The organism is Mesorhizobium sp. LSHC420B00 (genome assembly GCF_000503055.1).
In the GTDB taxonomy this organism is placed as follows: domain Bacteria; phylum Pseudomonadota; class Alphaproteobacteria; order Rhizobiales; family Rhizobiaceae; genus Mesorhizobium.
Genome location: NZ_AYVY01000006.1, coordinates 57,672 through 115,342 on the forward strand (window position 1 = coordinate 57,672; position 57,671 = coordinate 115,342).

At 61.4% G+C, this 57,671-nt stretch carries 51 protein-coding genes and 4 pseudogenes (2 of these 55 cut by a window edge); 13 read left to right on the forward strand and 42 right to left on the reverse strand.

Annotated features, from left to right (window positions below):
* Both X760_RS51560 and X760_RS74555 read right to left on the reverse strand, forming a co-directional pair.
* A protein-coding gene (locus tag X760_RS51560; protein WP_031193861.1) for an aldo/keto reductase crosses the window boundary here: on the reverse strand, positions 1-722 show its 5' portion. It extends 262 nt beyond the left edge of the window; the window shows 722 of its 984 coding nt (coding positions 1-722); its start codon is at positions 720-722; the stop codon falls past the left edge of the window.
* A 10-nt stretch (positions 723-732) separates the two neighbouring features.
* A complete protein-coding gene (locus X760_RS74555; protein WP_084642594.1) occupies positions 733-888 on the reverse strand; it encodes a DUF1127 domain-containing protein in 156 nt (51 codons plus the stop codon).
* A gap of 235 nt (positions 889-1,123) precedes the next feature.
* Here X760_RS74555 and X760_RS0137645 point away from each other — a divergent pair, with 235 nt between their 5' ends.
* Positions 1,124-1,993 (forward strand): LysR family transcriptional regulator, encoded by an 870-nt coding sequence (locus tag X760_RS0137645; protein WP_031193862.1) that lies wholly within the window; start codon positions 1,124-1,126, stop codon positions 1,991-1,993.
* Between the two features lie 282 nt (positions 1,994-2,275).
* Here the strand turns inward: X760_RS0137645 and X760_RS51565 are convergent, their stop codons facing one another.
* From X760_RS51565 to X760_RS51620, 12 genes are all read right to left on the reverse strand, one after another.
* On the reverse strand, positions 2,276-3,091 hold the full coding sequence (locus X760_RS51565) for an MBL fold metallo-hydrolase (RefSeq protein WP_031193864.1): 816 nt from the start codon (positions 3,089-3,091) through the stop codon (positions 2,276-2,278).
* Between the two features lie 185 nt (positions 3,092-3,276).
* Positions 3,277-3,492: a YdeI/OmpD-associated family protein gene (locus tag X760_RS51570; RefSeq protein ID WP_036244599.1), complete on the reverse strand. Its 216-nt coding sequence runs from the start codon at positions 3,490-3,492 to the stop codon at positions 3,277-3,279.
* 46 nt (positions 3,493-3,538) lie between these two features.
* Positions 3,539-4,333, reverse strand: coding sequence for an AraC family transcriptional regulator (locus X760_RS51575; RefSeq protein ID WP_023718578.1), 795 nt, complete (start codon positions 4,331-4,333; stop codon positions 3,539-3,541).
* A 75-nt stretch (positions 4,334-4,408) separates the two neighbouring features.
* On the reverse strand, positions 4,409-4,753 hold the full coding sequence (locus X760_RS73640) for a hypothetical protein (protein WP_023718579.1): 345 nt from the start codon (positions 4,751-4,753) through the stop codon (positions 4,409-4,411).
* A 144-nt stretch (positions 4,754-4,897) separates the two neighbouring features.
* Positions 4,898-5,686: a type 1 glutamine amidotransferase domain-containing protein gene (locus tag X760_RS51580; RefSeq protein ID WP_245278564.1), complete on the reverse strand. Its 789-nt coding sequence runs from the start codon at positions 5,684-5,686 to the stop codon at positions 4,898-4,900.
* A gap of 50 nt (positions 5,687-5,736) precedes the next feature.
* Positions 5,737-7,236: an aldehyde dehydrogenase family protein gene (locus X760_RS51585; protein WP_023718581.1), complete on the reverse strand. Its 1,500-nt coding sequence runs from the start codon at positions 7,234-7,236 to the stop codon at positions 5,737-5,739.
* Entirely contained in the window at positions 7,229-7,873 is a 645-nt protein-coding gene (locus tag X760_RS51590) for an NAD(P)-binding domain-containing protein (protein WP_023718582.1), read from the reverse strand. The genes X760_RS51585 and X760_RS51590 overlap by 8 nt, the downstream gene beginning before the upstream one ends.
* A gap of 500 nt (positions 7,874-8,373) precedes the next feature.
* Positions 8,374-9,696, reverse strand: coding sequence for an FAD-binding oxidoreductase (locus X760_RS51600; RefSeq protein ID WP_031193874.1), 1,323 nt, complete (start codon positions 9,694-9,696; stop codon positions 8,374-8,376).
* A 492-nt stretch (positions 9,697-10,188) separates the two neighbouring features.
* On the reverse strand, positions 10,189-11,643 hold the full coding sequence (locus X760_RS51605) for an aldehyde dehydrogenase family protein (protein WP_031193876.1): 1,455 nt from the start codon (positions 11,641-11,643) through the stop codon (positions 10,189-10,191).
* Positions 11,640-12,914 carry an FAD-binding oxidoreductase gene (locus X760_RS51610; protein ID WP_023718586.1) on the reverse strand — a complete coding sequence of 425 codons (1,275 nt, stop codon included), beginning with the start codon at positions 12,912-12,914 and terminating at the stop codon, positions 11,640-11,642. Before X760_RS51610 ends, X760_RS51605 begins: the two co-directional genes overlap by 4 nt.
* Positions 12,915-12,970: 56 nt before the next feature.
* Positions 12,971-14,149 (reverse strand): alanine racemase, encoded by a 1,179-nt coding sequence (locus X760_RS51615; protein ID WP_023718587.1) that lies wholly within the window; start codon positions 14,147-14,149, stop codon positions 12,971-12,973.
* Between the two features lie 11 nt (positions 14,150-14,160).
* Complete coding sequence (locus X760_RS51620; RefSeq protein ID WP_245278565.1) at positions 14,161-15,198, reverse strand: GNAT family N-acetyltransferase; 1,038 nt, start codon at positions 15,196-15,198, stop codon at positions 14,161-14,163.
* A 121-nt stretch (positions 15,199-15,319) separates the two neighbouring features.
* On the opposite strand from X760_RS51620, the pseudogene X760_RS51625 reads away from it, so the two are divergent.
* A pseudogene (locus X760_RS51625) lies at positions 15,320-16,257 on the forward strand (ornithine cyclodeaminase family protein).
* A gap of 284 nt (positions 16,258-16,541) precedes the next feature.
* On the opposite strand, the gene X760_RS51630 reads toward X760_RS51625, so the two are convergent.
* The 5 genes from X760_RS51630 to X760_RS51650 form a co-directional block, all read right to left on the reverse strand.
* Positions 16,542-17,849, reverse strand: a complete 1,308-nt coding sequence (locus X760_RS51630) for an FAD-binding oxidoreductase (RefSeq protein WP_023718591.1) — start codon at positions 17,847-17,849, stop codon at positions 16,542-16,544.
* Positions 17,850-17,904: 55 nt separating this feature from the next.
* Entirely contained in the window at positions 17,905-18,783 is an 879-nt protein-coding gene (locus X760_RS51635; protein WP_031193877.1) for an ABC transporter permease, read from the reverse strand.
* Between the two features lie 32 nt (positions 18,784-18,815).
* Positions 18,816-19,766 carry an ABC transporter permease gene (locus tag X760_RS51640; RefSeq protein WP_023718593.1) on the reverse strand — a complete coding sequence of 317 codons (951 nt, stop codon included), beginning with the start codon at positions 19,764-19,766 and terminating at the stop codon, positions 18,816-18,818.
* Positions 19,767-19,844: 78 nt separating this feature from the next.
* A complete protein-coding gene (locus X760_RS51645; RefSeq protein WP_031193878.1) occupies positions 19,845-21,515 on the reverse strand; it encodes a peptide ABC transporter substrate-binding protein in 1,671 nt (556 codons plus the stop codon).
* Between the two features lie 23 nt (positions 21,516-21,538).
* Positions 21,539-23,203 carry an ABC transporter ATP-binding protein gene (locus tag X760_RS51650; protein ID WP_023718595.1) on the reverse strand — a complete coding sequence of 555 codons (1,665 nt, stop codon included), beginning with the start codon at positions 23,201-23,203 and terminating at the stop codon, positions 21,539-21,541.
* An 846-nt stretch (positions 23,204-24,049) separates the two neighbouring features.
* On the opposite strand from X760_RS51650, the gene X760_RS51655 reads away from it, so the two are divergent.
* Both X760_RS51655 and X760_RS51660 read left to right on the forward strand, forming a co-directional pair.
* Positions 24,050-25,123 (forward strand): tartrate dehydrogenase, encoded by a 1,074-nt coding sequence (locus X760_RS51655; RefSeq protein WP_023718596.1) that lies wholly within the window; start codon positions 24,050-24,052, stop codon positions 25,121-25,123.
* Positions 25,124-25,133: 10 nt separating this feature from the next.
* Positions 25,134-25,610: an Lrp/AsnC family transcriptional regulator gene (locus X760_RS51660; RefSeq protein WP_023718597.1), complete on the forward strand. Its 477-nt coding sequence runs from the start codon at positions 25,134-25,136 to the stop codon at positions 25,608-25,610.
* 326 nt (positions 25,611-25,936) lie between these two features.
* On the opposite strand, the gene X760_RS51665 is transcribed toward X760_RS51660, so the two are convergent.
* Positions 25,937-27,313, reverse strand: a complete 1,377-nt coding sequence (locus X760_RS51665; protein ID WP_031193879.1) for an aspartate aminotransferase family protein — start codon at positions 27,311-27,313, stop codon at positions 25,937-25,939.
* 96 nt (positions 27,314-27,409) lie between these two features.
* A complete protein-coding gene (locus X760_RS51670) occupies positions 27,410-27,646 on the reverse strand; it encodes a hypothetical protein (RefSeq protein WP_023718599.1) in 237 nt (78 codons plus the stop codon).
* Between the two features lie 322 nt (positions 27,647-27,968).
* Here X760_RS51670 and X760_RS51675 point away from each other — a divergent pair, with 322 nt between their 5' ends.
* Entirely contained in the window at positions 27,969-28,658 is a 690-nt protein-coding gene (locus X760_RS51675) for a haloacid dehalogenase type II (protein WP_023718600.1), read from the forward strand.
* 156 nt (positions 28,659-28,814) lie between these two features.
* Here the strand turns inward: X760_RS51675 and X760_RS51680 are convergent, their stop codons facing one another.
* From X760_RS51680 to argE, 5 genes are all read right to left on the reverse strand, one after another.
* A complete protein-coding gene (locus tag X760_RS51680; protein WP_023718601.1) occupies positions 28,815-30,293 on the reverse strand; it encodes an NAD-dependent succinate-semialdehyde dehydrogenase in 1,479 nt (492 codons plus the stop codon).
* An 18-nt stretch (positions 30,294-30,311) separates the two neighbouring features.
* The gene (locus tag X760_RS51685) at positions 30,312-31,355 is read right to left on the reverse strand and encodes a tartrate dehydrogenase (protein ID WP_023718602.1); all 1,044 of its coding nucleotides are present in this window, start codon (positions 31,353-31,355) and stop codon (positions 30,312-30,314) included.
* 173 nt (positions 31,356-31,528) lie between these two features.
* Positions 31,529-31,885: a cupin domain-containing protein gene (locus X760_RS51690; RefSeq protein ID WP_023718603.1), complete on the reverse strand. Its 357-nt coding sequence runs from the start codon at positions 31,883-31,885 to the stop codon at positions 31,529-31,531.
* 14 nt (positions 31,886-31,899) lie between these two features.
* Positions 31,900-32,823 carry a glyoxylate/hydroxypyruvate reductase A gene (locus X760_RS51695; protein ID WP_023718604.1) on the reverse strand — a complete coding sequence of 308 codons (924 nt, stop codon included), beginning with the start codon at positions 32,821-32,823 and terminating at the stop codon, positions 31,900-31,902.
* 17 nt (positions 32,824-32,840) lie between these two features.
* On the reverse strand, positions 32,841-33,965 hold the full coding sequence (gene argE, locus X760_RS51700) for an acetylornithine deacetylase (RefSeq protein ID WP_031193881.1): 1,125 nt from the start codon (positions 33,963-33,965) through the stop codon (positions 32,841-32,843).
* A 238-nt stretch (positions 33,966-34,203) separates the two neighbouring features.
* Here argE and X760_RS51705 point away from each other — a divergent pair, with 238 nt between their 5' ends.
* Entirely contained in the window at positions 34,204-35,082 is an 879-nt protein-coding gene (locus tag X760_RS51705; RefSeq protein ID WP_023718606.1) for a GNAT family N-acetyltransferase, read from the forward strand.
* An 88-nt stretch (positions 35,083-35,170) separates the two neighbouring features.
* On the opposite strand, the gene X760_RS51710 is transcribed toward X760_RS51705, so the two are convergent.
* From X760_RS51710 to X760_RS51720, 3 genes and pseudogenes are all read right to left on the reverse strand, one after another.
* Positions 35,171-36,010: an ABC transporter ATP-binding protein gene (locus tag X760_RS51710; protein WP_023718607.1), complete on the reverse strand. Its 840-nt coding sequence runs from the start codon at positions 36,008-36,010 to the stop codon at positions 35,171-35,173.
* Positions 36,004-37,083 carry an iron ABC transporter permease gene (locus X760_RS51715; RefSeq protein ID WP_023718608.1) on the reverse strand — a complete coding sequence of 360 codons (1,080 nt, stop codon included), beginning with the start codon at positions 37,081-37,083 and terminating at the stop codon, positions 36,004-36,006. The genes X760_RS51710 and X760_RS51715 overlap by 7 nt, the downstream gene beginning before the upstream one ends.
* Positions 37,073-38,181: pseudogene (locus X760_RS51720) on the reverse strand (ABC transporter substrate-binding protein). The gene X760_RS51715 and the pseudogene X760_RS51720 overlap by 11 nt, the downstream one beginning before the upstream one ends.
* 143 nt (positions 38,182-38,324) lie before the next feature.
* On the opposite strand from X760_RS51720, the gene X760_RS51725 reads away from it, so the two are divergent.
* Positions 38,325-39,137: a class I SAM-dependent methyltransferase gene (locus tag X760_RS51725; protein ID WP_023718611.1), complete on the forward strand. Its 813-nt coding sequence runs from the start codon at positions 38,325-38,327 to the stop codon at positions 39,135-39,137.
* A 61-nt stretch (positions 39,138-39,198) separates the two neighbouring features.
* Positions 39,199-39,401 (forward strand): annotated as a pseudogene (locus tag X760_RS77885) (FAD-dependent oxidoreductase); the annotation flags it as partial.
* A 118-nt stretch (positions 39,402-39,519) separates the two neighbouring features.
* On the opposite strand, the gene X760_RS51730 reads toward X760_RS77885, so the two are convergent.
* The 6 genes from X760_RS51730 to iolG form a co-directional block, all read right to left on the reverse strand.
* Entirely contained in the window at positions 39,520-40,611 is a 1,092-nt protein-coding gene (locus tag X760_RS51730; RefSeq protein WP_023718613.1) for an ABC transporter permease, read from the reverse strand.
* Positions 40,601-41,341, reverse strand: a complete 741-nt coding sequence (locus tag X760_RS51735) for an ATP-binding cassette domain-containing protein (protein WP_245278566.1) — start codon at positions 41,339-41,341, stop codon at positions 40,601-40,603. Before X760_RS51735 ends, X760_RS51730 begins: the two co-directional genes overlap by 11 nt.
* Before the next feature lie 306 nt (positions 41,342-41,647).
* Positions 41,648-42,613: a hydroxyacid dehydrogenase gene (locus X760_RS51740; protein ID WP_031193884.1), complete on the reverse strand. Its 966-nt coding sequence runs from the start codon at positions 42,611-42,613 to the stop codon at positions 41,648-41,650.
* Positions 42,613-43,425 carry an aldolase/citrate lyase family protein gene (locus tag X760_RS51745; RefSeq protein ID WP_023718616.1) on the reverse strand — a complete coding sequence of 271 codons (813 nt, stop codon included), beginning with the start codon at positions 43,423-43,425 and terminating at the stop codon, positions 42,613-42,615. Before X760_RS51745 ends, X760_RS51740 begins: the two co-directional genes overlap by 1 nt.
* A gap of 12 nt (positions 43,426-43,437) precedes the next feature.
* Positions 43,438-44,874, reverse strand: a complete 1,437-nt coding sequence (locus tag X760_RS51750; protein ID WP_023718617.1) for an NAD-dependent succinate-semialdehyde dehydrogenase — start codon at positions 44,872-44,874, stop codon at positions 43,438-43,440.
* Positions 44,867-45,886, reverse strand: coding sequence for an inositol 2-dehydrogenase (gene iolG / locus X760_RS51755; RefSeq protein ID WP_023718618.1), 1,020 nt, complete (start codon positions 45,884-45,886; stop codon positions 44,867-44,869). Before iolG ends, X760_RS51750 begins: the two co-directional genes overlap by 8 nt.
* A gap of 108 nt (positions 45,887-45,994) precedes the next feature.
* On the opposite strand from iolG, the gene iolD reads away from it, so the two are divergent.
* The 5 genes from iolD (at position 45,995) to X760_RS51780 (ending at position 52,045) form a co-directional block, all read left to right on the forward strand.
* Positions 45,995-47,839: a 3D-(3,5/4)-trihydroxycyclohexane-1,2-dione acylhydrolase (decyclizing) gene (gene iolD / locus X760_RS51760; protein WP_023718619.1), complete on the forward strand. Its 1,845-nt coding sequence runs from the start codon at positions 45,995-45,997 to the stop codon at positions 47,837-47,839.
* Between the two features lie 126 nt (positions 47,840-47,965).
* A complete protein-coding gene (gene iolE, locus X760_RS51765; RefSeq protein WP_031193886.1) occupies positions 47,966-48,871 on the forward strand; it encodes a myo-inosose-2 dehydratase in 906 nt (301 codons plus the stop codon).
* Positions 48,868-49,683: an SDR family oxidoreductase gene (locus X760_RS51770; protein WP_023718621.1), complete on the forward strand. Its 816-nt coding sequence runs from the start codon at positions 48,868-48,870 to the stop codon at positions 49,681-49,683. The genes iolE and X760_RS51770 overlap by 4 nt, the downstream gene beginning before the upstream one ends.
* Before the next feature lie 125 nt (positions 49,684-49,808).
* Complete coding sequence (locus X760_RS51775; RefSeq protein ID WP_031193888.1) at positions 49,809-50,879, forward strand: sugar phosphate isomerase/epimerase; 1,071 nt, start codon at positions 49,809-49,811, stop codon at positions 50,877-50,879.
* Positions 50,880-50,911: 32 nt separating this feature from the next.
* Positions 50,912-52,045 (forward strand): Gfo/Idh/MocA family oxidoreductase, encoded by a 1,134-nt coding sequence (locus tag X760_RS51780; RefSeq protein WP_023718623.1) that lies wholly within the window; start codon positions 50,912-50,914, stop codon positions 52,043-52,045.
* 414 nt (positions 52,046-52,459) lie between these two features.
* Here X760_RS51780 and X760_RS74570 read toward each other — a convergent pair whose 3' ends face one another.
* From X760_RS74570 to X760_RS51810, 7 genes and pseudogenes are all read right to left on the reverse strand, one after another.
* Positions 52,460-52,768 (reverse strand): MurR/RpiR family transcriptional regulator, encoded by a 309-nt coding sequence (locus tag X760_RS74570; protein WP_084642600.1) that lies wholly within the window; start codon positions 52,766-52,768, stop codon positions 52,460-52,462.
* A gap of 84 nt (positions 52,769-52,852) precedes the next feature.
* Complete coding sequence (gene purU / locus X760_RS51785) at positions 52,853-53,737, reverse strand: formyltetrahydrofolate deformylase (RefSeq protein ID WP_023718624.1); 885 nt, start codon at positions 53,735-53,737, stop codon at positions 52,853-52,855.
* Positions 53,738-53,758: 21 nt separating this feature from the next.
* Positions 53,759-54,626: pseudogene (gene folD / locus X760_RS51790) on the reverse strand (bifunctional methylenetetrahydrofolate dehydrogenase/methenyltetrahydrofolate cyclohydrolase FolD).
* A 350-nt stretch (positions 54,627-54,976) separates the two neighbouring features.
* The gene (locus tag X760_RS51795) at positions 54,977-55,750 is read right to left on the reverse strand and encodes a Gfo/Idh/MocA family oxidoreductase (RefSeq protein WP_023718627.1); all 774 of its coding nucleotides are present in this window, start codon (positions 55,748-55,750) and stop codon (positions 54,977-54,979) included.
* Between the two features lie 127 nt (positions 55,751-55,877).
* A complete protein-coding gene (locus X760_RS51800) occupies positions 55,878-56,702 on the reverse strand; it encodes a 3-methyl-2-oxobutanoate hydroxymethyltransferase (protein WP_023718628.1) in 825 nt (274 codons plus the stop codon).
* Between the two features lie 9 nt (positions 56,703-56,711).
* Positions 56,712-57,494: a hydroxypyruvate isomerase family protein gene (locus X760_RS51805; protein ID WP_023718629.1), complete on the reverse strand. Its 783-nt coding sequence runs from the start codon at positions 57,492-57,494 to the stop codon at positions 56,712-56,714.
* Between the two features lies 1 nt (position 57,495).
* A protein-coding gene (locus X760_RS51810) for a MocE family 2Fe-2S type ferredoxin (protein WP_023718630.1) crosses the window boundary here: on the reverse strand, positions 57,496-57,671 show its 3' portion. 133 nt of this gene lie beyond the right edge of the window; the window shows 176 of its 309 coding nt (coding positions 134-309); the start codon falls outside the window, past its right edge; it ends in the stop codon at positions 57,496-57,498.

Genomic DNA, 57,671 nt, shown 5'->3' on the forward strand with positions numbered 1-57,671 from the left:
ACCATCCAATCGGCATTCCCGCCGCGCACGTCATCGGTGGGCAGCCTTATGGCCGGCGTGTATTTGCCGGTGAGCAGTCCCATTGCCAGCGGCAGCCTGCTGAACGAGACGAGGTGCTCGCGCGCCGCAACGGCCATCAGCTCGTTCGCCGGGGTAAACACATTGAAGTCGTTCTCTACGGCGACGAAACCCTCGCGCGGCGCGTAGGCCGCAAGCCGTTCGCAGTGATCGGTGCTCCAGCCGAAGCCGCCTATCTTGCCCTCCTGGCGCAACAGGCCGAGCGTATCGAACACCTCGCCGGCGCGTTCGATCGGATATTCGTTGATGTGTAGCAGCACGACGTCGATAAAATCGCGCTGCAGGCGCTGCCGCGAATTGTCGATCGATGTCCGGATCGCCGCGGCAGAGGCATCCTCGGGAGCGATCTTGCGCGTTTCGGGATCGCCGAAATAGCCGACCTTGGTGACGATGACGGCTTCGTCCTTACCCTTCAACGCCCGCCCGAGGATTAGTTCGGCATTGCCGGCGCCATAGGCGGCAGCCGTGTCGAACACCCGCGCGCCGATGTCATAGGCCATCGCCAGCGCGGCTTGCGACCTGATATCGTCGACCTCGCCATAGATTGTCGCCGTGTCGCGCCAGCGCGCGGCACCCCCCGCTGCCCAGGTGCCGATCCCGATGCGCGGCACCGATCGGCCATCCCAAAGCTCCATCATCTCCATGCCCGTTTCCTCAATGACGCAGGCTGGCATGGCGGGCACACTCGCGGATCTCATCGCGGGAAATGCCAGCATCCACCAGTGTGCTGTCCGGGGCCTGCCTCAAGCTCGCAAGCGTCTGGCGATAGGCAATCCAGCGGGTGAAACGGTATCGAAGTTCATACAACATGGTCGTCTCCTTTGGCGCGCAGAATGCCCGCGCGCCTGGGTTGATCGAAAGCGCAAAGCATCTGCGCGAATCGCATGCTCGATCGAAAAGATGGCGCTCGCTTCTTGGCCAGCCGAGGCGCTTATCCCTGTCCCGTCAGGCAAGATTATCCAACGCCTCCAATTCCTGCATACTTGCGCGCGATGCCCGCTTCGCGCTACAGCCACGGTCGCAAGGAGTTTTTCATTTCTGCAAAATGGATATTGTCTGGGACGATCTGAGATTGTTTCTCGACGTTGCGCGGCTGGGTGGCTTGAGCGCAGCGACGGGAACCACGCGCCTCAGCGCAGCCACCCTTGGACGACGCGTCACCGCGCTCGAAAAGCAGATTGGCGAACCGCTGTTCGTGCGCCAGCAGACCGGCTACCGGCTGACCCCGGTCGGGGAAGAACTGCTGCGGCGCGCCGAAGACGTCGAGGCAGCAATGCAGTCGCTGACCCGCTGGCGCGAGGGAAACCTGCCCGACCGCATTGTCCGCGTCTCGGCTGGGCCATGGACCTCGGCCTTCGTTTCCGCCCATATCGGCGAGATCTGGACGGTCGATGATGGCATAAGGGTGGAACTCGTCACCACCACCGACCGGGTCGACATCGGCCGCCGCGCCGCCGACATCGGCATCCGCAGCGAGCGCCCGACCGAGCAGTGGCTGGCCGGCCGTCTGAGCGGCAAGGTCGCCCACGCCATTTATTCCGGACGCCACCTGATCAACGGCATCGCCGCCGGATTGTTCGTCGGCGTCACCGGCGAAGGGGCAAACATTGCCTCGGCGCGCTGGCTGCAAGCCCACCACGGCGACCGCATCGCCGTTCGCGGCAACAACACCCATTCGGTGCGCGAACTGGTAGCCGCCGGCGCCGGCCTTTCGATCTTTCCGTGCTTCGTCGGTGACGGTGATCCGCGGCTGGTTCGCGTCGCTCAGCCTATCCCCGAACTCGAAACCGACCAATGGATCGTCACCCATCACGAGGAACGTCACTCGCCGCCGGTACGAAAAGTCGCCGACCGGATTGTCGCCTTGATGCGGGCGCACCAGCCGCTGTTTCGTGGCGAGACGCCGTTCCGGTAAGCCTCAGGTGTCGATCGGCCGCAGTGGATCAAGAATACTTTGGTGGGCCGGACGAGATGCCGCTGCCGTTGATTTAATTGATCTTTTCGTGTGCCAAAATGAAGGTGACGCAAGAGCTTTCGGCGGCGGTGCATCGGGCGTTGGTTACTTATGCTGAAGTCCTGCGCTGGAGCCAGGCAAACACGTCTCCCGTCCCATAAAGCGCATTCCTCCGTGATAGAGCATTTCATGGCCAGGGATCGAGGTTTAGCCAAGGCACAGCGCGACGGGAAAGATGCGGTATCACTTTGAACGCGGCGGCATCGCTCGAGCCGGCTCATAGCCGTATGCTTCACCCTTACGCACCACGCGACCGATGCCCGGCCAGCCAAGGTGCGCGCCGGCGATCCACGTCCCCGCCTCGGCCGCGTCACTGAAAACCTTTAGACGGGTTGCGCGCGCGGTCAGCTGATCGTCGTCATAGCTCCAACTGAACGCGGGATTGCCGAACTGCAAGGCCGGCACATGAACGATGTCCCCGAAGAATAGGAAACGGTCCTCGTCCGCGTCGAACGCGTAGCCGGTATGGCCGGCAGCATGACCGGGCAGGGCGACCGCCCTCAATCGCTCACCCACCTGGTCGCCATTCTGGACGGGCTTCAGCAGGGGCCGGAACTGCGCAAGGTGCGCGTAAGCGAAAAAGCTCTCCACAGCCGCCTCGGGAATTACGATCGCCTTCAAGTTTGGAAAGAGCGCTCGGCCGTCGGGGGTCAAAAGTCCGTGCACATGATCCTGATGGGCGTGGGTGAGCGCCAAGACCGTGATCGAAGCCGGGTCAATCCTGGCTTCCGCCATGGCCTGCTCAAGACGCCCCACTGTCGGGGCCCAGCCCCCTCCTCCGCTGTCGATAAGAACGCCGTCAACGCCTGGACCTGCAAGGGCGAAGCAATTGACAGACAGGCGAAGCGCCCCTGCCTGCGCAGCTTGCGGCACCGGATTATCCTGCGGATCCCGCAGAAGGTCCGCCGGCATCTCGATGTAACCGTCCGAGAGCGACCAGACGCGCCACCTTCCCGACGTGCTGCCAAGCACGTTGCTGCTTTGCGATGTCACGATCATTAAGGCCACCTGCCGCAAACGAAAATGGAGGATAGGTTCGATTGTCACTATTGGCTCTCTGCACCCTCTACGCAAAGTCGTCGGGAAACCGGTGAAGATCAATCCGGAAAGCATCAGATCTCGATAAGCGACGGATTGGAAAATGATCGTTGACCGACCTGCTAGCTTCGTGGCGATGCCAGCTCTTATTGCATGCCCATGTAGATTCCTCCCTTCGTAAGCTCTTCAATCATCTGATTTATGCGCTTTCGGCGTGTTTCCGGGTGACGGGCGCGCGCGATCCAGTGCAAGTAATCATTGCGCTGATAGGGAGGCCGTTGCTTGAAAGCAGGCATCAGATTTGCGGCCTCGAGCTCTGCACGCAAACTGTCGGGCATTTTAGCCAACGGACGTTTCAGCAAATCACGTCTCCGCTATTCGAATTCTGATGATGGAATAGATCACAAGTCAGCCCTCGCGCCTGCGAGACCGCAGCCGGCCTGGCGACAGCCCTTTCAATCGGGTCACGACGCGATTCATATGGGCCTGGTGAGTGAAACCCGCATGTTGAGCAATCTCGGCCAGCGGCAGATCGCTATTTTCCAAAAGCTCGACCGCGCGATCAACGCGGCGGCGTAAAATGAATTGATGTACCGGCAATTGCGTCGCCTCGCGAAAGGCGGCGGTGAAGACGCGTCGTGGCATTCCCGAGATTCCGGCAAGATGGTCGATCGAGATCCCCTTTTCCAGATCGCCGTCAATCGCAGCGAGGACCCGGTCGAACCGCTGCGAGGTCAGGAGCGGAGATTTCTGCCGCCGCTGGCGTGCATGCCCGAGACGGAGCAGGTTCACGAAAATCAGGCCCAGCGTCCATTCACGGACGATGGCATTGGCTGGCGGGTCGCCTTCGAGGCGTCGGCACAACTCGGCCACCAGCGAATCGCGTATCGGTCGATCGGTCAGGATCACCAGGTCCTCAAGGGTCCCGGCTGCGGATACCAGGAGCCTTGACGCCAGCGCGGAGTCAACGGTGATCATCGTCAGCTCTCGCGGCTCCTCGATCTTGAACCGCGTGGCCCGCTCGGGAAGACTGAGCAGCAGATCACCGGGGCGCGTGAAGACGCGCCGCAGCCCGCGGCCAAGATCGATCTCTGCATAGGATGAACCGCTGCGAATCACACGCAGCTGAACGACTCCGGCCGGTGCATGGCGATAGTCGCCGGCAGGAAAGAACAACCTCTTTGCACTTGCCGCGGTCACCATCGTTGTACCGGGCGTCCGGACGCAAGTTCCTCCAGGACTTCGATGATCGATCGCCGCATCCTCGATCCTTGACGCCTACACTTTTGCCCGTTTGACTGGTCCACCAGGGGCATCATTTGCCAGGGCAGTCAGGTCACCGATCCGGGGCACAAAGATGTTGTGCAGTGTCTGGGTCATAATGGTCATTTCACGCTGAATTTGCAGTTCCTGTGCGGCGGGAAACAATGTGTCCTGCAAGAAGAGTTCCAGGCCTGCCTTGTCGTCCCATATCTCGATGATGCGATAGCCATCGTCGGTGGCATGCGCGATGTGCTGGTAGATGCCGCCAGCGGGCCGTTTCTCCACGCCGATCCGATCGAGGATGCGGCTATAATCTTCGGCCGTCAGGCCGGCAATATCAAGTGTCGTCACTACGGCCATGGTTCATCCTCGCTGCTGATAGTGGTTGTTTGAAGTGGAGTTCTTGGACGGGCCCCGAATCTATTGGGCCGATGTCGTTTGGCATCGCTGTCCTGACCGCGAGTTTGACTCCCGAAGTTCACCCACAGGAGCGGCCTTTGGTCCTCAGCCACCGAGCGCCTCGATGACAAGACGGGCGGTCGCAGCTCCGGAGAAGTTCTGCTGGCCGGTGATCAAATTGCCGTCGCGCACGGCAAAATCGCGCCACAGCCCGGCCTGAATATAGTTCGCGCCGAGCGCACGCATCTCATCCTCGATCCGCCATGGCATCAGATGCGTACCGTGCGGCAGCGCGCCCATCTCCCAGACGGCATTATCGGCGAAGTCTTCCTCGACATTGGCGAAACCTGTGACAGTGCGCCCTTTGGCCAGCAGCTCGCCGGTTGAGAGGCGCGCGTAGCGCAGCAGCGCGACGCCATGACACAAGGCGGCCGCGACCTTGCCGGCCGCAAGAAAGGCGACGAACAGCCGCTGCAACTCAGTCGCGCCTTGGAAGGTGAACATCGGCGCCTGGCCGCCAGCGACGACGATCGCGTCGAACGCGTCGAACGACAGCTCTGCGATGGGCCGGGTCGTCTCCACCAGCGCCGCCAGTTTCGGCGTCGACAGGAAACCCAGCGAGATCAGATCCGTATCCGAATAGCCGGACGGATCACGCGGGTCGCTCAACACATCCGCCTCGCATTTGCCGCCCTCAGGCGAGAAGATCGCGACTTCGTATCCGCGCTCCGTGAAGGCGAGCCAGGGATGAGTTAACTCGCTCCACCAAAACCCGACCGGCCAGCCTGTGGTGGTTGATACAGCCGGGTTTGAAAGGACCATCGCGACCCGCTTTGGATGCAGCGGGTCGAGTGGGTTGGGATCACGCACGCTCATCGCGCCATCNAGGACCATCGCGACCCGCTTTGGATGCAGCGGGTCGAGTGGGTTGGGATCACGCACGCTCATCGCGCCATCTCGACTGGTTCGCCAAGATTCGCCCAAATCGTCTTGTATTGGGTGTAGCTTTCCCACGCCTCGCGGCCCTGCTCGCGGCCATAGCCGCTCATCTTGAAGCCTCCGAACGGCGCATTAGTATGGTACTTGTGCCAGCAGTTCAGCCAGACCGTGCCTGCCTTGATCCGGTCGGCGAGCCGCAAGGCGCGGCCGAGATCGCTGGTCTGGATGCCCGAGGCGAGCCCGTAGCTCGTGTCGTTTGCGATCCGGATCGCGTCCTCCTCGCTGTCGAATGGAATCACCGGCAGGACGGGGCCGAAAATCTCTTCGCGCGATATCCTTAGGTCGTTGGTCGCATCGGCGAAGATAGTCGGCTCGACGAAAAGGCCCTTGCCGTTGACCTGGCGGGTGCCGCCGCCCGCGGTCAGTCGCGCGGTGCGCTTGCCCTCTTCGATATAGCTCAAGACCTTGTCATACTCGCCGCGCGACGCGATCGGCCCGATCATCGTCGCAGGGTCCAGCGGATCGCCGAGCGTCGCCGACTTCGCCATGGCGCTCAGCTTCTCGACGACCTCGTCATAGCAGGCGCGTTCGACCAGCAGGCGCGATCCGGCCACGCAGACTTCGCCCTTGTTCCAGAAGATGCCCCAGAAGGCTGCCTGTATCCCGGCATCGATATCGGCATCGGCGAAAACGATATTGGGACTCTTGCCGCCGAGCTCCATGGTCAGGTGTTTCATCGTCCCGGCACCGTTGCGCATGATGCCCTGGCCAACGGCGGTCGACCCGGTGAAGGCGATCTTGTCGACGCGGGCATCGTTGACCAGCGCGTCGCCGATGGTGCCGCCTGGGCCGGTGACGAGATTGTAGACGCCTGGCGGCACGCCTGCGTCGAGGATGACTTGCGCCAAGGCGAGGGCCGTCAGGGGCGTGTCGGTCGCAGGCTTGTGAACGACCGTGTTACCCGCCGCGAATGCCGGCGCGATCTTCGAACAGGACAGCGCGAGGGGAAAATTGAACGGGGTGATCGCAGCGACCACGCCGAGCGGCTCACGCCGCGTCAGGATCCTGATATTTGGTTCGTAGCTGGTACGATAGGCGCCGTCCATTGCGCTCATGGCGAGCCCGCCATGAAAGCGGAACAGTCCCGAGCAGTGCGGCATGATGATATCGCGGAAATCGCGATAGGGCATACCCATGTCCATCGCCTCGCGCACCGCGAAATCCTCGGCGCGCTCGTCCAACAGATCGGCGATGCGGAACAGGACCTTCGCGCGCTCCTCATGATGCATCCGCGCCCAGGGTCCTTGCTCGAAAGCCCGCCGCGCGGCCGCGACGGCATCGCTTGTGTCGGTGACGCCAGCCTTCGCAATATTGGTGATCGCCGCCTCCGTGGTCGGATCAAAAGTCGTCGACGTCTCGCCACTGACAGCATCGCGCCATTGGCCATCGATCAGCAGACGTCCTACTGGAATCGCCTTGCGCCGCGCGGGTAGATAATCAGTCATGAACCGGTCCGTCCTGTCGAATGAGATTGAAGGAAATTCTCGGCCCCATCCCGCGCCGATAGGCGAGTTGGACCAATAGCAGCATCATCGGCTCGATCAGGCGCGAGGCCGTGAGATCGCCGACATCGACCGGCATTGTCGGTAGATCGGCGAGAAGCCGGCAAATCGCCGCCTTGGCATCTGCGTCATTGCCGGCGACATAGCTCGTTACCGGATCGCCGTTGAGACGCGGATCATCCCTGTCAAGCAATTCGGCAAAGGTCGGAATGCACTTGACGACAAGCGCGCCCGGCGCGCGCCTCTGAACCTCCTCGCCTACCGACGTCGTAGTGCCGACCAGCATCGTGGAAAGATCCGGCGCGACCGCATTGGTATTGTCCCAGACGATCTTGCCCGACAAATCGCCAAGCGCATCCATTGCCAACTCGAGAGCCGGCCATGGCGTCGCCAGGGCAATTACGTCGGCCCATCTCGCTACTTCGTCAGGGGCACCGAAGCCGACACGGAGGGTTGCCGCGATTGCGCGCAACTTGCCTTCGTCACGACTGAAGCTGAGGCGAATTTCGTGCCCGGCGAGGCCAAGACATTTCGCCAAGGCCTTCCCGAGCGAGCCTGGTCCGATGATCGCAACTTTCACAACTGCCTCCCGACACGCGATCGGGCTTGCCTAGCACCATTGCAGTCGTGCTTATTTCACGAATTGCCCTTGCACGATCGGGCGCACTCGTCACATGGATCGGCCGCGGAACTGGATGTTTGGACCAGTTCATCAACCTGGTCCCGCGTGAGAATCCTCTTCCGGCGCCTTGCAGCAGACGTTAGCGGTTTCCTCCAGTTCCTCGGCTCCGTCGACGGCGCGCTCCAGGTCTTGGGCTGCAATACCGAGCCGTGATTTGCCAGAAGACCGCGGCATAGTTGCCAGGAAGATCACGGATCATCTCGCCCATCTTCTGATCGCCTGGCCGCACGTATCCGCGACCGTCAGCTCCTGCAGTGCGAGCTCCCTGCGATGCACCTGTGCGACCGCATCGGCCAGAGCGGTCACGAAACGGTCCAGATCGCGCTTGAGCCTGTAGATATGCGGCCAGACCCGCAATCGCTCAGCGCTCTTTGCTGCCGCTACGCGGCAAAATTGCATCAGAAGTCGCCAACTTCAATTTTCGATCTGTCCGTGAAGCGCGACAGGCGGAATGGAGTCGGGTCGACGCTTGCCGCGTCACCTGCGACCAGATCCGCCGCCAGATGGCCAATTCCAGGGCCGACGCCGAAGCCGTGTCCGGAACAGCCTGCGGCGACGAACACTCCACCGATGCTGTCCACCGGTGAAATCACGGGTACAGCGTCCGGTGTGGAGTCGATATATCCACCCCAGGAGGACACGACGCCGGCATCGGCAACGGTGGGGAACAGGGCTTTTACCCGCGTCATGATGGTTGCCACCATTCGCTTGTCCGGCGCAGGATCGAGGACGCGGATTCGCTCAAAGGGGGTCGGCCTGTCGAGATGCCAGCGACGGAGTGTTTCCGGGCCCTGGAAGAACGAGCGGCCTATGCCGATCTCGACGGCCTTCAGCCGTTTCATGAACATCGGCAGAAACGGGCGGACATAGCGGATCCCCTGCGGCGTGATCTCGAGGGTCGCCCTGCCGCTGACCGCGATCGTGTAGCTGCCATCGAGCCGGCGCGTCATGGCAAAGTCGGAAGTATAGACAGCCTCGCCAAAATCCGGTGCAGGAGCGGTCCGTAAGGCGGTCTGACGGACGCTGGCCTGCGGCAGCGAAACCGCATGCATGCGCAGGAAAGCAGAAGCCCAGGCGCCGGCGGCACATAGCACCGCGCTGGTGCGGATAAGGCCTTTCTCGGTGACGACGCCGCTCACTTGCCCATTGGTGATATCCAGGCCGCGTGCCGCGCAGTTCTGATGAATAGTCGCGCCATGCTTGCGCGCGCCCTCGGCGATCCGAGGGGCGGCAAGCCAGGGTTCGGCCTTGCCATCGTCTGCTGCGTAGACGCCGCCCAGCCATTTGCCGCCCGCCGCTGGAACGGCGGCAGCAGCCTCGTCGGCGGTAAGCATCCGCGTATTGACGTCGAACCGCCGCGCAACCTCGCGCCACTTGTCCCATTCGGCGAGCCGCTTCGGATCGTTTGTCGCATAGGTGAGCCCGCAACGGCGGAAGCCAAGGTCATGCCCAATCTCTTTGGTGAGCTCTTCCCACAGGCGCATCGACAGATTGGCAAGCGGCAACTCACGTGCATCGCGGTTCTGCCGACGGCACCAGCCCCAGTTCCGGCTCGACTGTTCGCAGCCGACATACCCCTTTTCGACAAGCGCCACCGACAGGCCGCGCCGCGCCAGGAAATAGGCTGCGCTGGCGCCGACAATCCCGCCGCCGACCACCACGACGTCTCCTGACTCGGGTAGCGCTTTATCGCTACTGATTTGGTGGATAACAGGGGACATGGCGGCCTCGGCGATCAATGGAGCTAGCAGTATCGGCGATTGGTGCCGCAGAAATGCTCCAACTGGCGCCGATTTTCGGTATTTTTCGCCGAATATCGTGACACGAAACGCGCGCTTCTTTCGTAGTGTCAGTTTTTCCCACTCGAACTGTCCTGGTGCTCCGTGGACTGCCGAAAAATCGCTGCGCCTCGTGTCTTTCCCACGGTCCTTGGCAGGCTCAATGGGGAAATCGTGGACTCCAGCAAGATGCCGCCAGCTGCGGCGCTGCCGCGATTGTGTTGCCCCGGCCCGGCAGCGCGAGGGCGACCTTTTCGCAACGGTAGGCCCGCCTGACGTCGCCGGCTGCATTTTGTCCGGTCACACGGATGTGGTCCCGACGACAGAGCCAGACTGGTCGTCCGATCCGGTTCCTGAGCCGATACATCGCCGGGTTGAGCCCGGATTGCCCATGTTGCTCGGCATCCCGCCGTCTGCGCTGGGTGAAGATGTCGCCTAGAAATAGCCGAGGATGGATTTGACCTCGAGATACTCCAACATGCCCTCGATGCCATATTCGCGTCCGTTTCCGGACTGCTTGAAACCGCCAAACGGGGCGTGCGGATCCCAGGCCGGGTAGTTGAGATGCACCTGACCGGAGCGAATCCGTGAGGCCACGTCCCTGACGGCGTTCACATCTTCGCCCTGCACATGGCCCCCCAGGCCGTACACCGTGTCGTTGGCGATGGTGACGGCCTCCTCGATTGTGGCGTAGGGGATGATGCAGAGAACTGGCCCGAAGACCTCTTCCTGGGCAATGCGCATGCTCGTACGCACGTCGGAAAAAATGGTCGGCTTCACATAGAACCCGACGTTCAGATCATGCGCACGACCCGGTCCTCCGGTGAGGAGCCTGGCGCCCTCAGAAATGCCGACGCCGATCATGGTTTGGATGCGATCGAATTGGGCGCGGTTGGCGATTGCACCATGAGTTGTGGCTTCCGAAAGAGGATCGCCGACGACGATCTTGGCCGCGGCCCCCTTGGCGATTTCCTCGATCTCGGAGAGCAGCACGCGTGGCACAATCATGCGCGTCGGGGCGCTGCATGACTGGCCGAGATTGCGGAAGGCGGCGACTACGCCCAGAGAAACGGCGCGATCGAGATCGGCGTCCGGCAGGATCACGTTCGGCGACTTGCCGCCGAGTTCCTGCGCGACACGCTTGACCGTTGGCGCTGCCGCCTGGGCCACAGCAATGCCCGCGCGGGTGGACCCGGTAATGGAGATCATGTCGACATCTGGATGGGAGGCGAGACCCATACCCACGCCTGGACCGTCACCTTGCACGAGGTTGAAAACCCCGGCAGGGAAGCCGGCTTCCTCGATCGACTCGGCGAACAGCAGGGCGTCCAAGGGAGAAAGCTCACTCGGCTTCAGCACGATCGTGCAGCCTGCCGCGAGCGCCGGCGAAACCTTGGCGGTGATCTGGTAAAGTGGCCAGTTCCACGGAGTGATCAAGGCGCAGACACCGATCGGTTCGTGAGTGACGGCGGTTTGCCCCCGCTGCTTGACGAAGGGAAAGGCTGTCAGCACATCGCGAGCGACCTTAACATGCGTGATCGCCAGCGGCACCTGCGCGCTGCGCGCATAGCCGATCGCCGCGCCCATTTCGAGGCTCAGGCATTGAGCCAGCAGTTCGCCGCGCACCTCAAGCAGCGCTTGCAGGCGATCGAGCAGACCCGCGCGATCTTCTGGCGTGGTCCGACTCCAGGTGGCGAATGCCCTGCGAGCCGCTGCAACGGCCGCGTCCACGTCCTCGCCATTGCCAAGCGGAAACTGGCTCACGACCTCTTCTGTGGCGGGATTGACGACGACGCCCGTCGCGGTGCCGCTCGGCTCGACCCATTGACCGTCGATGAAAAACCTGTCCAGGTGGCCGTTGCGGGACAGGTGTTCGAGGGGCGTCATCACCCTACAAGGTCCTTCATGCGGTAATAGGCGCCGAGAATCGGCAGGAACCAGGGACGCCCGAAATAACCGGGGATCGCTGGCCAGTCGAAATTCTTCCAGGGATTGAGCTCGGGGTGCCCGTCCATGACGTCGGCCATGATGGTGCCCATCAACGTCGACATCTGGGTCCCGTGTCCGCTATAGCCCATTGAGTAATAGATGCCATCGCGCTCTCCGGCGCGCGGCAGGCGGTCGCGGGTCATATCGACCATGCCGCCCCAGCAGTAATCGATCCGGGTGCCGGCCAGTTCCGGAAAAACCTCGACCATCGCCGCCTTCAGTATCCGGCCGCTTTTTTCGTCGGATTGAGGATTGGACACGGCAAAGCGCGCCCTCCCGCCGAACAGAAGGCGATTGTCCGGCGTGAGCCGCCAGTAGACAACGAGATTGCGCGTGTCGACGACCATGCGCCCGGTCGGCATGAGGCGCTTAAGGTGGTCGGGCGATAGCGGCTCGGTCACGATCAGAAATGCGCCGACCGGGATCATGCGCCGGCGGATCCAGCCGAGCGGACCAACCTGGGAAATGCCGCTCGCCAACAGGACCTGCCGCGCGACGATCTTGCCCTTTGGCGTCGTTACCTCATGCTCGCCTGAAACCTTGCGCATCGCCATTACGGGCGAGCGTTCATGGACGTCTGCGCCACGCCGGGCAGCGGCGGTCGCGAGGCCCCGGACGAACCGGCCGACATGCATGCCCGCGCTCTTGGGAAAGAGCAGCCCGCCATGGTAGCGGTTGGTGCCGACTTCGGTTCGCAGGTCGTCGCGCGCGATCATCCTCGTTTCGGGATCGACATTGGCCGCCAGCAGTTCCTGGCTGCGCGCCAGCATGTCGTAATGCTCGGGCTTGGCGGCAAGCTTGAGCTTGCCGACGCGGGAGAAGCTGCAGTCGATCTTTTCTTCCTGCACCAACCGCTCAACCATATCGACGCCAGCGTCGAAAGCCTTGTAGAGCGCATTTGCGGCGGGCTTGCCGTGCTTGCCAGCCATGATTGCATAATTCTGGGCAAAGCCGTTGTTGCACATCCCGCCATTGCGGCCGGACGCGGCGTTGCCGATCGTTTCGGCCTCCAACAGGGCAACCCTGGCGCCCTTTTTGGCAAGGGCCAGCGCGGCGGAGGAGCCGGTCAGGCCGCCGCCCACAATCGCCACGTCATAGTGGCCTTCGAGCGGTTTGGACGACCCTTCATTGAACCGCTGAGACGTATCCAGCCAATAAGAGGTAAACTTCATTTTCTTGACCACCAGTGTTGATTTGAGTAGGGCGACGTCCGAGCGAAGTTGCGCGCCTACCAGCCGCGCATCCGCTCCCAACGCGCTTCAATCTTGGGGCTGGCTCCGTTGACGACGCTGTAGAAATCATGCTGGGCGGCCATCGCACACGCATGATTGGGCAGAATCCGGACCCGAGACCCGAGCGGCAACTCGGGCATGGACTTTCCAGAACCGGCACGAATAGCGAGGATACCGTGTTCCTGGCTGGCCTGGGCCACGATCACATCTTCAAGCACCCGTCCCTTTTCGTCGCAGACCACCCCGTAACCCTGGTCGATCTGCTGGTTTGCGGTTCCCCGGTCGCGCGAAAGCGCCATCCACCCGGCGTCAACCAGCACCCATCCCTTTTCCGGCTTGGAGCCGATCACCGTGGCCAATACGGAAATGGCGATATCGTCGCGGTTGCAGACCCCAACCCCGTGCTGGACGAGGTCGAAGAACATGTAGACTCCAGCGCGCAGCTCGGTGACTCCATCAAGATTGTCGGCGAAATGCGCTGTCGGCGTCGAGCCGACGCTGACGATCGGGCAGGCATGGCCATGGGCGCGCAGGATTTCAGCGGCGCGAACGGTGGCTGAACGCTCGTTCTCGCCTGCCTTGACCAGCGCATCGGGCGTGTTCAAGCCATAGGACTCGCCTGCATGGGCGAGGACGCCGGCGAGGTTGGCACCGGCAGCGACGACCCTGCTGGCCACGTCGAGCAACTTCGGGTCGTCCGGCTTCAAGCCACCGCGATGGTCATCGCAGTCCAGTTCGATGAAAACAGATGGCGTCATGCCGGTGGCTTCGCGCACGCCGGCCAGGGCGTCGGCCTGCTCCACGGAATCGAGCAACAGCTTCACATCAGCGCCGGTTCGGCGACAAAGCTCCATGGCACGCATGGCCGAGGCCGGCGAGATGCCGACCGCGTAGGTCATGTCTCGAAAGCCATGGCCCGCAAAATACTCCGCCTCGGCGATGGTCGAAACCGTGATCGGACCGGGTTCGCGGTGGAACGCGTATCGGGCGACGTCGATGCTTTTGGCCGTCTTCATATGCGGGCGCAGCACCACGCCAAGCTTCTTGGCGCGCCCAGCCAGACCCTGGATGTTTTGCTCGAGCCGGCCACGGTCCAGAAGCAGCGCCGGGGTGACCAAGGCGTCGATCGTCCTAGCCGTCTCGCTCACTGCCAGGTTTGCCGCCACCTTGTTCATAATCTCATTTCCTAAGTGAACGACTGGTTTGCCAATGCATATATATGGGCTGGCCCCTCGACGGCGGGCCGTTGCCCTTTGACCATGGCGGTCGCACTGCCGGACCGCTGAAGGCCAAGGCTCTCAAGCCAGTCACCCAATCCATCCTCGGCATAGACGTCGATGCGAACGAATTGATCGTGAAGCTTCGAAAGCTGGGCCAGGATCAGAAGCCGCGCGTCTTGGTCGCTCTCGGCTGCACAAGGGCCGACCACATAGCCGCGGCCAAACCTCCTCGCGATAGCGTAGCCTGCAATCCGTCCCCTGCGCTCAATGACCAGTGCGTTGCCCACATCGGCGAGCGCAGCCACCATCGCCAGCCGGGGCATGCCCGTGGCCGATTCGTCGAAGGCCTGGATCGGCGTGAGGTCGGAGGCTGTCGCTTGACGGATGTCGTCGCCGGTACTCCGCGTCACGGGGACAGTCAGCGAGCCCTGGTGCTGAAGCACCGTGCCCCAGGCAGTGAAGCCGCGTCGCTTGTAGAGCGCCAGCCCCTCTTCGGTTGAGTTGAGCAGCACGTTGCGGCCGTGTGTCGCCTCAAGCAATCCATCAAAGAGCCGGGCGCCGTTGCCACCGCCTTGCGCGGAGCCAGTAACTATGATCATCCCGACCGTGGCATAGGAATGTCCGTAATTCCAGGACATGGCCGTGCCAATCACCTGTCCTGCCCTCTCGAGGACCAGGCCATTGCCGACCATCAGGGCAAATTCCCAATCCTCCTGGCGGTAGGGCCAGGCCATCTCCTGCGACAGCTTCAGCGCGCCCGGCAAATGGCGGGTTTCCAATTTCATCAGCTCGGTCGGGGCGCTGACGATATCTCTGTCATGCTCAACGGTCATAAGGTGCAACGCTGTCACTTGATCCAGAGTCGGATTGAAGTCGGACCGTAGAGTCGCGCCCGGCGGACAGATTTCGCTGCTGTTTTGCCCCTTCAAATCAGCGGGATTGTTCGTTTTAAGCAATTCCTCGGCATGCCAAATCGCGCAAATCAGGCGAGGAATACCTGGCACTTTGAATCGCTGCTTCGTGGTTGCCCGCGATCGGCGTCACGTCCGCACGATCCCCAATGGCAATGGCATAGCCGCAACACTCCCCGGCGATGAAACGCTTGATGCTCAGGAGGAATTTTGGATGGTCTACATCAGCGAAGAGGAGTCAGCCGCCCTCGTCACGCATGAACTTGCTTTCGAGGCGGCGCGGCAGGCTCTCGTGGCATCAGCATCGCGGCAGAGCTGGGTCTTTCCTGCTGTTCTCGGGCGCACGCATGAGGCGACCAATACCTTCTCAATCAAATCCGGCTCGTCGGACGACCTGACCGGAGTGAAAATCGGCTCCTTCTGGTCGAGCAACCCGGCACGTGGCCTTCCCCGCCACAACTCCACCATCGTGCTGCTCGATCAGCATACAGGTCGGCTCGGCGCCGTGGTCGAGGCCGGGAAGGTCAACGCCTACAGGACGGCCGCCGCCGACGCGGTCGCGGCCGATCTTCTTGCGCGCAAGCAAGCCAAGGTTCTGGCGACATTCGGCGCCGGCAACCAGGCGGGCTTCGAAGTGATGGCGCTGGCACGCGTCCGCCCAATCGAAACCGTGCTGGTCGTGGCCCGGCCTTCGTCGCGACGCGACGCTCTTGTCGATCAGATCGGCGAAAGGGGCCTGGATGCGCGCGCTGCCGTGCCCGAAGACGCCGTGCGCGCGGCCGACATCGTGGTGACTGCGACGCCCTCACGCGAACCGCTGTTTGATGCCGCTTGGGTGGGGCCTGGAACCCATATCGTCAGCATGGGGTCGGATGCTCCGGGCAAGCGCGAATTGCCGAGCGAATTGTTCCCAAGGCACGTCTGTTTTGTGATCTGCTTTCCCAGTCCGTCCAGATCGGCGAGTTCCAACACGTGCGCGACGAGATCAACGCCGGCCGGCTTGCGGTAACACCAATCGGCGACGTCATTGAAAAGCGTGCGCCCGGACGCCGTTTCGACAACGAGATCACGATTTTCGACAGTTCCGGTATCTCGCTACAGGACCTCTACATGGCCGACGCGCTGATCCGCGCAAAGGCGTCCCAACACTGATCAGCTTCGTACCGACAAGTCCCGGCCCCGACGGATTTTTCCGCCCTGCTTGAGTGCTCTCCGGCAACAACGTGTCCCGCGCGAGTCTGCCGTCGTGTCAGCGGCGGGCACGCCAAGGGTTGTCCGCATGAACCACGGATCGCCCCGGATGTCGCAAAACCGCTTGCGATCGGGGTGGTCGCGTGTGGACACGCAGTTGATTGACGCACGTCTTTCCAGCCACGGTAGGGCAGCTACAATCCAGGCCGAATCCAACCTGGAGAATGTCCTGATATTTCCGGTGATCAGCGGCTGGCGCGCCAGAAGGCGATACGATCCTGCAACCGATAGCCTTGGATAATCGCCGGCATGAACCACGGATTGCCACGATAGAGCGGTATGGCCGAAGGCGGTCGAAAGTCGAACGCCGTGCGCGACTGCTCGCCATGCCCCATCAGCTTGTGCGCCGCACGCATACCGATCCATGGCGCCCAGACCACGCCCGAACCGCAGAAGCCGGTTGCATAGACCATACCGTCCTTTTCGAAGATGCGGGGCAGCATGTCTCGGTTCATCGCCACATTGCCGAACCAGCAATGCGAAAGGCGCACGTTCTCCAACTCCGGGAAAAGGTTCACGAGGCCCTTGCGTAGGAGAAGTTTCGGCGCCGCCGGGTCGCCGACGCGAGAACTGTCACGTCCCCCCAGCAGAATGCGTTTTCCGTCGGGCGAGGGACGATAATAGAAACCGAGTTGCCGGTTCTCGGTGATCGTCATCAGCTTCGGCATCAGTCGCGCCATGACATCGGGCGCAAGTTCCTCGGTCACGATGATCCGGCTGCGGACCGGAACCAGGCGGCGCCGAAGGAAGGGAGCGGCGCCGTCGGTATAGCCGTTGGTACAGACCAGAACCTGCCGTGCATCCACCGTCCCTGCCGAAGTCGCGACGCGGAACCCCGAACCATTCCTCTCGATCGACTTGACCACTGTATGCGAATGGACCGTCAACCCGGATGCGAGCGCCACCCGCAGGAGTTCAGCGTGGAATTTTGCGGGGTGCAGCGCGCCAATGTCCATCCGAACGGTTCCGCCGCGGTAGAAATCGGTTCCGATATAATTTCGCTGCTCAGCATGCGGAACGGCGAAGGACTCGATCCCCAGTTTCTTCGCCAGCGTCTCGGCGCCGCGCGCCATCTTCTCATACTGTTGATATCCAAAAGCGCCCTTGAACTGGCCAACCAGTCGGAAGTCGCAGTCCAGCCCTTCGGTCCTGATGAAGTCGTAGAGGAATTCGCGCGCGATCTTGCCCTCGGCCTCGATCGCCATGGCCTTCTCTTCACCGAAGCGCCGGGTGATCGTGGCATAGTCCGGCCGGATGCTTCCGCTGGTAATTCCGCCGTTGCGTGTAGAAGCACCCTCGCCCGGATTCATCGTATCAAAGGCTGCGACCGAGCGTCCTTCGCGCGCCAGCACAAGCCCGGCCGAAAGCCCGGCATAACCGGCGCCGACAATTGCCACGTCAAGCTTTTTTGCGAGGGGCTTCCGCGGCAGCGGCATGACGGGCGCCGCTTCCCACCAATAGGGCGTGTTCTTCTCGATTTTGGGCTCGTGCACGTGACTGACTTCTCTTGATGTTCCAGGGATTAAGAAAGCGATCGGTCGCGGTACCTCAAATATGGTCATCTCGTACGTCCAGCGCGTCGCGCAGTCCGTCACCAATGAAATTGAAACTGGTTACCGCGATGGTGATTGCAGCTCCGGGAATGATTGCCAGCCAAGGTGCGCTGCCCAGATATTGCTGGGCGCCATTGAGCATGTTGCCCCAGCTGGGCAGTGGCGGCTGGATCCCGTAGCCGAGGAAGCTGATGTAGGCTTCCATGAGAATGGCGCGCGCGACCGTCAAGGTGGAAGCGACGATAATCGGGCCCATTGCGTTGGGCAGTATCTCGCGGAACATGATGTGCGTGCCGCTCAGCCCCAGCATTCGGCCAGCCAGGACGAACTCGCGTTCGCGTAACGAGCGGACCTCCGCTTCGACAATGCGGGCAACCTCCATCCAACTGGTGAGGGCGATAATGATGGTGATCATCACAGGACTGGGCTTCAGTGCCGCAGCCAGCGCCAGCAGCAGAAAGATCGATGGGAACGACAGGAATCCATCGACGGTGCGCATCAGCGCCGCCCCAACCCAGCCGCCGCGATAGCCTGCAATCACGCCGACCAGCGTGCCGATGAGCGTCGACAACACCATGGCGAAGAAACCCACCAGCAGCGAGATTCGTCCCGCCATCAAGAGTCTTGCCGCAAGGTCACGGCCGAGCGGATCGGTACCTAGAAAGTGATAACCCGTCAGCGGCGGGGCAAAGCGGGCCCGCAGATCGATGTACAGGGAGTCATAAGGCAGGAGATGGGGACCGAGGACGCAAGCGAGGCTCAGGAAGATGATCATCGCCAACCCGAGCAGCGCCAAGCGATGCCGCATGAAACGAAGTGCCGCGCGGTTGTTTCTCCATCGGCTTGGAGCTGCATTTGCGGTGAGAGCGGTCATATCGGCTGTCTCCTGTCGGGGAAGTTGCGCGCTCAGGCCAGACGAATGCGCGGATCGACAATAGCGACGACAATGTCGGCGATCAGGTTTCCAAGCAGAACGAGGATGGCGGAGAACATCAGTAGCCCCATCACAACCGGATAGTCGCTGTAACCAAGGCTATCGAGGAACAACCGTCCCATTCCCGGCCAGGTAAAGACGGTTTCGGTCACCAGCGCGCCGGTCAGAATGCTGGGAAGCTGCATCCCGGCCAAGGTAATCATCGGCAAAAGCGCGTTGCCAACGACATGCTTCATCAGAATCCGGCGTTCACTCAACCCCTTGGCCCGAGCCGTTTTAACGAAGTCCTGGCTAATGGCGTCGAGTGTCGCCGTCCGCATGTAGCGGCTCCAGATCGCGACATGGACCAGCGACAATACGACACTTGGCAGGATCAGATGGTGGAGATAGCCCAGGATCGAGCTATCGCCGATCTCGGACATATTGCCCGCGGGCAGCCAGCCTAACTTCAAGGAAAAGATGTAGATGCCTACGAGGCCGAACCAGAAGGTAGGGACCGACAATGCGACCATGGCGCCAACGGTTGCGAGATAGTCGAATAGTGAGTAGCGGCGCGTGGCGCCCCGAATTCCAATCCAGGCGCCAATGGAGATCGCAATCGCGGTTGAGGACCCCATCAGCAGCAGCGTGGCGAACAGATGGCTGCCAATGATCTCCAATACCGGCGCTCCGTCGCGGAAGGAGTGACCCCAGTCGCCCCGCACCAGCCGCCATGCCCAGTCCAGATATTGGATCCATATAGGGCGATCAAGGCCCAGCAGCCCCTTGAGGCGCTCGATATCCTGCTGGGTCATTCCGGGATCGAGTCCGAATTGTGCCAGGGGGCCGCCGGGGAGGAGGTTCAGAATGCCGAAGCCGATGATCGAGACGATCACAAGCAGCACCAGGCTCTGCGAGAGGCGATTGAGCAGGAAGCCGCGCATCCGAGTCCTCCATTGTGGGTTGATGATCTTAGTGTGTTGCCGCCGCCGCAGTGGATCGGGCGGCGGCAACTGCGTGGATTAGGCCTTCCACTGCCAGGCCGCGGCATCCCACGACGCGGTGCGGGTGTTGGCGTTGGGCTCGAAGCCGTCCAACCCTTTCTTGCGCCCAAGGACGATTGTGTACGCGAACAGCGGCAGGAAGGGCAGATCATGGCGCACCACTTCCTGCACGCGATTATAGATCCCGCGCCGTTCTTCCGGATCGAAGCTGCGAGCACCCTTTTCGAGCAGGGCATCGACTTCAGGGTTGGAATATTGCCCGGTGTTCGAACCGTGTCCGCCTTGAGCGGCGATTGCCTTCGTATGGAGCCGGTTTGTGGCGTCGGGGTCCGCGGCAATCAGATAGGTGACGCCCACCATGGCGGTGTCAAATTGCGACTTCAGCCAGAACTCGCCCCACATGACTGCAGCCGGCAAATTCGAGATCGTCATCTCGACGCCGATCTCGGCAAACGTCTGCTGCAGGAACTGCTGCGTCTGCTCGCGGAGGTTGTTGCCAGAAGTTGTTGAGTTGGAGAAGGACAGTCGCACCCCATCCTTGGCGCGGATTCCATCCGGCCCCGGCGCCCAGCCGGCCTCATCCAGGATTTGGCGCGCCCGGTCCAGATTGAACTCCTGAACCGGCAGGTTCGGGTCGTAGTAATAGGACTCCTTCGGCATGAAGGTCTCGGTGAGAGTGCCCACGCCGTAATAGATCGTGTCGACGATCGCCTTCCTGTCCAACGCGGCGTAGAGCGCCTGGCGCACTGCCAACTCCTTGAACTGCGGGCGGCCCAAATTGAGGTAGATCGACTCCAAGGATGCCCCTGTCTCCAGTGTCACCACGCGGTCTGGTAGTTCGCGGGCTTCAGTATAATGGTCGGCGGTGATGAACGACTGATCGACCAGGTCCACGTCGCCGCTCTTGAACTGCGTGTAGAGCACCGTCATATCGGGGATGTATTTGAAGATGAGCTGCTCGATATAGGGGCCCTCGCCCGCGTACTCAGGATTGGCGACGAGCTCGATATGATCGCCCGCGACGCGCTGGCTCCATTTGAATGCGCCGGTGCCGACTGGCGCCTGGTTGAACGCGGCTGTATTCGGATCGGCCTCTTTCTCCAGAATGTGCTTGGGCACGATGAAGGTTTCGGCCAAGAACGAAAGATAGGGCGCAAAAGCCTCCTTCATCCGCCAAGTGATCTCGGTGGGCGAAACCACTGTGATGTCCTGCACGAGCGAATGGCCGCTCGTGCGCCAAGCGCGAAACTTCGGGTTCGTGATGAGCTCAAGGGTGAATTTCACGTCCTCGGCCGTGAAGGGCTCACCATCGTGCCAGCGGGCATTGTCACGCAACCGGATGCGCCAGTTGAGACCGTCCTCCGAAATGCCGCCATTCTTCTGGCTTGGCACCTCGGCTGCGAGGTTTGGATGTAGGCCACCTTGGGGATCCATGCGGACCAGCGCGTCGAAAACCGAGAAATGGACCGCGTCATCGACTTCGATATGCGCCATCAACGGATTGAACACGGTCGGCTCTTGCGAGAGGCCGACGACGACGCGACCGGCCGGGCCCGCAGGAGGGGTCTTGGCGAAGGCGGGCTTGCCCAGCAGGTTGGGCGCGATGAGGCCTGCAGCCCCACCTATCGCCATCAGTCGCAGCGCTTCGCGCCTCGAGTAGTTGGACGTAGTCGATGAATTTCTGGTCATGGTAGTTCCTCTCTTGTTATTTCTTATGCGTTTGCTGCAACTGGACGGGCATTGCCCGGCCGCTCTCCTGGAATTGCCGCTACGAGTTGGCGCGTGTAGGCTGCTTGCGGGTTCAGGAATATCTGCGAGGGCGGTCCGCGCTCGACGATCCGGCCCTTCTGCATCACAGCGATTTCGTCGCAGATCTGGCTGGCGACGCGCAGGTCGTGTGTGATGAAAACCATCGACACGCCGGTCTCGCGCTGGATCTGGTCCAGAAGCTGCAGGATCTGCGCCTGGATCGAGACGTCGAGTGCGGAGACCGCCTCGTCGGCAATGAGCAGCTTCGGCTTGAACATCAGCGCACGAGCGATGCCGATGCGCTGGCGTTGCCCACCCGAGAACTCGTGCGGATAGCGGCCAAAGGCGCCGGCATCGAGACCGACATGAGCCAGGAGCGCACGCGCTTCCTCGCGCGCTTGGGCATAAGGCATCCCGTGTGCCACCGGCCCTACCGTCATGATGTGGCCAACCGTTGAGCGTGGGTTCAGCGACGCGAAGGGATCCTGGAAGATCATCTGGATCCGCGGTCGAAGAGGGCGGAACTTCGCTTCGGAAAGCTTGGCTATGTCAGATCCCTCGAACAAAATCCCGCCGCCGTCGCTGTCCAGCAGTTTGATCAACAGCCGGCCCAGCGACGACTTTCCCGAACCGCTCTCGCCTACGACCCCCAGCGTGCGGCCGGGCGCGAGTTCGAACGAGACCTCGTTCACCGCTGTCACAGTCCGCTGCGCGCCGAACAGCGCGCTGCCACCACGATAGGTCTTCACCAGACCCTCAACCTTCAGGATCGGCTCCTTGCTGGCCGACTCCAGACGAGGGCGATCTTCGCCGGTCAAATGCGGTACGGCCGCGATCAGGCGCCGGGTATAAGGATGCTTGGGCGACTTCAACACCTGCTCGGCGCTACCCTGTTCGACGATGTGGCCCTTTTCCATCACCACGACGCTGTCGGCGATCTCTGCCACCACACCGAAATCATGGGTGATGAACATCACGCTCATGCCCTTGCGCCGCTGAATGTCGCTGATCAGTTGCAGGATCTGTGCCTGGGTGGTGACGTCGAGGGCGGTGGTTGGCTCATCGGCGATCAGCACCGTCGGCTCGAGCGCCAAGGCCATGGCAATCATGACGCGCTGCCGTTGCCCGCCCGAAAGCCGGAAAGGATACTGGTGATACATGAGTTGGGGATCTGGTAGGCCCACTTCAGTGAGCAGCTCAACGGCGCGGTTGCGGCAGGTTTGTGGCGTACCGAAGCCATGCGCGGCCATGACCTCGTCAATCTGCGCGCCCACCGTCATCAGGGGATTGAGCGCTGAGAGCGGATCCTGAAAGATCATCGATACGACCCGTCCACGCAGGTTGCGCAGCTTGTCTGGCGACATGCCGATGATGTTCATCCCCTCCAGCTGGATGACACCCGATGAGAGGCGGATCACCTTTGGCAGAAGCCCCATGATCGCGTTCGCCGTGACCGATTTACCCGATCCGGACTCGCCTATGATGCAGAGGATCTGGCCGCGTTTCAGATCAAACGAGATATTCTCGACCGCATGGACCCGCTCCATGCCGGCCGGCAGGCTTACGGTCAGGTCGCGCACCGAAAGCGCAACTTCATGAGGAGCTACAGCTTGGATGCTGGCGATCATCGAGACCTCTCCCTTCTCAGCCGCGCTCTTTAGCCCGCTGCGGATTGCGTTTTCGATCTCCGCCTCGTGGCGATCAATCGGTCAAACTGTTCCCTATCGTGAGCTCTCCGGCTCACTTTCAAGCCTCCCTGTCGTGGCCCTGCGGAGCCTGCCTGCCTCTTGGCGGATGTCCGGGGAGTAACGGACCTTAGTCGACAATGAGTGTGACCCCTTCTGGCCGGCAGAGTCGTTGAAACTTAGCACGCAGGCAGCAGGAACTTCTGCAAAGGAGGCCAAATTTGGCATTTCACTCTGCGCGTTTTCCGCCGCCCGGGTCACGCGACCGCATCCTTCAGACGATAGTATGTGCCTACCGTGGGAGGCATGGGAGGAAACCATGGCTTGCCGGTGTGAATCACAGCCACCTCGAAATCCCCCGAGACCGGATCGGCCACGGATCCGCCAATGGAACCGAAGTATCGTGCCAGTAGGAAGCAAACTTCATTACCGTGTCACCCTCATACTCATCCGGGGTCGATCCGATGCAATGAGTGTATGATCGACTCCGCAGGTGAGGTGCGACCCAACCGGTCATTCGTCGCAACAATTGCCCGTCTTTCATCCCTCAAACGGCAGGATGTTCCGCCCTCGTACAAAGTTCACGGCTTACGGCTGAGGCCCATACGCTAGGCTGCGCTTGGGCAGCGAGACCAGTGTCGATCCGCGTCCTAGTTGACCGAAGCGCCTGAAGACCGTGGCGTGGGGCCAGGTCACTGAATTCTGAGAAGACCGTCTTGCCAAGGTACAATCGGTCGCGCACGAGATTGAGGTCACGAGGCGGCCAGCACCAAAAACAGGGAAGTAACGATGCGCGAATATGAGATTGCCGCCATTCCTGCCGACGGGATCGGCCCGGAGGTGATTGCCGCAGGTCTCCAGGCGCTTGAGGTGCTGCAGCAGCGCTGCGGCGACTTCAAGCTGCGCGTCCAGCACTTCGACTGGGGCTCAGACTATTACAAGGCCCATGGTCGGATGATGCCCGAAGATGGAGTGGCGCAACTGAAGCGCTTCGACGCCATCTTCTTTGGCGCGGTAGGCGCTCCCGATCTGCCCGACGACATCACGCTCTGGGGCCTCCGGCTGCCGATCTGCCAAGGCTTTGATCAGTACGCCAACGTGCGGCCGACCAGGATATTGCCCGGGATTGTTTCGCCGCTGGCGGGCGTTGGCCCTGGCGATCTGGATTGGGTGATCGTGCGTGAGAATTCCGAGGGCGAGTATTCGGGCCACGGCGGCCGCGCCCATCGCGGCCTCCCCGAGGAGGTCGGAACCGAGGTCGCGATCTTCACGCGCGTCGGCGTCACCCGCATCATGCGCTATGCATTCCGGCTGGCGCAGTCACGGCCGCGAAAGCTCCTGACTGTTGTTACGAAATCCAACGCGCAGCGTCACGGCATGGTAATGTGGGACGAAATCGCAGCCGAGGTGGCGCGGGAATTCCCCGACGTCGAGTGGGACAAGATGCTAGTCGATGCTATGACAGTGCGTATGACGTTGAAACCTCGGAGCCTAGATACGATCGTCGCCACCAATCTTCACGCCGACATATTGTCGGACCTTGCAGGCGCGCTCGCGGGCAGTCTCGGCGTTGCACCGACCGCCAACATTGATCCCGAGCGGCGCTATCCCTCGATGTTCGAGCCAATTCACGGCTCGGCATTCGACATCGCCGGCAAGGGTATCGCCAACCCGGTCGCCACCTTCTGGACCGCTGCCCAGATGCTCGAACATCTGGGCGAGAGCGCAGCGGCCGTCCGGTTGATGAGCGCTGTGGAAACGGCGACGAGTGAAGGGGTGCTGACGCCCGACGTGGGAGGGACAGCGACCACGCAGGAAGTGACGGACGCCGTCTGCCGGACGATCCGCGGTTCGAACGTGTGACAGATTTCCAATGAAGCTCGACAAGATCGACATCAAGATCTTATCCCAATTGCAAAAGAACGGGCGGGTCACGAATGTCGAGCTAGCCGACCTGGTCAACCTTTCGCCGAGCCCTTGCCTGATGCGGGTGAAGAAGCTTCAGGCGGAAGGCTTCATCACCGGCTATTCCGCCCAGATCGACGTGTCCAAGCTCGGACAGACTCTAACGATCTTCACCGAAGTCACGCTCAAGCACCATCAACAGAACGACTTCGCGAGATTTCTCACCGCAATTCAGAAAGTCGATTCTGTCATCGAATGCCATCTGGTTTCAGGCGGTTACGACTACCTAGTGAAGTTTGTCACAGCGGGCATCAGCGAGTACCAGACGATCATGGAGCGCATGATCGAATTGGATATCGGAATCGACAAATATTTCAGCTTCGTCGTGCTGAAGTCCCCAATCGTGAAATCCCATTTGCCTCTCGACATCATTTTCGACAAATGAGAAAGCTGCTCCGCAGTCTTGGACCTGGAGAGCCGCGCGCCAGCGCTCCCTGTTGCTGTTTTCGCTGCGCTTGTGCAACGGCAAGAGAATCCACATACCGGCAAATTGCTTTGCACTTGGCAGACGGCGGCATCACCTGAGGATTTGCTTTGGGGCCGCTAACGCGCGTCGCGTTCGACCGGCCTCGTGCGACGCGCTTTAGGTTCTTGTTTTCTTTAGGTTCTTGTTTTGATGCATGTCGTTATCGCAAAACCGCTGCACACTTTTGCGCGACATGCATTAGGCGTCTACCGCAGTGACCGAGGTCGCTTCGGCGATGGCAATGATCATCCCTTCATCGCTGACCGAACGTCCTTGTCTTCGAGGGTTTGATCCAGCGTCATTCGGGTACGTTCGAGGATTCCATCAATATCGTCCTCGGTGCAGCAGAGCGGCGGCGCAAAGCCGAGGATGCCGCTGTTGAAGGAGCGGATGACAAGGCCGTTCGCCCACGCGCGCTCGAAGATGCGGCGCCCCGGATCGGCCGCCGCCGGCAGCGGCGTTTTGCGCTCCTTGTCGGTGACCAACTCAATTGCTGCCAGCATGCCGCGACCGCGGATGTCGCCAACCAGCGGGTGGTTGGTGAGCGAGCGAAGGCCGTCCATCAGGCGCTTCCCGGCCTTGCGCCCATTCTCGAGCAAGCTGTCTTCATAGAGACGGAGGCATTCGAGCCCGACCGCCGCGCTCACGGGATGGGCCGAATAAGTATAGCCATGGCCGACAGCCGCTTTGCCGGCTCCGTCCGCGATGGTATTGTAGACGTGGTCCGACATGAAGACGGCGCCCATCGGCACGTAGCCCGAGGTCAGTCCCTTCGCCGTGGTTATGAAATCCGGCACGACCTCGTCTTCCTCACAGGCGAAGAGGGGGCCGGTACGGCCAAAGGCAGTGATAACTTCGTCGACAACGAACAGAATGTCGTGTTCCTTGCACACGGCGTGCAGAGCCTTCAGCCAACCCGTTGGTGGAACGAGGACACCGCCCGAACCCTGGATGGGTTCGGCGTAGAAGGCCGCAACGCGGCCCGCGCCGAGTTCCGCGATTTTGGCCCGCAGGGCCGCGACCGATGCATCGATGATCGCCTGCGGGTCGGAACCGACGGGATTGCGATAGGCGTAGTGCGAAGGAATTTTGTGCTGCCAGTCGTATGGCACGCCGAAACCCGCATGGAAAGCCGGGATCGCGGTCAGACCTGACCCTGCCGTCGAGGATCCATGGTAGCCATACTCGACCGAGATGAACTGGTCCTTTTGCGGCGTACCCGTGGCATGGTAGTAATAGCGAATGAAGCGGATCGTACTGTCTATCGCGTCGGAGCCGCCAAGCGTGAAATAGACATGGTTCAAATCGCCGGGCGCCAGTTCGGCAAGCCTGGCAGCAAGGCGAATGGCAGGCTCGGATCCTAGCCCGAAATATCCCGTCGCATAGGGAAGCTCTCTTAGCTGCTTTGCGGCTGCTTCAACGACGCTTTCCTGGCCGTATCCGATGTTTACACACCATAGACCGGCGAATCCGTCCAGCAGGGTTTTCCCGCTTGCATCGGTCACTGTTGCGCCCTTGGCGGATTTGAGCACCCGCACGCCCGTCTCCTCGTGGCTCCGATAGCATGAAAACGGGTGAACCAGATGTGCGCGATCGAGTTCGATCAGTGAGTTTGCCAGCATTTCTTCCTCCGATTCAGCGTAGTGCCTGACTGACGAGAGCATAAGTCCGGTGTGGCGTGGTTTCGTCCTTCAGCTCATCTGCGGTTCGTCGCATCATTATGCCACCGACGACGTGAGCCAGGCAGGACGGGTGAGCCATTCGCCGATATCTGTAGATTCGGTGTCGATACGGACAAACTCGCCCGCACTGTCGGCCAGCAGGAAGTCGATCAGGTTCGGTGCTTCGGAATTGCTTCTCGCCACCACCGGCCCACCAACCTGCCGCGACAGTTCGACAACACCGCTCAGATGCGCCATTGTCATCGTTTCCAGCGTGATCTGCTGCGCGGTCATGGTTCATTCCGGGCCTGAATTCTCCTAGGCCCAAGATAGGCTGCCGCGGACAGCAGTTCCTCCCGACCAGAACCTGAGCGATAGGCGTTTTGACTTTCCTTTGCCGCTGGCGCCGTATCTTATGCCGACGCACGGCTGAAAGGTCGCGCTCCCGCCGAAGCTCGAAACGAACTCAGGCGCAACTCTCTGCCAAAGCTCTCACGCAATACAAAACAATCTGCTTCAGGGCACATCGAATGCGGCGACTAGTCTTCTCGGTTCTCACTATGATCCTTGCTGTTAAAGGCACGCTGTGCCGACAGGATTGGAAGGATCGACGCTCATGACCCAGTTCAGACCGAAATACATCACCTTCGACTGCTACGGTACACTGACCAACTTCGACATGGCGGGCGCGGCGAGACGCGTATACGGCGCGCAGCTCTCTCCAAATGGGATGGCGCAGTTCATCAGGGATTTCTCGGCCTATCGCCTCGATGAGGTTCTTGGCGCCTGGAAGCCGTACAGCGAGGTCGTGCACAATTCTGTGGAACGGACCTGCAAACGCAACGGCGTCGCATTCCGGCCCGAGGATGCCCAGCGCATCTATGCGGAAGTGCCGACATGGGGTCCGCACCCGGATGTCCCGGCGGGCCTGGCCAAGGTCGCCAAGGAAATCCCGCTGGTGATCCTGTCGAACTCCATGAAGAGCCTGATCATGTCGAACGTGGAAAAACTCGGCGCGCCGTTCCACATGGTCATCACGGCCGAGGAGACCGGCGCCTACAAGCCTTTGATGAAGGGCTTCGAATATATGTTCGAGAAGCTCGGCTGCGGCCCGGAGGACATTACGCACGTGTCGTCCTCATTTCGCTATGATCTCATGACCGCCTATGATCTCGGTATCAAGAGCAAGGTCTGGGTGAACCGCGGCCACGAGCCTGCAAACCCCTTCTACGAATATACCGAAATCAAGGATATCGGCGGTCTGGCCGGCGCCATCGGACTGGAGCCCGTTCGGGAATTCGCCTGAACGTCTGTTTGCTGGCGCAGTCGCGCCAGACTGAGGTGCTCCCAAAACGTTAATAATCACTGGTCGCAATAGAGAAAGGGGCGGTTTTCACCGCCCCTTTCTTTGTTGTTCCAACGCTTTAGGGGCTGCAAGTGTTTCCACCTGCTTGCAAGATAACTAGTTAAGCCCGCCAACATGAAGCGTCTTGACCTCGAGATATTCCTCGATGCCGAGCTGCGATCCTTCGCGCCCCACTCCTGACTGCTTGACACCGCCGAAAGGCGCAACCTCGGTCGAGATCATGCCTGTGTTGAGCCCGACCATACCGAACTCCAGCGCCTCGGCAACACGCCATGACCGTTGGAGGTTGTCGGTGTAGAAGTAGGCGGCAAGGCCGAACGGCGTACCGTTCGCGATGGCGATGGCCTCTTCCTCCGTCTCGAAGCGAAAAAGCGGCGCCACCGGACCGAACGTCTCTTCCGNCAGACGTGTGCTCTTCCGATCTGTAGCCTCTCCCAGCACGACGGGCCGTGCATATTGCTTGCCCTCCGGCACCGTCTCGCTCTGGGCGATGATCTGCGCACCTTTCGCCTGTGCATCCGCGATGTGACGCTCGATCTTGTCGATCGCGGCCGCGTTGATCATCGGGCCGATCTCAGTGCCCTCGTCGGTCCCTGCGCCAACCCTCATCCGCGTGACGCGCTGGCTCAGCTTTTCGGCGAAAGCGGCGTAAACGCCTTCCTGCACGAGAATCCGGTTCGCGCAAACGCAGGTTTGACCGCCATTGCGGAACTTGGATGCGATCACCCCTTCAATTGCCTTATCCAGATCGGCGTCGTCAAAGACGATGAAGGGCGCGTTGCCGCCAAGCTCCAGGCTCAGCCGCTTGATGCTATCGGCCGCGCCACGCATGAGCAGCGCACCGACGCGGGTCGAACCGGTGAACGAGATCTTGCGCACCGTCTCGTTGGCCATCAGCTCTTTGCCGATCTCCGCCGGCATGCCGGTTACGATGTTGATAACGCCTGCCGGGATGCCGGCTCGGTCCGCCAGGACGCCGAGCGCGAGCGCCGAGAATGGCGTAAATTCCGACGGCTTGATGACAACCGTGCAACCTGCGGCCAGCGCCGGTGCTACTTTGCGCGTGATCATCGCGTTGGGGAAATTCCACGGCGTGATGATGGCGCAGACGCCGACGGGTTCTTTCAGCACCAGAATGCGGCGATCGGCCGTGGGTGACGGAATGGTCGAGCCACCGATCCGGCGCGCCTCCTCCGCAAACCATTTCACAAAAGATGCGCCGTAGCGGATTTCCGCCAACGCCTCGGCAAGCGGCTTGCCTTGTTCCAGCGTCAGCAGGAGCGCGAGATCCTGTTCGTGCTGGCGGATGAGGTCGTGCCAGCGCTCCAGAAATCCTGCACGCTCGGCATGGGTCCTTTTCTTCCAGCCTTTGAAGGCCTCAGCCGCAGCGTCGATTGCGGCTCTCGTCTCGTTCTCCGCCATTTCGGGAACGGTGCCGAGAACACTTTGGCTGGCAGGGTCAATGACATCGACCACGCCCTTCGTTTCCGCATCCCACCAGACACCGCCAATCAGCGCCTGCTGGCGGAAAAGGTCGGAATCGTTGAACATACCAATCTTCGTCATCGCATTCATGGTCTTTCCTCTGCTCTTTCAGGTTAATCCTGCCAGCACGGCCTGCGTGATTGTTTCAGTCCTGTCCTTGCCTGCGATCGTGCCAATCCCCCGCGCGGTTGCGGACTCGATCGCCGACATCACTTCTGCCGCAGCCTGCCCCTCACCCAGATGCCCGAGCATCATCGCACCGGACCAGATCGCGGCGATCGGATTGGCGACGCCGAGATGCGCGATGTCGGGCGCCGAACCATGGACCGGCTCGAACATGGAAGGCGCGCTGCGATCGGGATTGATATTGGCAGAGGCGGCATAACCCAGCCCGCCCTGGATGGCCGCTCCAATATCAGTGAGGATGTCGCCAAACAGGTTCGAGGCGACGATTACGTCGAGGCTTTCCGGCGCCAGCACCATGCGGGCAGCCATGGCGTCGATGTGGTAGTGCGAGACCTCTACATCGGAATAGTCTTTCGCTATCTCGCGCGTGACCTCATCCCAGAAAACCATGGAATGTTTCTGCGCGTTGGATTTGGTGACAGATGCCAGCTTCTTGCGGCGCGCCCGCGCCTGTTCGAAACCGAAACGCATGATCCGTTCGACACCCGCACGCGTGAAGATTGCTGTCTCAATCGCGACCTCATTGGCTGTGCCGGAATGGACGCGCCCGCCGGCGCCGGAATATTCGCCTTCCGTATTCTCGCGGATGCACAGGATGTCGAAACCATCGGAGCGGAGCGGCCCCTGAACGCCCGGCAACAGCCGGTGCGGTCGTATGTTGGCGTACTGCGTGAACCCTTTCCGGATCGGCAGGAGCAGTCCGTGAAGCGATACTGAGTCGGGCACTTCCGCCGACCAGCCCACAGCGCCGAGATAGATCGCATCGAATTTTCGAAGTGTCTCGATGCCGTCTGACGGCATCATTGCACCGGTCTCCAGGTAGTAGGCGCACGACCATGGGAATCTTGTGTCAGCAAGGGCGAAACCGCCCCGCTTAGCCGCCGCCTGCAGCACCTGCCATGCCGCCTGCGTCACGTTCTTGCCGATGCCGTCGCCGGGGATGAGCGCTATCTTGTAGGTCTTCATTGATGGAGGTCCTCGTTCGCACTAGCGTCATCGGAACAATAGTGGATCGCCCGCCGCATTTTCGGTCGAGGATGAGCCGCCCGACGGCGTCGAATCGCGTCAGGCGGAACTTGGAAAGCCGATTGTTCTGGAACCGCCGCGCGCTCTATTCGGCCGGACCTTGAGCACTGAACTCAGTCATAAACGCTGACGTAGATCTTGCGTACGGTCTCGATCGTGCGCCAGACGCCGACGAAACCCGGCTTCATCACGAAACTGTCGCCGGCGCGGTAGGTCTTGGTCTCACCGCCCTTCTCCTCGATTTCGACGAGACCCGAAACGATGTGGCAGAACTCGTAGATAGTTCCCTTGATCGAATGCGTCTCGCCGGGCGTCGCTTCCCAGACGCCGGTCAGAACTTTCTCACCTTTTGAGGCATCCTGCGCCCAGGTCTTGAAGGATGGAGTGCCGGAAATGAGCCGCTCCGGAGCCGGCAATGCCTCCTTCGGCGCGAAGTCTGGAACTGTGTCGATCGTGATCAGAAGTGACATGTGATGTTTCCTGGTTAGTAGCCGAGTGTCCGATCGACGAGGCCGATCAGTTCTTCTCCGGCGCGGTGGCGCCGGATATTGTCCACGACGGATTGTGCCGCCGTATGCGGTTGCGTCACCGAGGCGATATGCGGCGTTATCATCACCTTCGGATGCGACCAGAGCGGATGGTCTTCCGGGAGCGGTTCTGGATCAGTGACATCAAGCATCGCCGCAGATACATGACCGATGTCGAGCGCGTTGATCAGCGCGGCCTGGTCTAGTTGCGGACCTCTGCCGACATGCAGCAGCTGCGCCCCGACGGGCAGTAAGTCGAAGAACTCTGCATCGAGCATGCCGTGCGTTTGTTCCGTGAGCGGGAGCAGGCAGACGAGAATATCCGTTTGCTTCAGAAAGCCCGCGAGTTGGTCCCTGCCGTGAAAACAGGCGACGTCCTCTATCCGCTTTTCGCTGCGGCTCCACCCGGCAAGCGGAAACTGGAACGGCTTCAAGCGCTCGATAGCCGCGCGGGCCAGCATGCCAAGGCCGAGGAAGCCAACCCGGCGTTCGGCCGCCTGTCGACCGGCAATCGGTTGCCAGAGGCACCTTTTCTGCTGCTCGAGATAGGCGGGCATCTGCCGGTGGAGCGCCAACACGCCGAGCGCGACGTATTCCTGCATCATGCGTATGATGCCATCCTCGACCATGCGCACCAGCTTCACATGGCTTGGCACCACGTCCTGCTTGAACTGGTCGACGCCCGCGCCGGTGGAAAACAGCACTTCCAGATTGCGGCAGCGCGAAATCTCGTCCGGCACCGTCCAGGTAATGAGATAGCGCACCTTCTCTGGCTCCATTTCATCGCCGGAATGGAGGAATTCCAGATCCGGGATCTGGCGCGCAAATATCTCGCGGAAGACCGCGGCACGCGCGGCATCGGAATTGAAAAGAAACGCCATGGTGACCGCCCCTTCCTTCAGGCCGCAAGAAGCGCGCCGAGCCCCTCGATCATCTTCCGGCAAGCGGCGAGTTCACCGATCTCGATATATTCGTCGGCACGATGGGCACGGCCGATATCGCCGGGGCCGCAAATGACCGCATCGATTCCGGCCTGCTGATAAAGCCCGGCCTCCGTACCGAAGCTGACGGCTGCCAGCGGCTCCTGCCCCGTCAGCTCCGTCATAACGGCCGCTAGATCCCTCCCATTCGCGGGCGCAAGGGCGGGATAGGAACTCAACTCGTGCCACGCCACATCGAAGCCACTGTCGCGCAGATCGAAAAGCCGGGCCTTGACCGGCTCAAGCAGGGAGGATGGAGAAACGCCGGGCACGGCACGCACCTCGACGTCAGCGGTGCAACGGTCGGGGATGATGTTGACGGCTTGTCCACCGGCGATGACGCCCACCTGCAAGGAAGAATATGGGGGCTCGAAATTATCATCGAACGGCCCGTCGGCGAGGGATTGGCCATAGGCCACGACGTGCGTGATGACACCGGCCATGGCGTGCACCGCATTGAGTCCGAGATCGGGGCGTGACGAATGGCCGGATCGCCCGATCACCTCGAGCCGTGCGGCCGCCTTCCCCTTGTGCGCGCGCACAGGCTGCATCCGGCTCGGCTCGCCGATAATCGCGCCAAGCGGCTTCTCGCATAAGCTCGGCAACGCCGCTAAGAGGTGCGGCACGCCACGGCAACCCGCCTCTTCGTCATAGGAGAACGCGAGATGAACTGGCTGTCGCAGATTCATCGCCAAAAGTTCGGGAAGCACGGCCAATGCGCAGGCGAGAAAGCCCTTCATGTCGGTGGTGCCGCGGCCGTAAAGCCTGCCGCCCTCGCGGCGCAGGACAAACGGATCCGAGTTCCATTCCGGCTCGCCGGCCGGCACGACATCCATATGTCCAGAGATGATATAGCCCCGAGCCTGGCGCGGGCCGATCGTGACGAAGAGGTTGGACCGGTCACCCTCGGGTCCGGGGAGAACTGTCACCTCGGCTCCTGCCGCCTGACAGTAGTCGCGGATCCAATCGACGATCGCGCTGTTTGGCGTGCCCACAACAGAGGGAAATGCAACCAGAGTCGCGAGGATTTCTTCCACGTTCATGGCGGTCGCTCTGCTTGCACACTATCACCGGTCGCGACCAGCCTACCCGTATGGAGAAGTGTTCCCTGCCGAATCGCGCCGTGCTTTGGCCGAAGATTGCGAAAAAGCACCTCAAACCAGCGAAACCTGCTGGCTTTCCCCTGTAAAGATGCTGCAAAAGAGGCCTGTCGCAAACATGGCAATCGGAGCCTTAGCACCGCGTGCCTTGCGCATTCGTTGAAGGACCGGATCGACTGAGATGCAGAGATCAGTACGCCTGAAATCCTTCGAACTGGTCGCGCGGGACATTGATGATGTCGACGTCAAGCTACTGCACGCGCTGTCGATCTCAGTCCGCTGGCCTCATCGGCCGAAGGATTGGGACTTTCTGCGCCGCGCCGGCCGCGGCATTGTTGCCGTTGATGGTATTGGACGCGTTTTCGGGAGCGCGATGTGGTTTCCCCACGGGGACGATTTCGCCACCATCGGCGTAGTGATCACAACGCCGCGCACGCAAGCGCAAGGAGGCGGCCGATGGCTCATGGACTTGGTGCTCGAGCAATGCGGCGATCGCAACTTGGCACTCAATGCTACCCATGCTGCCTATCCTCTTTATGTCTCACTCGGTTTCACGACCGAGGCGATCGTATACATGCGCCAGGGGGAGGTCCCACAGACACCCCCAACAATGCCGGCCCTGGACGGTCAATTGCAGGCGCTATCGAGCGACAGGCTGAAGGAGATCACGGCGTTGGATACGCGCGCGTTTGGGACAAACCGCGAGAGGCTGCTCGCGTTGCTCGCGGCCGATGCCTCAATCTGCACTTTGAGCCGTGGCGGCGAGATCGTCGGCTATTCCATGTGTCGCGAGTTCGGGCGTGGCCACGTGATCGGCCCCATGGTCGCGCGCAACGATCTAGACGCGGTCCATCTCACAGCCGTGCATCTGAAGGAACTGGCAGGACGGTTCGCCCGCGTCGATACGCGCGAGAAGGATGGCGTGTTTGCCGCGTTTCTCCAGCAGTGCGGCCTCGGCATCGCCGAGACCGTTACGACCATGTCCAAAGGGCACCGCTTTCTGAACCGGGAAGACAATGGGCCTTGGGTCTATGGATTGGCCGGCCACGCCTTGAGTTGAATGCAAGCACACTGTCGCCTTCAACCAGCGGCCAGAGGATCAGGTCGATCAGTGCGCGCGTCGATCAACCGGCATAATTCGGTTGCCGTCACGCGGCCGGAACGGCTGCCGCTTCGAATCTGCTCCTAATCCCGGATTCGGTTTCCGCTGCCGGCATTATGACCGTCCGACGCCCATCCGCCACGCCATCCACGATGACATGGCCGATGCCGCGCGAGCAGGGCTCAATGCGCGCGTTGAGGTGATAAATGTCCCGCAGCAGATCGGATGTGATGACGTCCGGCGATGACCCGCATGCGACCAGCCGGCCGTCCGCGATGACCATTGTCTGATCGCTGAAGCGCAGGGCGTGATTGAGGTCGTGCAGGGCGATCAGCACGACCATGCCTCGCGCCTGAGCAAGTTCCCGCATGAGACCGAGCACTTCCACCTGCCGCGACAGATCGAGTGCTGATGTCGGTTCGTCCATCAGCAGGACCTCGGGCTCACGCACAAGCGTTTGTGCCAGGCTGGCGAGTTGCCGCTGGCCGCCGGAAAGCTCGCCGATGTTGCGGAAAGCGATATCGGCGATGCCGAGCGCCGCCAGGGTCTCGTCGATGCGAGCCAGATCATCGTCGCTCACAGACCAGCCCATACCCTGCTTGCGGGCGAGCAACACTGACTCATAGACGGTGAGCACCGCGTTGGCGGACGTTTCCTGTGGCATGTAGCAGATGCCGCTCTTCCCGCGAATGGCCCCCTCGACATGCATTGCTCCCGGTCCGTGCAGGAGGCCGGCGATGCGCCTGAAGAGCGTCGACTTCCCGGCGGCATTCGGACCGATCACCGCCACGATGTCTCCGCCCTCGAACGCTGGCGTCGTCACATCCCGAAGCCGGAGGCTCGTGCCGTAGCGCGCGCCGAGCGCCTCGAGCCGGATCGTCACCATGAGCGCCTCGTGCTAGACAGGATGAGCGAGATGAAGAACGGGATGCCAATGAGTGAGGTGACGATGCCGATCGGGAAGACCGTCCCCGGGATAAGCGACTTGCTGACGACCGAACTGGCCGACAGGATGAGCGCACCCGACAGGGCCGAGGCGGGCAGGAAGAAGCGTTGGTCCTCGCCGATGACCATGCGCGCGATGTGCGGGCCCACAAGTCCGATAAAGCCTATGGTGCCGACGAAGGCAACGGGGATGGCGGCGAGAAGGCTCACCAGAATCAGCGTCTCAAGCCGCAGGCGGCCGACCTTGACGCCGAAGCTGGCCGCCTTGTCCTCACCAAGCCTCAACGCCGTCAGCGCCCAGGTGCGCCGGGCGAAAATGGGTAAGACTGCGAGGAGAATGAATGTGGTGACTGCAAGCTTGGGCCAGGTGGCCTTGGTGAGGCTGCCCATTGTCCAGAAGACGACCGCCGCCAGCGCTTCCGCCGACGCGAAAAACTGGACGAGCGCGAGCAGCGCATTGAAGGTGAAAACCAGCGCGATGCCGAGCAGCACGATGGTCTCCGCGGTGACGCCGCGCTTTACGCTCAGCACGTGAATGAGGAAGGCCGCCAGCATCGCCATCACAAAGGCGTTGATCGGCACTACATATTCGACTGCGGCGGGGATAAGCCTCACCCCGAAGGCAAGTGCAAGCGCGGCGCCGAAGCTCGCGGCGGCGGATATGCCGAGCGTGAAGGGGCTCGCCAGCGGGTTGTTGAGGATGGTCTGCATCTGTGCGCCGGCCACGGCGAGCGCCGCCCCGACGACGATGGCCATCAGGGCTACCGGCATGCGGATGCCCCAGAGCACCACGCGCACCTGCTGCGGCACCGTGTCGGGAAACACAAGCGCCCGCACGACCTCGGCAAGTCCGTAGCGGGCGGGACCGACCGCAAGGTCGACGCACAGGCTGAAGAGCAGGGCAGCGCCGAGGCCGGCAAGGATCAACTGCCGCCGCCAGACGAGAGCGCGGTAACGCCCTCGTCCATCGGTGCTGTCGAGCGCGGTGCTGATGGCCGTCGATTCAATCGACATCGGTCAGCGAGACCCAGTGGCCGGGCCTGTATGCGACGGGCAGGAATTTCTCGTGCAACTCCCTGAAGGTCGCCTCGGGATCGAGATCGGCGAAAAGATCCGGATGCAGCCACTTCGCCATCTGCTGGATGGCGACGAACTGATAGGGGCTGTTGTAGAACTGATGCCAGATGGCATGCACGGCGCCGTCCTCGACGGCCTTCACGCCGGTCAGCGCCGGCCGCTCGGTCAGCGCCTTCAGCTTGCGCAGCGCCTCTGCCTCATCACGGCCGGGGCCGACGCCGACCCAGGCACCGCCCGGCACATAGGCTTCCCACGAGCCGCCGGTGACGATGATCTGATCCGGGTCGGAGGCGATGATCTGTTCGGGATTGAGTGTGCCGAACGTGCCGGGGATGATGTCATTGGCGATGTTGTCGCCGCCCGCCATCTCGACGAACTTGCCGAAATTGTCGTCGCCGAAGCTCATGCAGCAATCGTCCGAATAGCCGCCGGCGCGTTCGATGAAGACCTTGGGCCTTTCCGGCTTGGCCTTCTCGATGACGTCGGTAACGCGCGCGATCTCGGCGGCGCGCCAGGTGATGAATTCCTCGGCGCGCTCCTCCTTGCCGAACAGCTTGCCGAACAGGCGCGTGCTGGGTTCGGTGTTGGTAAAGGGACGCTCGCGGAATCGACATAGACCAACGGAATGCCGGCGGCGGCGAGCTTCTCGATATATTTGGCGTCTTCCGTGGCCTGCTTCGACTCGATGTTCATCAGGATGACGTCGGGCTTGAGCGACACCGCCTGCTCGACGTCGAAAGTGCCGTCCTTGAAACCGCCGAAGGTGGGGATCTCCGCCATCCTGGGGAATTTTTCGAGATAGGCGGCGTAGTTGTCCGGATCCGCTTGGCTAAAATCCTCGCGCCAGCCAGCGATGCGCTTGAACGGGTCCTCGGTGTCGAGCGCCGCGACGAGATAGACCTGCCGGCCCTCACCTAGGATTACCCTCTCGACCGGGACGTTCACCTCGACCTGGCGGCCCGTGATGTCAGTCACTGCAACCATTTCGGCCCTGGCGGCCAGCGTCATCGACAGGGCGACGATAGCGGCCGCCATCGTCCCTGCTGGGACCTTTCCGAAATTCATCGCGCCCTCTCTTGAAGTGGATTAGCCAGAGGTGCCTTATAAAAGATGACTTCAATTCTCAAGAAATATCTTTTAGAGCAATTCCAGACTGGTACGACGACAAGGGGTCTGGAATGGCGGGCGAGCCCAATTATTCGCTGCGGGACGAGATACGCGACTATTGGTCGACGCGCGCCGAAACATTCGACCTTTCGGTGGGGCATGAAATCTTCTCACAGCGGGAACGCATGGCCTGGCACAGGCTGATGCTCAAGCACTTGGGCCCCGGGGATGGGCGTCGCGCGCTCGACCTCGCTTGCGGCACCGGGGTTGTATCCCATCTCATGCACGACCTGGGTTATGCCGTGACCGGGCTCGATTGGTCAGAGGCCATGCTTGCCCGCGCGCGTGCAAAGGCGACGCAGAGGGAAAGCGGCATCCGGTTTCTGATCGGCGACGCCGAGCGCACCCTTGAAAAAGGAGAAAGCTACGACGTCCTCGTCACCCGTCATCTCGTCTGGACGTTGGTGGATCCGCGAGCGGCGTTCGCCGAATGGTTCTCGCTGCTCAAGCCTGGCGGACGGCTGCTGATCATTGATGGTGATTTCGTCAGTAGGACCTGGGTAACCCCTCTGCGACAAGTCCTGGAAAGGGCTGTTGGCCGGACAGTCGGGCCAGTCCACGGAGTGGATCAGGCGATGGTGGGCCGCCATCGCAGCATCCTGTCACGGCTCCACTTTTCGCACGGCGCCAAAGCGGACGAGGTCTGCGTGCTTCTCGTCGAGGCTGGCTTCGAAATACCTGTGGTCGACACCCGGCTCGGCGCGATTCATCGCGCGCAGGCGCGGCACATGAACTTCCTCAAGGTCCTGGAACGGTCGATGCAACATCGCTACGCGATCTGCGTGACGAAGCCGGCCTTGCGCATGGGTTCGCCGACACGCTGACCAGCATCGGGCATCGTGCTCCGGAGGCCGGTGGCGCCAGCCCCCAGCTACTCGGTGCCGCCTGATCTACGGCATGGGCTATTCGGGGCATGGCCGCAATTATCGACGCTGATCGGAAGTGTTTTAGCAGACATTGCAATGGGCCGCACGGATACCAATCCAATCGATGGCATGCACTGGAATGCAGTCCCGCTGCATACCGGCAGGCCGTGGTTCCTGCCGATGGTAGGCACCTATTATCGGCTAAAAGACATGCTAACTTGATTCCATCGAGAGGCCCCAATATGGCCGACCGACACCGCCAAAAGATATTTCTTCATCGATGTTCCTCCGTTTGTTGTGTTCACCTCAGGATATTCCACCGGCATAAGCCGGCAGAGCTCTAGTCACGCTTGATGGTGAAGAAGGACTTCAGCGATTTGCCGGAAGTACCCAGACCCAGAAGCACAGCGAGAATTATGAAGATGCCGACAAAGGCACCCTGCCAGTTGGAATCGATGCCTGCCATCAATAGGGCGTTGCGGATGACCTCGAGGAAGGCCGACCCGATGACCGCGCCGAAGGCTGTGCCGTAGCCCCCCATCAGGTTTGCGCCGCCGATAACTGTGCCGGCGATGACGCGCAATTCATACCCGGTGCCGACGGCGTTGATCGCCGAACCGCTATAGCCAAGCAGCAGCAGGGATGCGATCGAGGCGCAGAAGGACGAGAAAACATACGCCTGGAACTTGATCCGATCGACGGGCACGCCCGTCATGCGTGCCGCATTCTCGTTACCGCCGATCGCGAACAGATGGCGGGCCCACGCGGTGAAGATGAATACCCAGCCGAGGGCTAGCGCCATGATCACCATCACCCAGAAATGGGACGAGAACTGCGGTATCCAGTAAGGAGCCCATCCCTCCAGCGAGTGCACCGGCCACTTCGCTTGGCCGATCGCTTTCACGATCGGCGCGTCAGGTCCGAATTGGTAGAGCATCTGGTTGCCTGACAGCACCACGGCAAGGGAACGAGCGATCGACAACATGCCGAGTGTGACCACGAAGGACGGCATGCCGATATAGGCGACGAAAAAGCCGTTGAACGCGCCGCAGGCAACTCCAGCGAGAAGGCCGGAGGCGAACGCCACGTACCAAGGATAATGCCAGGTCAGTAGAAGACCGGCCACGATGGCCACGAGGCCCATGACTGACCCAACGGAAAGATCGATCCCGCCCGTAATCAACACCACGGTCATGCCCAGGCCCATGATGGCGATCAGCGCGAAATTCCGGGTGATGTTGGTTGCGTTTTCGGCTGTGCCGAAGCTCGGTTCCAACACTGCCATAAACGCGACAAGGACGAAGAGCGCGACCGAGACCCAGAAGGCCTGGCTACTTCTCAACTTCTGAAGCGCAGTTTGTTCCATGATGCCGACGACGTCGGCAATCGAGGCGTGGCTTTCCTGGATCGCTTCGGGTTGACTAGGCTGCACGGATCGCTCCCGTGATTAGTCCGGTGATTTCTTCCGGAGATGTCTGAAGGGTGGGTTTGTCGGCAACCTTCGTTCCGCGCCGTAGAACGACGATGCGATCGCACACGGCAAAAACGTCTGGCATGCGGTGGCTAATCAGGATCACCGCGACACCGCGCGCTTTCATGCGCCGGATCAATTCCAGGACCTCAGCAACTTGGCGCACGGAAATCGCAGCGGTCGGTTCGTCCATAATGACGAGTCTGGCGTTGGACAAACGGGTCCGTGAAATCGCAATTGCCTGGCGCTGACCGCCCGACATTTTTTTTACGAGATCGCGTGGCCGCGTTTCTGACTTCAGTTCGCTGAACAGCTCCGCGGAGCGATCGATCATCGCCTGCTTATCGAGTATTCGGAAAGGCCAGATGCCCTTTTTGAGTTCTCGGCCTAGAAACACGTTCTGCGCGGCGGTTAGATTGTCCGCCAGCGCGAGATCCTGATACACGACCTCGATCCCCTCGGCGCGAGCATCGAGCGGCTTATGGAAGTGGCAGGCCTTGCCGCCGACTCTGATCTGCCCTTCGGTCGGGGGAAAATTTCCCGAAATCAGTTTGACCATTGTCGACTTGCCGGCGCCGTTGTCCCCCATCAGGCCGGCCACTTCACCGGGTTCGATCGAAAAGCTGACGTCGGACAGCGCGCGGATTGCTCCGAAGCTTTTGCCGACGCCCTGCACTTCAAGCAAAGACACGTGGTTCATCCTCCCGTGGACCGGCGGCTCTTGGAGTCTCGCCTCGCCTCATTTTGCAACGGAAATTGCATATGAAGTTCTTGTGCAACAATGCTTATTGCAGAGTTTTATAATTTGCAACAACTATTTTGATGTCAATTAACTAACTGTTTTTAATATGATATGTTTTTGCGCGACTTCATGCGGAATCGCTTTCAAGCGATTGCCCAATTGCGGCATCTGCTTTGTTGCAACGGTTTCCTGTTGCACCGGACTGACAGACCTTGGGTAGCGGCTTCCGGTGGTTGCTTAGCGGCTGCGATGCTATCAATGGCCGTTCAGCTCTTTGCCGTTGACCACGAGCATCGGGTCGATCCTGCTCTCGAAGAAATCGAGCACATTGCGCACAGCTGACACGGCCATCCGTTCACCGCATTCGGCGGTGAGGCCGGCAATATGCGGCGACAGGATCACCTGATCGCAGGACAGAAGCGGATTGTCGGCGGCGGGGGGTTCCTCGTCGAACACGTCGAGGCCAGCGGCCGCCACCTTGCCAGACGCAAGGGCTGCAAGAAGTGCCTTTTCGTCGACGACGCCGCCGCGCGCGGTGTTCACGAGCCAGGCTCCCGGCTTCAGAAGGGCGAACTCGCGCTCGCCGATCACAGGAGCATCGCCCTTGGGAGCATGGACGGAAATCGCATCCGCCCATTGAAGGGCCGACGCCAGATCGGAGACGGCTTTAGCAGGGCCTTCCGGCCATCCGATTTTTTCGAGATACGGATCGTAGGCGGCGACTTCCATGGAAAAGGCAGCCGCCATCTTCGCGAGATGCCGGCCGATGCGGCCGTAGCCAAGAATCAGCAGGCGCTTGCCGGCCAGTTCCGAAGCTTCCAGCCGGTTGCGCCAATTCCACACACCCTCGCGAACTGACCGGTCGCCGCGCACAGCATGCTTGGCGCAGGCAAGGAGCATCATCATCGCGTGCTCGGCGACAGATATGGAATTGACGTCTCCGACGACGGCGAGCGTGATCCCACGCTTGTTGAGGGACGGCAAATCGACAGAGTCGTAGCCGACACCGTGGCGGGACACGATCCGGAGCCTGTGCCCCATCTCAACGGTCGCCGCCGAGAGAGGCTGTGTGCGGATCACCAGCCCGTCGGCCTTGTCGATCAGCGGGGCATAACTTGGCTCGGAGACTTCCTCCACGTAATCGTAGGTGATGCCGGCGGCCTGTTCGAGCAAGGAAATTCCAGCCGGATGGAGTTTCCCGGCAACTAGAACATGCGGCATCAGTACCCTCCCTTGGAACCGGCGCTGACGCTTGATCCGCCCGTGAGTTCCCTGAACTTTTTGACGTTCGCTTCCGCCGCACCGGCCAGCATGCGCACGTCGTTGGAGACGGTGGTCATGTTGTAGCCCCACCCGATCGCACGCGCCGCGTAAGCCGGAGTTCCACAGTGCAATCCCGCGGCTATGCCGGCTTTTTTGCAGGCCGCCACGATATGCTGGATGGCCTCGATCATCTCCGGTTCTTCGCGGTCGAAGGCAGGCGGCAAGCGGCCCTGGGTCATGCCGAGGGTCAGGTCGGCCGGACCAACGTAGATCCCGTCCAGTCCAGGGGTCGAAGCGATCGCGTCGAGATTGTCCATCGCCTCGGCCGTCTCAACCATGGCAAAGGCAAGTATCTCGCCATTGGATTCAGAAGCGTAATTGGCACCGGCCGCGAAATTCACACGTGTCGGACCAAAGCTTCGGCTGCCGAGTGGCGGATAGCGCACGTAGCTGACAAACTCGGCCGCCTGTTCGGCGGTATTCACCATCGGACAGATGACGCCGTAAGCACCTGCGTCGAGCACTTTCATGATGATGCCTGGCTCCAGCCAAGGCACCCTGACGAGCGGCACCGTAGCGGAGGCACGCATCGCCTGGAGCATTAGCAGCAGGCCGCTGTAATCGAGCGCTCCATGTTGGAGGTCGACGCCGATGCAGTCGTAACCTTGCGCCGCCATGATCTCGGCGGTGAAACTGTTGCCGATCGAAAGCCAGCCATTGATGGTGGGCTTCCCATCGGCCCAAAGCTGCTTGAGCCTGTTCTTGATCATGAAAAACGCTCCTTAGAATACGATATGAGCCAGCTTGGTATCGAGATAGTCCCGGATACCTTCCGCGCCGCCTTCCCGGCCCATGCCGGAATGGTTGGTCCCGCCGAACGGCGCCTCGGAAGCCGCTAGCGCAAAGCTGTTGATGCCGACCATTCCGGCCTTGAGCGTCGCGACAACTCTGCGGGCGCGCCCCGCATCCCGGGTGAAGGCATAGGCAGAAAGCCCCATCTTCGAGGCGTTTGCCCGACCCAGGACCTCCTCTTCGGACGAGAAACGGGTGATGGCCGCGATCGGACCAAAATTCTCCTCGGCAAACACGGTCATGTCGTCAGCAACATCGGTAAGGACCGTCGGCTCAAAGAAATGACCGGCGTTGAACGCCGGCGAGCGGCGGCCGCCTGCGGCAATCCTGGCACCGGCCTTTTCCGCGTCGGTAACGATTTGTTCGATTTCGTCGGTCCTCCTGGCATTGATCAAGGGGCCCATCTGCACCGTCGGATCGAGACCATCACCCAGCTTCAGGGCCTTCGCCCGCGTGACGAACCCGTCGACGAAAGCATCATGGACCTTTTCGTGGATGAAAAAGCGGTCTGGCGTGACGCAAACCTGCCCGGCATTGGCGAACTTCGTGGGCACGGACACGTTGAGCGCGCTTTCGATATCCGCGTCGTCGAAGACGATGAGAGGCGCGTTACCGCCAAGCTCCATCGACACCTTCTTCACCGTATCGGCTGCGTCGCGCAGCATTTGCTGCCCGACCCGTGTAGACCCGGTCAGCGAAACCTTGCGCACAAGCGCCGACGCCATCAGCGGCACGTAGGTTGTGGCCGTGGACCCGACGAGAAGACCGACCGTGCCTGGGGGGAGCCTGCCCGCACGCAGGCAGTCGATCATCACCATCGCGACCCCTGGCGTCTGGCTCGAAGGCCGAAGGATGGCCGAACAACCGGCGGCAAGCGCCGGGGCGACCTTGCGGGCGACGAGCGCGGCCGGAAAATTCCATGCCGTAAAGGCCGCCACGACGCCGATCGGCTCATGCAGCACTTCGAAGCGACCTCCGGGGACACGGCTCTCGATGATACGGCCATAAACACGCCGAGCCTCCTCGGCGTACCACCGGAACTGATCCGTCGCCAGAACCCACTCGCGTTCGGATTGGGCAATGGGCTTGCCCGTCTCCAGCGTAATCATGCGGGCGGCTTCGTCCTTGCGCCGGCCCATTTCGTCGGCGATAGCGTGAAGCGCGTCGGCGCGCTCGAACGCGCTCTTTGCTCGCCAGGCAGAAAGGCCACGTTCGGCGGCGGCCAAGGCAGATTGTGTATCGTCCAGCGTCGCGGTTGGAGTGTCGCCCAGTGAGCGTTCGGTGACGGGACTGGCTACGGTCGCCGTGCTTCGGTCGGAAGCGGCGCGCCATTCACCGTCGATGAAAAGTCCGTATTTGTCATACATTGCCGTCACCGATCTCGCTGGTGCTGACCACCCGACGCTCTGCGACAGATTTGATCGCTGCTTCGGCGAGGACCAGCGCAAGGCGTCCGTCCTCGAATACGACCGACGGCTGGCGTCCATTTTCGATGGCGTCGACGAAGTCGTCGATTTCAGCGTTGAACGCTTCCCTGTATCGCTCGATAAAGAAGTGAAGGTATGGCTGCGCCCGATCGCTCAGCCCATCGGCATAGATACGGGCCTCATGCGCGCGTCGGTTCTCGGAAATCGCCATGCCGGCCGATCCGAAAGCCTCGACGCGCTGATCGTATCCATAGACCGCGCGTCGTGAGTTGTTGATGATGCACTGCTTGCCGCTGGCGGTGCGCAAAACCACGGTCACCGTATCCCAGTCATTCGTCTCGGCCATCAGGTCCGGGTCGACCAGCCGGCTGCCGGTCGCAAAGACCTCAACGGGCTCTTCACCGAGCATGAAGCGAGCCATGTCAAAATCGTGGATTGTCATGTCGCGAAATATGCCGCCGGACACGCGTATGTAGGCAGCTGGCGCCATGCCAGGATCCCGCGACGTGATGATCACCTGGTGGCGCTCGCCGAGCTCGCCACTCTGGAGAGCCGCCCGCACCGCAGCATGCCCGGGATCGAAGCGGCGGACGAAGCCAATCATGATGGGCAGCTTGCTTCCACGGATGTTCGCGGCACAGCGATCGACACGCATCAGGTCAAGGTCGATGGGCTTCTCGCACAACACTGGCTTTCCGGCCGCCACTGCCCGCTCAATGTAGTCGACATGGGTATCGGTGGCCGTCGCGATCAACACGGCGTCCACATCGTCCGTGTCAAACATGGCGTCGGCCGAGTCCAACGCGGGAAGGCCGAGCATGGCTGACACTTCGTCGGCGGCGGCGCGATTGACGTCATACACCGCCGCCAGTTTCGTTCGTGGGTGTGCAGCGATATTGGCCGCATGCATGCGCCCGATGCGCCCGCAACCGAGCACGCCAATTCTCAGCATTGCATTCCTCCGCAACAATATTTTTGCAATGATCGTTGCAAAGAGGTTGATTTGTCAATGGCTATTTCGTAATAGTCTGCACAACGGAAATTCGCCAGGGAGGAAGCGATGACGAAGACCATTCGTCTGACCATGACGCAGGCGCTCGTGCGCTATTTAAGCAATCAATTCACCGTTATCGACGGCAGCAAGGCTCCGCTGTTTGCGGGCGTGTTCGCCATTTTCGGTCACGGCAATGTCACCTGCCTGTCCGAGGCCTTGGAGGCCGCGCAGGACGTCCTGCCAACATGGCGCGGCCAGAACGAGCAGTCGATGGCACTGGCTGCGATCGGGTTCGCGAAAGCGAAGCGCCGGCGCCAGATCATGATCGCCGCTACCTCTATCGGCCCGGGCGCTCTGAACATGGTGACCGCCGCAGGCGTCGCCCATTCAAATCGGCTTCCGGTACTGATGCTTGCCGGCGACACCTTTGTCAGCCGCCGGCCGGATCCGGTGATGCAGCAGGTCGAGCACTTCGGCGATCCTACAGTAAACGTCAACGACGCGTTCAAGGCGGTGACTCGCTACTGGGACCGTATTGTCCATCCCGAACAGATCATCTCCTCGCTGCCCCAGGCGGTCGCGGTTCTGCTTGATCCGGCCGACTGCGGGCCGGCTTTCATCGCCCTTCCCCAAGACGTGCAGGAGGTCGTCTGGGATTATCCCGAGTCCTTCTTCGAACCCACGGTCCATGCGATTCCGCGCCCCCGGCCGGATCGCGCGCGTCTCGAAGAGGCGGTGCGTCTTCTCAAGGCGGCAAAGCGTCCGCTGATCATTTCAGGCGGCGGCGTGCGTTACTCCGGTGCGGAGGCTGCTGTTGCGAAATTCGCCGAGGCGCGCGGTATTCCGCTTGCCGAAACCATCGCCGGTAAGGGCACGGTGACGCACGACCATCCTGCCCATGTCGGGCCCATTGGCATCGTCGGCTCGACATCGGCGAACGCGCTTGCGGGTGAGGCCGATGTGATCCTGGCCGTCGGCACGCGGCTCATGGACTTCACGACGGGATCGTGGAGTGCGTTCAGCCCCGACGCCAAATTCGTCTCGATCAACGCCGCGCGGTGGGATGCCACGAAGCACCGGGCTCTCGCCGTGGTCGGCGATGCGCTGGAAACCATCAACGAGGTCGAGGCCGCGCTCGGTGACTGGAAAGCCGAAAGCGGCTGGACCGAAAAAGGCAAGGTCGAGTTTGCCAAGTGGAACACCGCGCTCGACGGATTCCAAAAACCCACGAATGACCCGGTTCCGACTTACGCGCAGGTCGTCGGCGTGGTCAACGCGAAGGCCGGCGAGCGGGATCTGCTGATCACCGCGGCAGGCGGGCTTCCCGGGGAAGTCATGAAGAACTGGCGCGTGAAAGAGCCGAACACCTTCGACTGCGAGTTCGGATTTTCCTGCATGGGCTATGAGATCTCAGCCGGATGGGGTGCGGCGATGGCGGATCCGAGCCGCACGCCAATCGTGATGATCGGCGACGGCACCTACATGATGATGAATTCCGACGTCTACTCATCGGTCCTCGCCGGCCACAAGATGATCCTGATCGTCTGTGACAATGGCGGTTATGCGGTGATCAACCGGCTGCAGAATGCCAAGGGCGGCGCGTCGTTCAACAACATGATCAAGGATTGCCGGGTCAAGGAGCCGTTTTCGGTCGACTTCGCCAAGCACGCCGAGGCCATGGGCGCCCTCACGCGGCGGGTAGAGAGCCTTGCCGATCTCGGCCAGGCTGTGGAGTGGGCCAAAGGGACGGATCGCACCACCGTGATCACCATCGTCTCCGATGGCTACACCTGGACACCCGGCGACGCCTGGTGGGATGTCGGCGTGCCGCAGGTCAGCGAGCGGGCCGAGGTGCGCGAGGCCCATTCGGTTCAAGCCGAAGGCCGCAAACGGCAGCGCATCGGAGTCTAGGTTTTTCGGACGCCCCCTGGGGCGTCCTCTGCCGGAACGATGCCACACTCCCTGAGCATTGTTCCGGCAGTTTTTTCGCGGCGCCAAAAGTGGGCGGCGGCAGCTGGAATGATGATGGAGATCAAGATGAGAGCCAAGCTCGGCATCGCGCCGATCGCCTGGTGGAACGATGACCTCGCCGAATTGAGCGACGACGTTTCGCTGGAGGAGTGTCTGCGGCAGGCCCGTGAGGCCGGCTTCACCGGCATGGAGACCGGCCGCCGCTTCCCGATGGACGCGGCGGTTCTCGAGCCCATTCTGAGGCAGCACGGCATGAGCGTCTGCGGCGGCTGGTTCTCCGGTCTGCTGCTTGACGGCGATATCGAAGCGGAGAAAGACCGCATCGCCCAGCAGATGCAGCTCTTCAAGGCCGTCGATGCCCCCTGCATCGTCTACGGCGAGACTGCAGGCACCATACAGGGTGATCGCTCCGCGCCGCTTTCCACCAAGCGGCGGCTCTCGGAAGACGAGATCAGAATCTATGGTCGCAAGATGACTGCCTTCGCCGAATGGTGTTCGGACGAGGGCATGCCGATTTCCTACCACCACCACATGGCCGCGCCGATCGAGACCGAGGAAGAGCTCGACTTCCTGATGAAACATTCCGGCGAGGGTCTGGCCCTGCTTTACGACGCCGGCCACATGGCCTTTGCCGGCGGCGACGTGCTGCGGGTGGTCGACAAGCACCACGCCCGCATTTCGCATGTACACACCAAGGATATCCGCCAGGCAGTCGTGGACGGGCTCGACCGCACCCGGGAAAGTTTTCTCGACGCGGTGGTCAAGGGAGCCTTCACCGTGCCCGGCGACGGCTCGCTCGACTTCGAGGCGATGATCAAGCGCTTGGCGAGCCACGGCTACGAAGGCTGGTTCGTCGTTGAAGCCGAGCAGGATCCCGTCAAAAGCCCGCCGCTCGAAATGGCGAAGATAGGTCACAAGGAATTGCTGCGCGTCATGGCCGCGGCTGGCTACACAGTGGAGGACAAGGCATGAACCGGATGGATGGTAAGATCTGCGTCGTCACCGGATCGACGCAAGGACTGGGCGCGGCTATCGCTCGCCAGCTCGCCCGAGCCGGAGCCGCTGGCGTCGTCACACTTGGTCGTAACGAAACCAAGGGCCGCGCGGTGGCCGCAGACATTTCGCACGCCACGGGCGTGCCCGTGCACTATGTCAACGCCGATCTTGGCAATGTCGAGGATTGCCGCCGCGTGATCGCGGAAGCGGAGCGCGTTTTCGGAAGAATCGACGTGCTGGTCAATGCAGGCGCGCGGACGGACCGAGGCACGATCCTCGACACATCGCCAGAATTGTTCGACGCCCTGTTCGCCGTGAATGTACGCGGACCTTATTTCCTCATGCAGGAAGCCATCCGGCACATGATCGGCCATGGCATCGAGGGTGCGATCTGCAACATCGGCTCGATTTCGCAGCAGGCCGGCCAGCCCTTCATCAACGTCTACTGCGCCACCAAGGCGGCACTGGCGACACTGACCCGCAACACGGCATTTTCCGTCATGAAGAACCGCATCCGCGTCAACCAGCTGGATATCGGCTGGATGGCGTCCGACCACGAGCGGGAATTGCAGGCGAGCGAGAAGGGCGATCCCGACTGGGAAGCGAAAGCCGTTGCACACCTGCCCTTCGGACGCCTGATCGACCCCCGCGAGGCGGCACGAGCGGTCAACTTTCTCGTTTCGGACGATGCGGGTCTCATGACGGGTGCGGTGGTGGATTACGACCAGACCGTGCTTGGCGCCGCACCCGGTCCCATGGCCGTGCCTGAGAAGGCGATGGCGCTCTGAAGCCATTGGAACCGTCGAAGCGGAGACGGAAAAGAAAGCAGCTGCCCTGTGAGGACCCACATCACTCTTCTGGGCGGCTCCGATAACGGATGAACCGGCGGCCCTGCCGCCAGAAGGAGAGCAAGATGCGGACCATTAAGGGGCCAGCTGTGTTTCTGGCTCAATTCGCGGGCGACGAAGCACCGTTCAACAGCATCGAGGGATTGGCCGGCTGGGCCTCGGCCAAGGGCTTCAAGGGCGTGCAGATACCGACCTGGGACAAGCGCGTCATCGATTTGAAGCAAGCGGCTGAAAGCCAGACCTATTGCGATGACTATGCCGGCAAGCTCGCCGAACACGGCCTGGTTGTCACCGAACTGGCGTCGCATCTGCAAGGTCAGCTTGTGGCCCTGCATCCCGCCTACGATCATCCGGCGGATTCCTTCGCCGCACCCGAGGTGCGGGGCAATCCGGCCGCACGGCAGGCGTGGGCAGTCGAGCAGCTTCATCTCGCCGCCAAGGCGTCGAGGCGTTTCGGCATAGACCGCCATGTCACCTTCTCAGGTTCGCTGCTGTGGCCGTTCCTCTATCCCTATCCGCAATGGACGGATGGGCTGATCGACGACGGTTTCGATGAGCAGGCTCGGCGCTGGCGGCCAATCCTTGATGCCTTCGACGAGAGTGGCGTGGACCTGTGCTACGAAATCCATCCTGCCGAAGACCTGCATGACGGGCTGACCTTCGAGATGTTCCTGGAGCGCGTCGGCAACCATCCGCGCTGCAACATCATGTACGACCCCAGCCATCTCGTGCTGCAGGCGATCGATTATCTCGCCTACATCGACCACTATCACGAGCGCATCAAAATGTTCCACGTCAAGGATGCCGAGTTCCGGCCGGACGGTAAGACCGGCGCCTATGGCGGCTTCCAGCCCTGGATCCGGCGCGCCGGCCGCTTCCGCTCCCCAGGCGACGGACAGATCGACTTCAAGGCGATTTTCTCGAAACTCTCCGGCTACGACTTCGACGGCTGGGCGGTGCTCGAGTGGGAATGCTGCCTCAAGAATTCAGAGGACGGCGCGGCTGAGGGAGCCCGCTTCATCGCCGATCACATCATCCGCGTTTCCGAACGCGCCTTCGACGACTTCGTCAAGGCCAGTGCGGACCGCACGATCAACGATGCCATTTTAGGTATCGACAGGGGGGCACGCTCGTGACTGCTGATTTTCAGCGACCGCTTCGGCTCGGCATGGTCGGCGGCGGCGAAGGCGCCTATATCGGCAACATCCATCGCATCTCCGCCCGGTTCGATGGCGCCTTCCAGCTTGTAGCCGGCGCGTTCGACGCGGATGCAGCGCGCGGCCACCGCTTCGCGGCAACGCAAGGTATCGATCCCGCCCGATCCTATGACGACTTCAAGGCCATGATCGCCGCGGAAAACGATCGCGAGGATCGCATCGACGTGGTGGCGATCTGCACGCCAAACCACACCCATTTTCCGATCGCCAAGGCTTTTCTCGAGGCCGGCTACGAGGTGATCTGCGAAAAGCCGCTGACTAACACACTCGAAGACGCGATCGCGCTCGAGCAGCTGGTGCGCGAGACCGGACGCTTCATGGGCGTGACCTATACCTATTCGGGGTATCCGATGGTGCATGAGGCGCGCGAGATCGTGGCAGCAGGCAAGCTTGGCGCGATCCGCATCGTGCAGGTGGAGTATCCCCTGGAATGGATGGCGACGGCCATCGAGACCGCCGGCAATGTCCAGGCCGCCTGGCGCACCGACCCGAAGCGATCGGGGCGTGGCGGCTCGATCGGCGACATCGGCACGCACGCCTATCATCTGGCTGGCTTCGTGACCGGGCTGAAGCTGGAGTCCCTGACAGCAGACCTCGCTTCCTTCGTCGAGGGACGCGTGCTTGACGACAACGCCCATGTGCTGCTGCGCTACGAAGGGGGCGCGCGAGGGCTGCTTTGGTCGTCACAGGTCGCACTCGGCTGCTCGAACGGGATCCGGCTGCGTGTCTTCGGCGAAAAGGGCGGGTTAACCTGGTTCCAGGAGCAACCGAACGAGCTGATTTTCTCACCGCTGTTCGGTCGCACCGAGACCATCAAGCGGGGTGCTGACGATCTGAGTGAGGCAGCGAAGGTGCGAACCCGCACACCGCCCGGCCATCCCGAGGGCTATCTGGAGGCCTTCGCCAATCTCTATCGCGGCTTTGCCGAAGCCATCCACGCCCGTCGCGAGGGGCGCAAGGCAGCGGCAATAGGGTTGAACGTGCCGACCGCTTATGACGGGCTGAAGGGTGTGGCATTCGTCGATGCAGTCGTCGATAGCGCCGAAGCCGAAGGGCAGCCATGGCTGAAACCTCACGCCGTCTGACAGGCCATCGGGGGTGCGCCGACGCAAGGTCGGCGGGCCCTCAATCCTTCCGGGGAGTCTGGGTCAAAACTCAAGTAGCTGGCTACCCAAGTGGTCAGGATGGAAGGGGAGTTGCCCGCTGCCGGAACGAGAAGTTAGCGCCAATGGCGGCCGTTCGGAGGCATGTTCCGGAATGACTTCATTGGGGCTGGACGGGGAATGGCAGCTCTCGTGCTACTGACCTTAGAGAGCGGACCGTAGGTGGGGTGGACGTCGTCACCACCTGACCTTTTCTAGCATTGAGTTCCAGCCGGTCTGCGGCGTAAACGGAACGCGATCATGCCGCCGGCGCTACTCAATGCGATTTGATTAGTCGGCATAGCAATCTGACGACCAACGCTAGCTCTGCACGCGTGTCGAAGATTTTCAGGCTGGTCAACCACGTTCGTGGCTTGGCGGCAAAGGACGCCCGCCCCGAACGCGCATACTATCCTGAAAGAACTTCTTCATCTCGCGAAAAGCGGAGAATCCAAAACAGCGGGCAAGCCTTGTCGGCGCAGTAGTGCCCACGCCACAGCGGCGGGCAATCGCGGCCGCGCTTTCAAATGCAATGATCTCCGGCTTTTCAAGTGCTTGCCGAGCTACCTTCTCGAGAGCGGGGGTCAATCGAAGCTCGCGCTTCGCGATCGCAGTTTTGATCTCATCAAGACATTTGGGTCTGTGTGCAAGTACAGGCGATTTCATCCGAAACCCTCCAGACCTTCGAAGAATCGGTAGCCAGCTAGCCCTGAAATCCAGCCCATGACGGCAAGGCGTTCACGAGCCACGTCAGCCCAATCGCTCTGAAGCAAACGATCCAGGCGACGCGGGGAATACGACGGTCTTGTTCCCGTTGAGGAAAACCCGACGATGGATATGGGCGTGGATTGCCCGGGCGAGCACCTGTGCCTCGACGTCGCGGCCGAGGCTGACATAGTCCTCGCTGGACTGCGCATGCGTCACGCGGATCGTGTCCTGCTCGATGATGGGTCCTTCGTCCAGGTCAGCCGTCACGTAATGCGACGTAGCCCCGATCAGCTTCACACCTCGGTCGTGGGCCTGTTTGTACGGATTGGCGCCTTTGAACGAGGGCAGGAAGGAATGGTGGATGTTGATGATCCGGCCAGACATTTTCTGGCACATCTCGTCCGAGAGAACCTGCATGTACCGCGCCAGGACGACCAACTCGGCGCCCGCGTCCTCGACCACGCGCATCTGATGTGCCTCTGCCTCGGCCTTGTTCTCTTTCGTTACCTTGATGAGGTGAAACGGGATGTCGTGGTTCACGACGACCTTCTGGTAGTCCATGTGATTGGAGATCACTCCGACGATGTCAATCGGAAGCGCTCCGATACGCCAGCGATACAGAAGGTCGTTGAGGCAATGGCCAAACCGCGAGACCATTATGATGACCCTGCGCTTGACGCTCTCGTCGAAGAATTCCCACTCCATGCCGAACTGCGAGGCGATTGCTTTGAAGCCCGAACGGAGTTCTCCCAGCCCCCATCCGCCTTCGGAGCGGAAGCTCACCCGCATGAAGAAGTTGCCGGTGTCGGCGTCGTCGAACTGCGCGCTGTCAGTAATGTTGCAGGTTTGGTCGGCGAGGAACGTCGAGATCGCCGCGACAATCCCCCTGGTCGAGCGGCATTTGACGCGAAGTGCAAAGTTCAACATTGGCTCTCTTCCTGGGCGGACTTACGCCTGAAGGCTGCGGCGGAACGCCGTCAGCGTATTGGAAAGCAGGCAGGCGATCGTCATGGGGCCGACGCCGCCAGGGACCGGCGTTATGGCGCCGGCGTGGGCCGCCTCTGCGAATGCGACATCGCCCACGAGCTGCGGCTTACCGTCTCGCGTCACGCGGTTGATGCCGACATCAATCACGACCGCACCTGGCTTGATCCAATCGCCTCGGATCATCTCTGCCCTTCCCACTGCTGCCACCAGGATGTCGGCTGACCGGCGCCAGATCGCGGGTATGCGAGTGCGCGATGGTGACGGTGCAGTTTTCGGACAGCAGCAACTGGGCCATCGGCTTGCCGACGATGTTGCTGCGGCCGATGATGATGGCATGCAGTCCGGACAGGTCGCCGAGCCTTTCCTTCAGGAGCATCAGGCAACCAAGTGGTGTGCACGGCACCAGCGCCTCCTGGCCGGTCGCCAAGCTGCCGGCATTTTGGATATGAAATCCATCAACGTCCTTGCTCGGCACAATGGCATTGAGCACGGCGCTTGCATCGATCTGCGGCGGCAACGGGAGTTGCACGAGGATGCCGTGCACTGCGGGATCGCCGTTCAGCTTCTCAATCAACCCGAGGAGGTCATCTTCGGTGGTCCGCACGGGCAGCCGGTGCTCGAAGGAAGCCATCCCCGCGGCAATAGTCTGGCGATGCTTTGAGGAGACATAGACGGCGCTGGCCGGATCGTCACCCACCAGTACGGCCGCCAGACCAGGCACCAGGCCGGTCTTCGCTCTGAGTGTCGCAACATCAGCGGTGACCTTGCCCGCCAGAACGGCCGCAGCGGCCTTCCCGTCGATGATCATTTCAGGACGTGGACTTTCCATGGCAAATCCTGTTTTCCAAAACGCTAGATACTGCCTGCACCGGTTCCGAATGACGAAGCCGGAGGGCCCATGCTTTCTGATCCGGCAAGAGTCCCGACGTTTGGTGATCCGCCGGCTCAGCCCAGAACGCTCGCTAGACTGACGGGGGCACCGGTCTTCGCCGACACCGTTGCTGCCTCTGCCATCGCCAGCGCGGCAATGCCGTCGTCNGTCGTCTAGGGTGACGGGAACCGCCTTGCCACCATTGACTGCCTCGACAAAACCGGCCCATTCGGCGGCATAGGCCGGCATGTAGCGCTCCAGGAAGAAGTAGGTCGGCTTGGCCCCCGTCACGCCAGAGGTGGTGGACTTCACCACCGTGTTTTCCAGCATGTTCTGCGCCTGCAGTAGCCCTTCGGACCCCAGAAGTTCCACGCGCTGATCATAGCCGTAGACAGCGCGGCGGGAGTTTTGATGACCGCGATCCGGCCGTCCGCGTAGGTCAACGTGACGACAGCCGTGTCGACGTCTCCGGCTGCCCCGATCTCCGGATCGACGATAGAGGATGCCACCGACGTGACCGCTACGGGAGCAGTTCCCATGATGAAATTCGCCATGTCGAAATCGTGGATCATCATGTCCCGGAACAGGCCACCAGATACCTTGATGTAGGCAACCGGAGGCGGCGCCGGGTCGAAGGACGTAATCGACAGGAGTTCGGACTTGCCGATCTCACCTCTGTCAGCGGCCGCCTTCAGAGATGCAAAGTTCGGATCGAAGCGGCGGTTGAATCCTATCATCACCGGGCGGCCAGTTCCGGCGGCAACTTTCTGGCAAGCGTGTGCGCGGGCAAGGCTCAGATCCACAGGCTTCTCGCAAAGCACGGCCTTGCCGGCGACAGTCGCCCGCTCGATCAGGTCGGAGTGAGTATCGGTCGAAGTTGCGATTAGCACCGCGTCGATCGAGACATCGTTGAGTATGGCGTCAGTGGTCCGAGCCTCGGCATCATACTGGGAAGCGAGCTTTTCCGCGGCTGCGGCATTGATGTCCGACACCGCGACGAGCGTGCTGTCGGGATGCGACGAGATAGCCGTCGCGTGAACGCCGGCGATACGTCCGGCACCGAGAAGGCCGACTTTGAGCATAGTTGTCCTCTAGCTTTGCTGTGTGTCTGGTTGATCTTTAGATCAGCGAGAAAGTTTTGAACGCGCTTGCCCGCTGATGGGGGACGAGCCCGTCCCTCCCCATTTGAAGGATGTCTCTGGATCTGGTTTAGGCTTTCGCCTGCTCCAGGAATTGGCGGTATTCCGCCTCCGCGATCGCAACATTGTGCTGCGGCTGCGGGTAGGCTCCCGAACCGACGTCGGCGACGAATTCCTTGAACGCCGCAATCCGCTCCTGTTGGAGCCGCGCATACTCGGCCGCGAAATTGCGATAGGTCTTGGCATGGCGCGGCTTATGGCCATCGGTATGGCCAAGCACGTCCTCGGCGAACAGATATTGCGCATCGGCTCCCGGCCCGGCCCCCATGCCGAGCATGATCATCGAAGTGTTCTTCGAGATGAATGCACCGACTTTGTCAGGGACAACTTCAAGCTCGGCGCCGAAGCAGCCGATGGCCTCAAGCTGCTTCACCTGCTGCCAGACTTTCAGGGCTTCCTGCCCGGTCTTGCCCACCGCCCGAAAGCCTGTCCAGGTGATGTAGGAAGGAATGAGGCCGACATGTGCGACGATTGGCACGTGATTATCGCATAATGTCTTCTGGATGTCATAGGAGGCAGCGCAATAGAAGCAGTCACCTCCCATCGCTGCGAAGTGGAAAGCTGCTCGCAGATAGTCCTCGGCAGTTGCGAGAGGTCGGCCCTCAAAGGTTCCCCAGCCACCATACGGCAGACCGACCTGGACGAAGCAGCGCCCAGCCGCCTCACGCATTTGAGGACTGAAAAAGCGCCCCTCGATCGACAGCATCTGGATCCCCGCCGCGTTCGCGGCCGCGGCCTCTTCTTCCGTGGTGACATAAAGCATCGAGATCTTCTCGCCGCGCGCCTTCATGGCGCGAATGTCTGCGACGGTGGGCCGGGTGTTCTTGGTGACCATTCTTGTTCCTCAGACGGTGAAAGCTTCGCGGAAGGCTAGTAGCGCCGCCTCGGGATCACCGGAGGCAAACGCCTCCATCCCAACCGGCCCGCGGTAGCCCATGTCTTTAAGCGCGCGGGCGATGCCCCGGTAATTGATCTCGCCGGTGCCGGGCTCCATGCGTCCGGGAACGTCGGCCACCTGGACCTCGCCGATCCAAGGCAGACAGGCGCGACAGAGCGCGATCAGATTCCCTTTGCCGATCTGCGCATGGTAGAGATTGAGATTGAGGCGCAGGCCCGGTCGGTTGACGCTCGACACCAGCGCAAGTGTGTCTTCGGCGCGCCCAAACGGCACGCCGGGATGGTCGACCGGAAGGTTCAGATTCTCCAGCGTGAAGGTCACTCCCTCGGCCTCGGCTAGATCCGCGATACGGTTCAGCGTCTCGCGCGCCTTCAGCCACATCGCGCCGGTTATCGTTTCGCAAGGCGTGACCGGCATGCCGCCATCGCCGAGCCCTGTGCCGTGCAAATTGAGCCGCGCGACGCCGAGGCGCTTGCCAACCGCCGCCGTCTCCTTTGCTGTCTTCAACAGTTCGGCGGCACCCTCGTCGTCGGCAAGCCTGCCGCGCAGATAGCCGTTCATGATCGAGAAGATCGCGCCGGATTTCTCCAGCATTGCGAGGTCGTGATCGGGCCAGTTCCAGAGGCCGACCTGGAAGCCTATTTCGGTGAGGCGCTTGACGCGCCATTCCATCGGCCGGTCGCGCCAGAGCATCTCGGCGCATGCCGCAAGCGTAAAGGTATCGGACATGTCAGACCTCGATATACACGCGGCCGTCCTCGACCTTTGTCTTGTAAGTCTTGAGGTTCTCGCACGCCGGTGGCGTCTCTACTTCGCCGGTCGTGAAGTCGAAAACGGAAGCATGCTTGGGGCACTCCACCGTATTCCCCATGACAAGACCGTCGGCAAGGTGGATCTTCTCATGCG

Excerpts from the sequence above, each read along its gene's own strand:
- X760_RS51615 (WP_023718587.1), bottom strand. The coding sequence starts at position 14,149 with ATGAACAAGGTGGCGGCAAACCTGGCAGTGAGCGAGACGGCTAGGACG.
- X760_RS73640 (WP_023718579.1), bottom strand. The coding sequence starts at position 4,753 with ATGGCCGTAGTGACGACACTTGATATTGCCGGCCTGACGGCCGAAGAT.
- X760_RS51565 (WP_031193864.1), bottom strand. The coding sequence starts at position 3,091 with ATGATCGTGACATCGCAAAGCAGCAACGTGCTTGGCAGCACGTCGGGA.
- X760_RS51750 (WP_023718617.1), bottom strand. The coding sequence starts at position 44,874 with ATGTATGACAAATACGGACTTTTCATCGACGGTGAATGGCGCGCCGCT.
- X760_RS51795 (WP_023718627.1), bottom strand. The coding sequence starts at position 55,750 with ATGCTCAAAGTCGGCCTTCTCGGTGCCGGACGTATCGCCGGCGTTCAC.
- iolG (WP_023718618.1), bottom strand. The coding sequence starts at position 45,886 with ATGCTGAGAATTGGCGTGCTCGGTTGCGGGCGCATCGGGCGCATGCAT.
- X760_RS51775 (WP_031193888.1), top strand. The coding sequence starts at position 49,809 with ATGCGGACCATTAAGGGGCCAGCTGTGTTTCTGGCTCAATTCGCGGGC.
- X760_RS51710 (WP_023718607.1), bottom strand. The coding sequence starts at position 36,010 with ATGGTGACGATCCGGCTCGAGGCGCTCGGCGCGCGCTACGGCACGAGC.
- X760_RS51660 (WP_023718597.1), top strand. The coding sequence starts at position 25,134 with ATGAAGCTCGACAAGATCGACATCAAGATCTTATCCCAATTGCAAAAG.
- X760_RS51650 (WP_023718595.1), bottom strand. The coding sequence starts at position 23,203 with ATGATCGCCAGCATCCAAGCTGTAGCTCCTCATGAAGTTGCGCTTTCG.
- X760_RS51695 (WP_023718604.1), bottom strand. The coding sequence starts at position 32,823 with ATGGCGTTTCTTTTCAATTCCGATGCCGCGCGTGCCGCGGTCTTCCGC.
- X760_RS51610 (WP_023718586.1), bottom strand. The coding sequence starts at position 12,914 with ATGAAGTTTACCTCTTATTGGCTGGATACGTCTCAGCGGTTCAATGAA.
- X760_RS51645 (WP_031193878.1), bottom strand. The coding sequence starts at position 21,515 with ATGACCAGAAATTCATCGACTACGTCCAACTACTCGAGGCGCGAAGCG.
- X760_RS51655 (WP_023718596.1), top strand. The coding sequence starts at position 24,050 with ATGCGCGAATATGAGATTGCCGCCATTCCTGCCGACGGGATCGGCCCG.
- X760_RS74555 (WP_084642594.1), bottom strand. The coding sequence starts at position 888 with ATGTTGTATGAACTTCGATACCGTTTCACCCGCTGGATTGCCTATCGC.
- iolD (WP_023718619.1), top strand. The coding sequence starts at position 45,995 with ATGACGAAGACCATTCGTCTGACCATGACGCAGGCGCTCGTGCGCTAT.
- X760_RS51675 (WP_023718600.1), top strand. The coding sequence starts at position 27,969 with ATGACCCAGTTCAGACCGAAATACATCACCTTCGACTGCTACGGTACA.
- X760_RS51780 (WP_023718623.1), top strand. The coding sequence starts at position 50,912 with ATGGTCGGCGGCGGCGAAGGCGCCTATATCGGCAACATCCATCGCATC.
- X760_RS51725 (WP_023718611.1), top strand. The coding sequence starts at position 38,325 with ATGGCGGGCGAGCCCAATTATTCGCTGCGGGACGAGATACGCGACTAT.
- X760_RS51705 (WP_023718606.1), top strand. The coding sequence starts at position 34,204 with ATGCAGAGATCAGTACGCCTGAAATCCTTCGAACTGGTCGCGCGGGAC.
- X760_RS51685 (WP_023718602.1), bottom strand. The coding sequence starts at position 31,355 with ATGAAGACCTACAAGATAGCGCTCATCCCCGGCGACGGCATCGGCAAG.
- X760_RS51740 (WP_031193884.1), bottom strand. The coding sequence starts at position 42,613 with ATGCCGCATGTTCTAGTTGCCGGGAAACTCCATCCGGCTGGAATTTCC.
- X760_RS0137645 (WP_031193862.1), top strand. The coding sequence starts at position 1,124 with ATGGATATTGTCTGGGACGATCTGAGATTGTTTCTCGACGTTGCGCGG.
- X760_RS51745 (WP_023718616.1), bottom strand. The coding sequence starts at position 43,425 with ATGATCAAGAACAGGCTCAAGCAGCTTTGGGCCGATGGGAAGCCCACC.
- X760_RS51635 (WP_031193877.1), bottom strand. The coding sequence starts at position 18,783 with ATGACCGCTCTCACCGCAAATGCAGCTCCAAGCCGATGGAGAAACAAC.
- X760_RS51585 (WP_023718581.1), bottom strand. The coding sequence starts at position 7,236 with ATGACTGATTATCTACCCGCGCGGCGCAAGGCGATTCCAGTAGGACGT.
- X760_RS51800 (WP_023718628.1), bottom strand. The coding sequence starts at position 56,702 with ATGGTCACCAAGAACACCCGGCCCACCGTCGCAGACATTCGCGCCATG.
- iolE (WP_031193886.1), top strand. The coding sequence starts at position 47,966 with ATGAGAGCCAAGCTCGGCATCGCGCCGATCGCCTGGTGGAACGATGAC.
- X760_RS51600 (WP_031193874.1), bottom strand. The coding sequence starts at position 9,696 with ATGTCCCCTGTTATCCACCAAATCAGTAGCGATAAAGCGCTACCCGAG.
- X760_RS51770 (WP_023718621.1), top strand. The coding sequence starts at position 48,868 with ATGAACCGGATGGATGGTAAGATCTGCGTCGTCACCGGATCGACGCAA.
- X760_RS51575 (WP_023718578.1), bottom strand. The coding sequence starts at position 4,333 with ATGGTGACCGCGGCAAGTGCAAAGAGGTTGTTCTTTCCTGCCGGCGAC.
- X760_RS51805 (WP_023718629.1), bottom strand. The coding sequence starts at position 57,494 with ATGTCCGATACCTTTACGCTTGCGGCATGCGCCGAGATGCTCTGGCGC.
- X760_RS51670 (WP_023718599.1), bottom strand. The coding sequence starts at position 27,646 with ATGACCGCGCAGCAGATCACGCTGGAAACGATGACAATGGCGCATCTG.
- X760_RS51640 (WP_023718593.1), bottom strand. The coding sequence starts at position 19,766 with ATGCGCGGCTTCCTGCTCAATCGCCTCTCGCAGAGCCTGGTGCTGCTT.
- argE (WP_031193881.1), bottom strand. The coding sequence starts at position 33,965 with ATGAACGTGGAAGAAATCCTCGCGACTCTGGTTGCATTTCCCTCTGTT.
- X760_RS51665 (WP_031193879.1), bottom strand. The coding sequence starts at position 27,313 with ATGCTGGCAAACTCACTGATCGAACTCGATCGCGCACATCTGGTTCAC.
- X760_RS74570 (WP_084642600.1), bottom strand. The coding sequence starts at position 52,768 with ATGAAATCGCCTGTACTTGCACACAGACCCAAATGTCTTGATGAGATC.
- X760_RS51715 (WP_023718608.1), bottom strand. The coding sequence starts at position 37,083 with ATGTCGATTGAATCGACGGCCATCAGCACCGCGCTCGACAGCACCGAT.
- purU (WP_023718624.1), bottom strand. The coding sequence starts at position 53,737 with ATGTTGAACTTTGCACTTCGCGTCAAATGCCGCTCGACCAGGGGGATT.
- X760_RS51690 (WP_023718603.1), bottom strand. The coding sequence starts at position 31,885 with ATGTCACTTCTGATCACGATCGACACAGTTCCAGACTTCGCGCCGAAG.